This window comes from Nitrososphaerota archaeon, from assembly GCA_016872055.1.
Classification (GTDB): domain Archaea; phylum Thermoproteota; class Nitrososphaeria; order Nitrososphaerales; family Nitrosopumilaceae; genus Nitrosotenuis.
The window spans coordinates 1-56,115 of sequence record VHBH01000004.1 but is presented as its reverse complement, the minus strand read 5'-3'; the positions used below and the strand labels follow the sequence as shown (position 1 = coordinate 56,115).

Genomic DNA, 56,115 nt, shown 5'->3' with positions numbered 1-56,115 from the left:
AAGCCCATGGATAATAGAAATATCCAACTGCTGTTCCGGCAAAGGTCGCTAGCCAAGCTGCAATATACGAAAGGGTGATTATGCCAGTCATGTTTTCTACACGTCTGCCAATCATCTTCTCTACATCGGCACTTGATGCTCCGCCGGAGCCGCCGCCTGAACCAAATCCTTTTGGTAGAGTCATTTGAAATTGTAATCGATAGTTGGCTTTTAAGTCTTTCTTAAAATGTCGGGCTGAGTCGATCTTGAAAAATAAAGAGAAAAAGAGAGTTTTATGGGATTGCTCTACTGTACAGTTTGCCTTCTAAGGCCATCTTGTACATTTCTGCAACATATGGGTTCTCACCTGGTGTTTCTGCACCTAGTTCGACAAGTCTAGCATAGACTCTTACGACGTATGCTAGAGCACCCATGAATGCTACTACTACACCCATGTTGAACATCCAGTGGTTTGGAACTGCGAAGATTTCCTCTACGAACCAGAAGTGCCACATTTCATTGACCCCGATTGTGAACATGGTTGCCAGGTAACCTAGAATGGTCATCTTTAAGCCTGTGTTCATGGAGTTGTTTGGACCTCTGAGTACTGGTACCTTTCTATCATAGATTGCAACTGAACCCCAACCTAGTGGTAGTGCCACAAAGTGTGAGTAGAGCCACCAGTGTGCTGGTGTGAATGCAGAGTCTCTGATAGAGGTTTGATGTAAGGAACCATCTACGAAGTTGTCTACTTCCACGGATGCTGCTGTGGATCCCATTGCAATAACGATGAGCCAGATTTTCTTTAGTCTCTGAATCTCAACTTCTTTTGGGATTAGTGCCGGCATCTGTGCCATGACACAGAATGGTAATTTTCAATATATAAAACATGAGTTTATTTTTAGCCAGTTTTATTGAAATTTTTATAAAAATTACTGATAATATGTATTAGAATTATATGATAAATACTTGAAATAAGAATTTTTATAGGTACAAAAATCCATATTTCCAATGTTCAACATTGATGTTTAACAATTAGATCAATACCATGGATTGATCGTATTAACTTTCACTACTGATTAAAACGGTAAAACATATATCATTCTATGTGGGTCGATGATTAATTAACGGGATAACTATGGTCGACAAGAAAACAATCGTACTAGCACTTAGTGTAATTTTGGCACTCGGTACACTTGGTCCAAATTTGGTTCAAATGGTACAGACTGCAGAGGCACACGGTGTTCAAGCACAACTACAGAGTCGTTTCGTAAAGATTGAAGATGAAACCTTCAACAGACAATCACTGCAAACCGGTGAAGAACTAGTCTTAGCTGGCAAGTTCGTAAGTCTTGTTGAAAGAGATCTCAGAGGTTGGAACTCTATATTCTCAGAGTCCACCAATGCAGGTAACAGATGGGAGATTCTTGCAAGAACCCCACCAGGAAACGTCTTTCAAATCCCAGGTAACGCCGTACTCGATTATGAAATCAGAGCAAAGGCATTAGAGCCAGGCGTATACCACGTACACACTCAACTCAACGTTGCTCAAGTTGGACCAGGATTAGGCCCAGGACAAACAGTAGTAGTAACCGGCGAGCCGATACTAAAAGCAATTCCATACACCAACATCATGTATCAATCAATCATCATTGGCGTTGGCTATGTGATAACATTCGCAACTCGCCCCTGGCAAGTAATCTAAACCAACAAACCCTCTCTTTTCATTTTATTATATTGACTCAGAGAAACGACTTTATCCTATAGGAATCAAGTCTGGACTATGAATTGGCCTGGCTTGGGCAATCCTGCCAAAAGAAAGGGCACCATACGCTACCTGATAATTACGGGAGTAATTGCCATATCTGTTGGAACCGCCAGCATATTCATCCAGCAGTGGATGAACATGGACAATCCACTGAGGGTATGCATCAATGACATTGAATCCAAATACAAGATCTCTACAACCTTGGAACTATACGTGGACAAGCAGAAAATAGAGATTCCAGCAAACATTGGAAACAATGAGAATTGTAGGCATTCATTGTATACTTTGACAAACGATGGTACGATCCATGCAGAGTGGAAGCAGGAATACCCGTTTGAGGTAGGGCATTTCCTATGGACTTGGACTACATACCACGAAAATGGCTTTCCGATGAGAGATATGGACGAATCAAAGTCCAAAGTATATGTAGACGGTAGTGAGTCGCCCTATTACATTAGAGAGCCCCTAGTCAGCGGTGCTCACTATAAAATCGAGTTCTATACAAAAGGCTACGACGAGGCAAGTGAGCGAGACTTTGCTCCACCGCAATAAATGTCTAGGTCAGATATAGACCCTAAGTTAAAAGAAATTTAAAAATAATGAAAAAAGAGGTTTTACCAGTACTTTCCGTTGTCTGGTATCAAACCGATACCTTCTCTTTCAAAGTGTCTGTCTAGTTCGTCAACCCATCTTTCACGGTTGTCTTTGTATGACCAGCCATGGACTCTTAGCCAATATGCAATAATTCCCAAGAGGAATACGGTAAACATTATTGTGCCGAAGATGTATACCATGACATCATAGAACAATGGGTCATAACCTGGTCCCAATTGTCCAAATACGGTAGACAGAATACTGAACACTGTACCGAATAATGGAGTCATTAAACTAATGACCGCCTCATGTGCGATATATACATTTCTCTGATACTCATGGATGGATGCTGATCGCTTGTCGCTAGGAATGATTCAATAAAATGGAAAAATAGAAGTGGGTTTACCCTCTTCCTTGAGCTGCATATCTTCCGGTTCTTGATTTGAAGAAAAATGCCGCGGCAATTCCTCCAAATACGGCTGCTGCAATTGCAGAGGCTCCCAAGACACCGTCAGCTGCTAGGTATGGAGTGCCAGAACCTGTAGCTGGGTTTTCGGCTGCAGATGTAACACGTTCTTTTTGAAGTTTTAGGGCTTCTTCGAGAGTGTTACTGCCTGTCGCGCCAGATTCAGAATCAACATTACCCATGTATTGGGCAAATGCTGGTGCTGTCATTCCCATCGAGATTACGGCTACAGCAATAATTGCTGTTCCGAATAGTGCTTTACTCATATTGTTTACCTGTGTGTTGGGGGCTATGGTTTCTATTTAACTTTTTTCTAATCATCATTTCTGAGAATTGTTTTGTGGTAACGTTTATGTTAGTTCTAGGATCAAAGCCGACATGGGACGTGTACACACCCACAGACATGGTCAATCACACTCTACAAGACCAATAAACCAACGTTCACCATCTTGGGTTACAACTAGCGCAAAAGAAGTGGAGGAACTAGTTGTAAAGTATGGCAAAGACGGCGTTCCTATGGCTCAAATTGGAATAAAGCTTCGAGACCAGCATGCAATACCGCTTGCAAAGACAATTACAAAAAAATCAGTCAAAAAGATTCTCGAAGAAAACAATGTCAAGCAAGACATTCCAGAAGACCTCAACAATATAGTCAAAAAGGCAATCAACCTGCAAAGACACCTCAAAAACAACAACTCGGACAAAAGAAACGTCAGATCACTTGAGCTGGTAGAGGCAAAGGTTCATCGAATTGCCACATACTACAAAAAGATCGGCGCAATCCCACAAAACTGGAAATATAAGTCAGTCGTAGCCCAACTTGAATAATGGGTAACCTCGATCAGCATTTATCAAATTTTAGCGACATAATTTTCGACCTCATCAAAAGCAACAAGGACATTTGTGTTGTAACCCATATCGATTGTGATGGTCTAACATCTGGGGCCATTATGACAAAAGCGCTGATTCGAGCAGGCGCCAAGGTAACTGTACGTACCACAAAAGAGATGAGTCAAGCAGTCATCAAAAACATGCAGTCAGACTCTCGCGATTTTCACATTGTAACCGACTTGGGTGGAGGATTTGCAAATCAGATGGACGAAGCACTAGGCCAGAATTGGTTTATCCTAGACCATCATGAAATTCCGCAAGAAGAATACGACAATAATTGTGTGATAAACGCTTGGAAGTATGGAGTCAATGGCGGAACCGAGATCTGTGCTGGAGGCATGGCATTTTTGGCTGCAAAAGCACTAGACAAGAGAAACTCTGACCTTGCACCAATTGCAGTAGTTTCCGCCCTAGGCGACAGGCAAGACCAAGGAGAGAAAAAGTCGTTTTTGGGCAAAAATCTCGAAGTAGTAGAAGAGGCGAAAAACATTGGTGGACTCCAAGTCGACATGGACTTGCTTTTGGTTGGTAGAGAGACGAGGCCACTAGTTGATGCTCTGGCGTTTACCTCGCAGCCGTTCATTGAAGGATTGACCTGGAATAGGGATGCAAGTCTTGCTCTTTTCAAGTCATCAGGGATTGAGCTCAAGGACGGTGGAAGATGGCGAACCCCATCAGATCTTGCAGAGGACGAAAAACGCACTATAATTGAATCCATTACAAAGTTCGCCAGCTCGCAAAACGCCAGCCATATCATGGAGGAGTTAATTGGTCACACATACACATTCCCAGCAGAAGAGCGACGAAGTTTTTTGCGCGATGCCAGAGAATTCTCTACAATGTTGAACTCTTGTGGAAGAATTGGTAGGTCCGGGGTTGGAATTGCAATATGTATGGGAGATAGAAACAAGATGCTCCAAGAAGGAGAAAACATCCTGTTGGAATACAGAAAACTCATCCGGGATTACATGAATATTTTAACAAATGAGCGGTGGCGGATCAGCGATTCTGCAAAATGCGTGATGGTAAACGGTGAGGGAGTGATTCCAGAGACCATGACAGGGACAATATCATCACTGCTTGCCGGCTCGCCAAAAAACGCAGGCAAGATCATCATACTTCGAACAAATGGCGAGGAAAACACGATCAAGTTTTCATCACGAAAATCAATTGGCTGTAAAACCGAGGTTAACCTTTCTGCCCTGATGAAATTAGGTGCAGAGAAATTCAATGGAATTGGAGGAGGGCATGACGCGGCAGCAGGAGCAAAAATCAAAAAAGACAAGCTTGATGGGTTTTTGGACTATCTAGAAGACAGCGTAAATGGAAACCATAGCAAAAATAACAATCGATAACATAACCAAGAAAAAAGCCGAAGCAATCAGGGCTGCCTTGGAACCAGACAATGTCGATTTTCCAAATGGACTGTCATTTGAGATAGAAAATCTTGATAACGCACTTGTTTTTAATTTTCATAGTACAGGGAATATGAAAACACTTACTGCTACAATTGACGAGGTTTTGGCCCATGTATCCATGGCACTAAAGGTGATGGAATGATGTTAGATCCAAAACTCATCAAAGAAAAGCCTGAAATCATTCGCAAGATGCTCTCAGACAGACATGTCCAGTTTGACTTGGACTTGTTAATCTCGCTTGATGGTAAACGACGGGAGCTAATCATAAAAACAGATGAGTTGCGCAAGCAGAAGAACAAGGTTGCAATGGAAATTGCGTCGAAGAAAAAATCTGGCCAAGATGCAGATACATCAATTGCAGAAATGCAAAAAGTATCACAAGAAATCCAGACATTAGAAGCAGACCAAATCAAAACAGAGTCAGAACACAATAGACTGAACATGAAAATGCCAAACTTGGTCCACGAGTCAGTTCCCATTGGTGTTGATGATTCTGCAAATGTTGTAGTGCGTAGCTGGGGCGCTATTCCAAAGTTTGATTATAAAATCAAAGACCACATCGATATTTCGCAAAATCTAGGACTAGTTGACCTTGAGCGTGCTGCGAAAACAGCAGGCGCGAGATTTTACTATCTGAAAAATAATATGGTGAGATTAAACCAGTCACTGATTCATTTTGCGTTAGATTTTTTGGCAGAAAAACAGTATGGATTAGTCCAGCCGCCATACATGATCAATCGCAGCTCCATGGAAGGCGCCATAATTGCAGACGATTTTGAAAATGTCATATACAAGGTTCAGGACGAAGACATGTTTTTGATAGGTACGTCAGAGCATTCCATTGCGGCAATGCATGCAGACGAAATCCTAGACGGAAAGGACTTGCCTATCAGATATGGTGGAGTCAGCCCGTGTTTTAGAAAAGAGGCAGGTGCCCATGGACGGGACCAGAAGGGAATCTTCCGCGTACACCAGTTTGAGAAAGTAGAGCAGTACGTCTTTGCAAGACCTGAAGACTCGTGGAGTGAACATGAGAAAATGCTTCTAATAGCAGAAGAATTTTATCAAAAGCTTGAGATCCCATATAGGATAATGTTGCTATCAAGCGGAGATTTGGGTAAGGTTTCAGCTAAGACATATGACATTGAGGCGTGGATGGCGGGCCAGAACTCGTATCGCGAGATAGTCTCTTGTTCTAACTGCCTTGATTTTCAGACAAGGAGGCTAAAGATCAGGTTCCGCGACAAGTCCAACGAGCAAACCCAGTATCTGCATTCGCTAAACAGCACACTTGTTGCCACCACAAGAACGCTTGTTGCAATAATGGAAAACTTTCAGACGCAAGACGGCCACATTAGTGTACCAAAACCTCTGCAAAAGTATCTCGGCGCAGACATAATCTAGTACAATTATATTTTGGCTTCAGGGTCGCTTAATAATTGGCTCGTAGAAAGGGTGGAAAAGTAAAGGACAAGTGGCGTGAGAAAAAATGGGTCACAGTAATAGCCCCAGAGTCATTTAACAATGCACCACTTGCGTACATACCAATCACTGATGATCAAAAAGCAATCGGTCGTGTCATAGAGGTAACGTTATTTGATATTCTAAAAGGCGATCCATCTCAGTACCAATACAAGATTTACTTCCAGATTACCAAGGTCGAAGGAGACAAGGCATATACCATTTTCAAGAGATATGAATACGCAAAAGAATTCCTTAGAAGCCTCATCCGACGCGGCTCTAGCAAGGTCAACTTTGTCATGAATGTAAAAACAAAAGACAACTACCTATTCAGACTTAAAGTGATTGCTCTAACACACAAAAAACTCAATACATCACGCAAGCACGCATTGCGATTAATTGCGAGGGACGTGATGAATAAAACAATTCCAGAAATGACAATTGATCAGTTTGTGCAGGCTACATGTTATGGAAAGATAAACTCTGACATCATGGCAGCGGCAAAAAAAGTGATCAGAATGAGACACGTAGGTCTTGAAAAGGTAAAACTAATTAGAACCGCCGAAGCACAAGTCACACTACTAGAAGCATAGTTTGACGGAAAAAAAACTCGAAGTAGAGATTCAAGTCATCATACATGCAACTGAAGACTCGAAAAAAGTCTTTGATTCATTCAAACAGATCTTCGGTGTGGATGAAGGCGATTTTACTATGCAGAAACTCCAAGGGCATTATGACAATCCAATAGCTTTGGTAAATGGAAAAATAAAAAAGAAGAAAGCTGCACTCTTTGTCAAGAACCTAATTTCAAACATTACAAAAAAAGACATTAATGAGATTGTGGAAGACTTGGAGAACCGTTGCGACGGTTCTGGGCTATACATGAGAATATCAAAGCAGTCATTAGTTGAAGGTAAAATCCAGCCTGCCGCAGATGACCCAATCAAGATCAAAATCTATACGCCAGTATATTCTCAAAGAGACATTCTCAAGACTTATTCTGAAATCCTCACAAGCACAATTTAATATCATTTAGAGTAGTATAGGGTTGGGAATGAAGAGCTAACAAGCCGCTCCAGTCTGAGCAATACGCAAGCTGTGAAGACGCCGCGACGATCTGACCCAAAAAATAATTCAAGATTGTTTTAAATAATCTTCTTTCAGCTGTCACATATTGAAAACGGACTATGACTTGATCGTAGCTGGCGGAGGACTAGCTGGCATGATTGCAGCACACTCTGCTTCTCATTATTCTAATCAAAAGTTATCAATTCTTGTAATAGACAGAAATGCCCCAATAATGACTGGGAGCAAGTCCATCAATGGTTGGGTTTGTGGTGACGCGGTATCAAAGGAAGCTGTTGACTATATGGGAAGCCGCATTAAGATTTCTTGGGGCGCACCAGAAATCGAACATACTGTTAAAGGAGTAATGGCGCTGTCGCCAGACAGAGAAACATCCATTCCATTTGACGGTGATGGATTTTTGTTAAACAGACAACAACTTCCACAAACACAATACAAAGAATCACAAAAACGTGGAATCAGCGTGGATTTTGAAATAAATCTGACAGGCCTGCTCTATGATGGGAGTCAAATCATAGGAGTAGAAGGCCTCAACAAAAAAACAAACCAGCCATACAAAAAGACAGCCAAGGTTGTAATTGATGCTACCGGCGTTACTTCGATGCTTCGAAACCAAATAAAAAATACCACGAGAATGGAGCGCAAAATAGATAGAACAGATCTTGAATCCACCGGACGCCACATCATGTATTTTGATCAGGGTGAAGACGATCTATCTGAGTTTGATCCTGATTATTGCCTAATTCACCTAGACCAAGACATTGCTCCTGGCGGATATGGGTGGGTCTTTCCAAAAGGAAAGAACAAGGTAAACATCGGTCTTGGAGTAGAAAAAACACTTCTAGACAAAAGAAACAAGCGACTTGGAAAGCACGATGATGTATCCGGCCTCATAAACCAGTATGTTGCAAGAAACAGGGCAATCAAAAATCCAAGACTCTCAACTGATCCATCAGACTTGCATAATGCAACAGGAAACTTTCAGGTGTCAGTTAGAAGACAGAATGATTGCATGGTTGCAAATGGATTCATGCTTGTTGGAGATTCTGCATGGATGCCAAAGCCACTTGATGCAGGAGGAATCGGCCCTGCATTGATTGCGGGAACCATAATTGGCAAAAACGTCGCAAATGCAATAGAAGCAGGGGATGTAACAGAGAAGGGATTGTGGCAATACAATGTCGATTATGTCAGAGAATACGGTTACAAAACAGCAGGCCTTGAAGTGTTCAGAAGATTATTGCAGATGCTCACAAATGATCAGATAAATTATGGAATGAAGCACTTTTTGGGTAACATGGATGTAGAGGCAATAAGCAAAGGAGAACACCCGGACTTTTCAATGGTAGGCAAAATGGGAATGCTAATTCGCGGTGCGTTAAACAAAAAACTTGCAGATGGTCTTAGATATACAACACAGCAAAACAGGTGGTTAACTGAGCACTATCGCAATTATCCGACAACCCCTGATGGATTTGAGGAATGGCATAAAAAACTGCTCAAGACAATGAATGATTCCTACGAGCACCTAGCAAAATGGGAAAACTAGTGCCAGACAACAACTAATTATTTTAAATAAAGTACAGACATCCAGATATCATGTTACAGGCAACATCGACATATCTAGATTGGAATAATTCCCTAGATGTTTTGAATAAGGCCTATGATGTTGGCCTGTTTGCGCTGATAATAGGGCCAAAGGGAACAGGCAAGACCACATTGGTTCGCGAGTTCACAAACAGAAAGAATGCAAAACTAGAGTCAATCAACTTTAGTCTTCGAACACGTGAGAGTCATCTTATTGGGACAAAAACCCTCAACGAAGGAACAATAGGATTTGATGAAGGGATCCTGATAAAATCAATGAAGGAAGGAAGCATTCTTTATCTTGATGAGCTAAATGCTGCAGAAGCAGATGTTTTGCTTCGACTAGATGAGGCACTAGACGACAGAAGGCAAATTGTCCTCAAGGAATCAACTGGAGAGACCATCAACGCAAATCAAAAATGGTTTGTCATTGCAACAATAAATCCACTAACACATGTCGGAACTAAAGAGCTTCCACCACAATTACTGAGCAGATTTCCGGTTAGAATTAGACTTGACTATCCTCCTGAAGAAACTGAATTTCAAATCGTCAAAAAATATGCATCCGAAAACCACGATGATATGCTAAAACAAGGAATAAAGCTAGCAAACATACTAAGACAAGCAGCCGCAGTAGAGGAATTGTATTATTCTCCAAGTCTTAGAGAGACAATCGCATTTACAAAACTCTTAGACTCTGGCCTTGATGCAAAAAAAGCAGCTGACATTGTATTTGCAAATGTGTATTCACAGTGGGGAAATGTTGAATATCAAAAGGTAAGCGATATCATCACATCCATGTTTGGTAAATAATGCAGTTATTACAACTACGAAATGACACTCTGGTGGAAATTGCCACATTTTTGGCAAGAAGATGGTCTGAAAAAGAAAAGATTACGGTTGAATTTTCAGACAAAAAAGAGACAATCACCAAGCTAAAGGAAAACAGGATCAGTCTTGTTTCCCCTGAGCGCTATATCGGAACAGACTTTGACAAGTACAGGCAATTTCGCGTAGCGATATGGTATGAAGCAATGCGAGTAAGATTATGCAAAAAGATCCTATCCAATGACCATGCTTTTGGGTTTATTCTAAACACACTAGAAACTAGGCGCATTGAGATGCTCGGGAGAAAAACATGGAGAGGAATGGATGAAGAGCTCATCTTTTACTATACGTACTTGTGGCTGTACAGACCTCAGCTTGGGAATATTTTGGGAAAATCAAGAATAGCGGAGGCATTTTTCCAAAAGTTTTTGCTTGGCGATATCAAAGGCGAACTCCAGCCAAGCTTCTCGGACAGAGTTGTGCTTGCTGTAATGAAAGCAAAGGAAATCGTTTCAGAGGCAATAGAAAAAAAACATGATACTGAATGGCTAGAAAAAAAAATTCCAGAAATCCTAAGCATTCTGAACATTGATGCATTGACGACCGTCCCACTTGCTGTTCCATGGAAAGGACCTGGTTTGATGATCACACCACAAGACTTTGAAAAGGCATTACAGAAAATAATTCAAAACAAGGAAAATGATTTCGGTAAAATTGACAAAGACAACATAATATCTGGAAAATCAGTTGCTGACGAATTCAAGGTAATTAAGGAAGAAAACAAGAAAAACGAAAACAAAGGCCTTGGCAACGAATCTATTGGAATTCAGATTCCTGGGTCTACAAACATAGATGAAACACGAATCTACGACCAAGATCTAATTAGCAATCTTAAAACCAAATTCAAAGAATGGAAGACTAGCTGGAAAGAGCAACAAGTCTCTACCGGCGATGAATTTGATCCAGAATCCTATGTAGAGGGATACAAGCCATTCGTAATTGATGTCAAAAAATCAATCAAATCCAAAATAATGATTCTACTTGATCATTCATCTAGCATAACAGATCAACAGACAGAATACAAAAAGGCAACACTGGCATTATGTGAGGTATTATCATTTTTGAAGATTAAATTCTCAGTCTTTGCCTTTAACACAACCCAAAAACAGGTTGTATGTTGGATGGTCAAGCAAGAAGAAAACAAATGGAATAGTGCGTGCGCCAAGAGACTAGCCCAAATTGAGGCAAATGGTGGAACCCCTTTGGCAGACGTCTATCAAAAGATGTTTCCCACACTAAAATCCAAAAAACCTGACATATTTCTGACTCTATCAGATGGAGAACCATCGGATCCTGATGCAGTAAGAGCCATGGTGAAATCACTAAAAACGCTCGGGATTAAGATGGTTGCAATAGGTGTCGGCCATGACACATTTAGTGCCACTACAATTGCAAACAATCTAAGATATTTGGGATATGAAAAAACACTTGCAGTGTCAAGACTAAAAGATATCCCTAATAGAGTTCTAGCTGTACTACAGACTAGCTAGAGTCATTGTTGTGATTTTGTACGGTTATGGATAATGTACCAGATCAATTGTAAAGTAATAGCAAAAATTCTAAATTTGGCTCCAATTTAGACAAGATTAAATGAACATAGAGATAACACCTGAAGAATTAACCCAGATTTTGCAAAACAAATCCAATGCTTTGATCCTAGACATTCGCGCAAAAGAAAACTACATGAATGGTCATATTTCTGGTGCGGCAAATGCAGTATGTAATTCAATGCAACAAAAACAAGTCATAATGTCAAAGATTCCTGCAAACATGAAAGTCATATTAATCGATGATGATGGTACTGAGGCAAAACAAAATGCAACTATGATGGCTCGCTTCGGCTTTGATGCCCATTATCTAAAAGATGGGTTCAAGTCATGGAGTGGCGAACTTGTAAAGAGTACACAAGACACTACAATTAGTGGAGACAGTCTATGGGAATCCATAAAACAAGACAGCGATGTGTTTTTACTGGATGTAAGAGAACCGCAAGAGTTTGCCGAATTTAAGATTCCTGGCGCAGTAAATATTCCATTATCACAATTGTTCACTTCGGGCTCGAAAGCTCACCTGCCAAAAGATAAAAAAATTGTCACCATCTGCTCGCATGGAAATCGCTCCATGGTTGCGACATTTGCACTGGCACAAAATGGACTGGAATCAACATCCCTTGTTGGTGGAATGTCTTTGTGGAACCAAGTGCTTGGTGCAACTACCCTAAAGGAAAACGACGTCACCATTATCCAAGTAGAAAAAATCGGCAAAGGTTGCCTGTCCCATATTATTGGCTCAGATGGAGAGGCAGTCGTAATCGATCCTACACATCCAGCAAAAAAATATACAGAATTTGCACAAAAAGAAAATCTCAAGATTACCAAGGTAATTGACACACATCAACATGCAGATCATGTTTCCGCCGCAAAAGATTTGGCGCAGATAGCTGGTGCAAAACTATACCTCAGCAATCTAGAAGAATACAAAATCGAAAGCGAGAAAATTGAAGATGGAAGCACAATCCAATTTGGCACAAAGCAACTCAGAGCAATACATACGCCTGGACATACGCCTGGTGGGATGTCGTTTATCCTAGATAGTAAGTATGTGTTTTCTGGCGACATTTTGTTTGTGGAGGGAATTGGAAGGCCGGATTTGAGAGATCAAGCAGAAGAATTTGCAGTAAAACTCTACGACACCTTACACAACAAGATACTGAAATTCGGAGACGACACCAAAATATTTCCAACCCATCATGGTGAAGGATTAAGTCCAACCAAAGGTGGATTATTCTACACCACGGTGCAGAACGCCAAAAAACTACCATTACTAGACTTGGGCCAGGCCGAGTTTGTATCCAAAGTAGTAAGCATTACAACTCCTAGGCCATTGAACTATTCTATGATAATTAAGATTAACAAGGGCGACATCTCAATAGCACCAGAACAAATTCCAGACTTGGAGATGGGTCCTAACAGATGCAGCATCAGGATGTAATTGAGCACCTTCAAGTGCCTTTCCGTATCACAACCATTTGCCGAGCTTATCATCAAGGGTCAAAAAACAATAGAGCTTCGACACTGGAATACTAATTATCGTGGAGAATTTCTTATTCATTCTCCATCCAAAATCAACCTAGATGATTGTAAAAGGCTAGGAATTGAACGTCACTCTCTAGTCACAGGAGCAATAATCGGCAAGGCTACTATTTATGATACAAAAAGATACCAGACCAAAAAGGAATTTGCATCTGATAAAAAGCATCATTTTGCTGCAGACGGTTATTTTACAGAAAAAACATTCGGTTTCTTTCTAAAAAGTTTCAAAGAATTCAAGATTTCAATTCCTGCAAGGGGGCAACTTGGGTTTTTTGACATAGAATTACAGAGTTCAGTTGCTAAGGAAGATGAAATTACATCAGAGATCTTTGATGAGGAATACCGTACTCGGTGGATTAATCACCACTAGCTAAATCCAGCACCAAACTTGTCGCCATCCTGTAGCGGATCGACATCTTTGGCGTTCTTTAGTGTCAGATACAAAAATGTCTCATTTACTAACTGTACAGAATCATCACCAGTCAGATGAAATTCTTTTTGCGCAAAATCATAGTATTTCTGCAGTTTTTTCTGATCTTGTTCGTGAATTGAGATATTGTCTTTGGTCAAAAGTTCAGCTATCTCCATGATTTGGATATTGCGTGCCTCATCATCCATGATACGGTAATGTTTGAGTGGTTTTTAAGCAGTTGTAAGATTATTGTTGGCTTTGTTGCAATTTGTCCCAGTCTGCCAAAAATGCCTTGAGGCCGTTATCAGTCAACGGGTGCTTGAGCATTTTGCCCAGAACGTCTGGTGGTAACGTCACAACGTCTGCACCAATCTTTGCTGCCTCTACTACATGCATTGGGTGCCTTACGCTAGCTACAAGAATTTGTGTCTTAAAATTGTAATTTGAGAAAATTTGTTTTATTTCTGCAATGAGTGCCATTCCGTCTTGGCCAACATCATCCAACCTTCCAATAAATGGACTGACATATTTTGCGCCTGCCTTTGCAGCCAAAATTGCTTGGTTTGGTGAAAATACCAGTGTGACATTGACAGGTATGCCTTCTGAAGAAAAGCTCTTGCATGCCTTGAGGCCGTCTGAAGTCATTGGAACCTTTATGACAACATTTGTGCCATATTTTTTGAGTTTGTGTCCTTCATCCATCATTCCTGCATAATCAGTTGCAACAACTTCAAGGCTTACGTCGCCTTTGATTATTTTGGTTATCTCTTCCATTGCTTTTTGCGGATCTCCGCCTTCTTTTGCCAACAAGGATGGATTGGTAGTAATTCCATCAAGCAGTCCCATGTCATTGTATTGTTTTATTGATTGTAGATTAGCAGTATCAAGAAAGATTTTCATTTTTTGTTACCCAATAAGTCCTTGACTGCTTTTGCTATATTAATTGATGTTATGCCGTGCTTTTCCAAAAGCTGTGGAATCTCCGCATCGCGTGCAGACTCACCAAACTTGTCATTGACACCAATTCTTTTGATTGGTACTGGATACAACTCGGATATGATTTCAGATACTGCCGAGCCAAATCCTCCCATTATATTGTGCTCTTCACTCGTCACAATGCATCCAGTTTCCCTGGCAGACTTTTCCAGTAATTCAGTATCAATTGGCTTTATTGAAAACATGTCAATTACTTTGCAAGAGACTCCTTCTTGCTTTAGAGATTCTGCTGCATCTAGTGCCATCTTTACTGTAAGGCCGCACGCAGCTATGGTACAATCGGAGCCTTCTCTCATTACAATTCCCTTTCCTACCTCAAATTCCTGCGAGTCTTGGTGCACAACTGGGGATGCAGATCTGGTCAGTCGCATATAGTGCGGGCCATATCTTTGAGAAATTATCCAAGTAAGCTTTGACACTGCTATCGTATCTGCCGGAACAAGTACTGTCATGTTTGGCATGGAACGCATTATCGCATAATCTTCAATTTGTTGATGTGACCCACCGTCTGCACCAACGGAGATTCCGCCGTGTGATACCACCAGTTTTACGTTTAGACCTTTTTTGTCTCCAGGAGAAGGATACGCTATTGCGTTTCGGATTTGGTCGACACACCTGCCTGGGAGAAAGATCGCATATGTACTTGCAAACGGAATTTTTCCGGAAAGTGCAAGTCCAGCGGATACTGAAACTAGGTTTGCTTCGGCTATTCCAACATTAAAGAACCGGTTAGGGAATTTTTTGCCAAAATCTGCTGTTTTTAGGGAGTCGGTAGTGTCTGCGCCCAAAACCACGACATCTTGGGTTTGCTCTCCAATCTCCACTAGGGCTTTGCCATATGCTGTTCGCATATCAGTCATATCGCCAATCATGCGTAGCCAAGCTCCCTCGATATGGTGTTAAGTTGGTTCTTTTTCTCTCCAATCACATGTAGATCTATCCATTTTTCGACAAGTTCTTTGCCTCCAAGCTCAAACGTTTTTTGGATTAGCATTTTGCGCCTTGCGTAGGCAATTTTGTTTCTAAATTCTCGAATTACTCCACGAACGTCATGTTGTCCAATTATCGCGCTTCCCCCAACAAATGCACGCGCACCATCTGCAAAACACGTCCCAATATTATCCAGCGTGACGCCGCCGTCGGCTTCGATGTATCCATCAAAGTCGTGCTGACCTAGAATTTGGTTTAATCGCCGCATTTTTTCATGTGTTGCTTCGATGTATTTTTGACCAGATTTGCCAGGAACCACAGACATTACTATGATTTGGTCCAGCTTTGGTATGAACGGTAGTGCCCACTCTGGTATTTCTGTATCAGGGTTTATTGCAAGGCCTACACCTACTTGATTTGCCAAGAGTGTGTCATGTATTTGCCCAAAGCTTGACGCATCGCAAACTTCGGCGTGAACAGTTATGATATCAGAGCCGGCATCAACATAATCTTTGACGTATTTGACTGGTTCGTTTATCATCAAATGCGTATCAAAAGGTATGACCGTTAACGGTCGTAGTTCTCTGATTTTGTTATGATCAAATGTCTTGTTTGGAACGAACAACCCATCCATCACATCTAGGTGAATGTAATCGGCCCTTCCATTCACACACCGCTTTACCTCGTTTTCAAGATTATTCATGTCACCAGCTATGATAGATGGTGCAATCATCGATTGGGAGTCAATTTCCATGTCGATGATTGGGACGAGTTCCTTTTTTGGAGCCTGGCCGTGCCACTTAGGGTTATCCTCCATGTGCTCGACTCCTTTTCCCTTGATGGTTCTTGCAATTATTATGGATGGTGCACCCTTGGTTTGAGTTGCCTTGTTGATTGCATGGTCTAGTTGTTCTATTCTATGGCCGTCGATTTCTAGCACATTCCATCCAAATGACCGCCACTTGTCTCCAGTCTTCCATCTGCTTGCATCCTTCCACATTTCAGATAGGTCATCGCCCGCAAGTTCCTCATCTAGCGGCATGATTTTTTCCGTGTACGAGTCTTGTTGTATAAAATTTCTATCCAATATTGCAGTTAGATTGTCAACTTTGTATTTTGCTGCCGTCATTGCCGCTTCCCAGACTTGGCCTTCGTCTGTTTCTCCATCGCCCATTACAGTAAAGATTCGTGTTGGTTTTCCGTCAATTCTTGCAGCAAGTGCTGCACCAATTGAAAACGACAAGCCGATTCCTAGTGAGCCACCACAAAACTCTACTCCTGGGCACTTGAGATCAGGATGTCCTTGCAGCTTACTTCCAAATTTTCGTAGTGTGTCTAATTCCGATATATCAAAATAACCAGCCAGTGCCATGTTTGAGAATAATCCGGGCGAAGCATGGCCCTTGGATAGAACAAGTTTGTCACGGTCTTGCCAAGATGGGTTTTTTGGATCATATCTCAGATATTTGAAAAATATACATCCCATTATTTCTGCCATAGAAAAAGAGCCTCCAGGATGTCCAGAACCGGCAGTCGATGTGGCGTGAATTACAAGTTTGCGCGCTCTTCTAACATTTTTTTTTATTGTATAGTAATTTAGGCCCATTTCAATCAAGCATAACTGGTAAAGTCATGTTTTGAGGCTGCTTCCAGATTAAATAAAAAGCTATTTTCTGCTCAATGCTTTAATCTCGATCAGGCTGTATGATATTGTGGATCTGAACAAATTAACTCCGCTTGTAATTTACGACAATCAGTGCTATCTTTGCACCAAATTCGCAAAGGCTGTTAACTTTTTTGCAAGAGGAAAATTATTGCTAGTTGGTCACTATACTGAGCTGGGAGAAAGATTACGAAAAGAAATCCTTGACTCTAGTGCTCTGGAGATGTTTTGGTTTGTAGATAGAAAAACAGCGTACGGAGGACGGGCTGCACTGATTCCTCTGATTTGTTGCATAATACTATCCAAGGGAACAGGAAATAAAGAATCTGTGAATATCAATTCTTGCAGTATAGAATGCAAAAATGCCAAGGCTGTCTTTGTGCGCTCTGCTAGCCTCATCACAAACAGTAAAAAAATTTCAATTGGCACCACATGAAGGTCATTAATTTCACCAAAAGATCTATCAACTCACCCAGAGTTTTCCATACAGTACTTCTAGTCCAGAACAATTGTGTTAGACAAACCAGCTGAAGAAAAGAAGATCTTTTCGCATGATATGTATTTTGTACTTGACTAGTTTTTGGTACAAATCAACTATTTATCAATAAGCCCAAAAGTTAATAGAGACAAAAAAGGCGATGCAAACTTGTGTTTGTAAAAGCAGAAAATACTGATCCTGCCAAGAAAAAAATAAAATTACTTTGCTATTTTGTCGCAGAAAATTCAGACTTGCCTCTAGGATTTCCAAAACTGAATCAAAAACTGGTCGATTCAACAAAAAATGCAATCAAGGAAACCAAGGCAAAACTGGGCGCAATCTCAATTATCCATACACATGACATGATTCCGGCGCAGAGAATTCTAATTGCTGGCCTTGGTCCCAGACACAAAATCACTCATGAATCTTTGAGGTTAACGTCCGGCAAGATTGCAAAAAAAGCTAGCGAGATAGGCCTAGATCAATATGCGATAGTTGTTCCGGGCGGACTGCCAGTCGACCCCAAGGTAACAATTGAGGCAATAGTGGAAGGCTCAAGGCTTGCTCTGTATTCATTTGAAAAGTACAAAAAAGAAAAGAAAAAAGTTCCAAATCTCATAATAATATCGCCTGATGCTAAAGCACCGCAAATAGTATCAAAGGCAAATATTGCATCGGAAGGTGTCATATACTCTAGAGAAATTGCAAATCTTCCTCCAAACGAATGCAATCCTGCACAACTGGCAGGCTTGGCAAAAACATTGTCATCAAAGAACAAGCTAAAGTGCACCGTATTATCAAAGGCAGAACTAAGGCAGAAGGGATTTGGTGGAATTACGGCAGTAGGACAAGGAAGCAAAAACGAACCAAAACTCATCATATTAGAATACAATGGCAAAAAAGAAGTCAAACCGACCATACTGGTAGGAAAGGCAGTCACGTTTGACACCGGTGGGATTTCGATAAAGCCTGCAGACAAAATGGACGAAATGAAATTTGATAAGTGTGGTGGATGCACCGTACTTGGAATAATGAAGGCTGCATCGGAGCTAAAGCTTCCGGTAAATCTGGTCGGAATTGTGCCATCAGTTGAGAACATGCTTAGCGGAGAATCGTATAGACCAGGCGATATCATAAGACTATACGATGGAAAAACTGCAGAAATTCTAAACACGGATGCAGAGGGGCGCCTCATCCTATTTGATGCACTATCCTATGGCATCAAAACTTACAAGCCAAAGGAGATAATCGACTTTGCAACGCTGACAGGCGCATGTATTGTGGCACTAGGCGCAAATGTAGCAGGTCTAGTCAGCAACAACAAAAAAATCGCAGACAAGATTGCAAAATCGTCTCAAAACACTGGAGAGCAGGTCTGGCAGCTTCCAATCAATGATGATTACATGGACATGATAAAATCAGACTATGCGGATATCAGAAACACGGGTCCTGGCAGAGTTGCCGGAACAATTACTGCAGCTGCGTTTTTGGCAAACGCCGTAGGTAACACGCCTTGGGTACATTTTGACATTGCAGGAACCGCGTGGATGCAAACGGGTGCCAAGGAAAAATCTTACAATCCAAAAGGTGCAACCGGATTTGGCGTGCGACTAATGCTGGATTATCTTAGTAGCCCCTAGAGTTTCTGTCAGGGGTTCCGCCATTCGGATTTCTAAAGTTGTGCTTTTCCATCATGTGATTCATGAACCTAATGTCGTTTTCTAGTTGTGCACCGCAAACTGAACATGTTGGCATGGATATGGTAAAAAATCCACAGTATAAGAATTTGATTAAAAGATGCCAGCACCACTACTTCCCAAGGGCTCTCGCACCTTAGTAACACAGTGGCGACATTAGGTTTGACTTCCAGGTTCGGAAAGAGACTGGGTCGCGCCCTAACGCTGTGGCCGGCTTGAATGTCTTGGTCTGATTGTTCTGTATTAAGATTACGACTAGTCCCGAATGAGGTATAAATTGACCAGATCAGAGAATACACCATGACGCATCGAGTAGCGGTACTAGACAAGGAATTATGCCAGCCAAAAAAGTGTGGCCTAGAGTGCATCAAGTACTGTCCTGTCAACAAGTCAGGCGCTGACTGTATCATACTAAATGAGGAGATAAAAAAAGCGCAAATAGACGAGGACATTTGTAATGGGTGCGGAATCTGCGTCAAAGTATGCCCGTTTGAGGCAATCACAATAGTAAATCTGGCAACAGAATTAGGGACAGATAAGATTCACCAGTATGGGAAGAATTCATTTCGACTATACAAATTACCTACGCCAAAAAAAGGTGAAGTTGTAGGATTATTGGGAAGAAACGGTATGGGAAAAAGCACGGTTGTTTCCATTTTGTCCGGCAATCTTAAGCCAAACCTTGGCAACTATGATTCCCCACCTGAATGGGACCAAATACTGAAGAGATTTGCAGGAACTGAGCTAAAGGAGCACTTTGAGAAAATAAAAAACCAAGAGATAAGGGCGGCAATAAAACCACAACAAGTCTATAACATTTCCCAGGTCTTTGACGGGACTGGAAAAGAGTTACTGGACAAATATGATCAGAGGGGAGTCACAGGGTATTTGGTAAAGGAGCTTGGCCTGCAAAATTCACTAGAGCATCACGTAAAGGAATTATCTGGTGGAGAGCTGCAAAGAATTTCTGTTGCAGCTGTTGCCTCAAGGGAATCTGATTTTTACTTTTTTGACGAGCCTTCATCGTACAATGACGTATTTCAGAGAAGGGGAGTCGCACGCGTAATACACAGCTTGGCAAACATTGGAAAATCAGTAATGGTGGTAGAACATGACTTGACTCTGCTTGACTTTTTGTCCGATTATATTGAAATTTTGTATGGCGAACCTTCTGCATACGGAATTGTGTCTGGGATATTATCAACAAAAGTTGGAATCAATGTATTTTTGGACGGATATCTTCCAAACGAAAACGTCAGGTTTCGTGACAAGAAATTCAGCTTTGATGTGTCCACGTCTGCTGAAGACTTTGAGAAGGGCGAAGTTCTAATCAAATATCCAGCACTAAAGCGAAACTATCCTGCATTTTCTGTCTCTGTCGAGCCAGGCCAAGTAAGGAGAGGTGAAGTCATGGGAATAATGGGCGCAAATGCTCTTGGAAAGACAACCATGATGAAGATGATTGCGGGAGTCGAAAAGCCAGATGAAGGAACAGTTGACAAGGTGATTACAATATCTTACAAGCCACAGTATATTCCAAACGACTATGATGTCGAGGTGTTATCAGTACTTGACAAGGCAAACGGCGGCCCAATATTTGGAAGCATAGAAGAAGAGCAGATCGTCGATCCACTAAAGATAAAAAAACTGTACAACAAGTCAATCAAGAATTTATCAGGCGGAGAACTGCAAAAGGTGGCAGTTGCCACATGCCTTCTCAAAAAAGCAGACGTCTACGCACTAGATGAGCCATCGGCGTTTTTGGATGTAGAAGATAGAATTGCAATTGCCAAATTCATCCAGAGATTCGTAAGATCTTTTGCAAAATCAGCCATCATAATAGACCACGACATTCAGCTAATGGACTTGATTTCCGATACTATGGTAATCTTTGAGGGAGAGTCCGGAAAATCTGGCCATGGCACAACGGCAATGAGTAAAGCAGATGCAATGAATAGATTCCTCAATTCCTTAGACATTACATTTAGGCGGGACGAGCAGACCCTACGGCCACGAGTAAACAAGTCAGGAAGCAGGTTGGACAAGCAACAAAAAGACTCGGGCCAGTTTTACTATAAGCATTGACTCGAATGCTAAAAAAAGCACTGGAAGGTGTGCTAAATCCAACAGAGGCATCCGATCTGTATTCCGCATTTGATCAGATAGGCGACATCATCATAGTCAGGATTCCTGATTCCCTATTATCAAAGAAAAAGATAATCGGCCAGACATTGTTGGAATCGGTGCATCCTGCACGCTCGGTTTTTTACCAGAGTTCCGATGTCTCAGGCGACTTTAGGACAAGAAAGCTAGAGGTAATTGCAGGTGAAGATAAAACCGAGACTGAATACCGCGAACATGGTTGTAGATTCAAAGTGGATGTGGAAAAGGCGTTTTTCTCGCCAAGACTATCCACTGAAAGAAAGAGAATAGCTGATCTAGTCCAAGACGGGGAGGTCCTAATCAACATGTTTGGCGGAGTCGGTATGTTCTCCATAGTTGCCGCTAAGGCAAAAAACTGCACAGTGTACAATATCGACCTAAATCCGCATGCTTCCAGATTATGCGAGGAAAGCGTCAAGCTGAACAAAAAGCTCAAGGGTAAAATAATATCCATAAATGGAGATGCAGCCCAAGTTGTAAGGGAACAGCTCTGCGACAAGGGAGACAGAACCCTGATGTTGCTTCCCGAAAGATCCGATGAATTTTTAGACTCTGCTGTTCTTGCCACAAAGTCGGGCGGAATAATTCATTATTATTCACATCAGCATGCCGACAGGCGTCAAAACTCTGCCGAACTATCAAAGAAACACTTTTTGCAAGTAACGCCGGTAAAGGCAGAAACAATTGGGGGAAGAATGGTGCGGGCAGTAGGTCCTCGATACTACCAAACAGTAGTGGATGTCAAAATTACAAAATAATTATTTATCGTCAGGTAGAATAGAAGACGGCGACGACTTTGTAGTTGCCATCATGTAGCCAATCCAGGATATCACACCAAGGATTCCGCCTGCAATCATCAGTACCGATAATTGTAATACTATTGGACTCCACTCGGAGAGCATCAGCAAATACGCATAGACAAAAAACCCCCCTATGCAGGAACAAAAGATCAAAATTCCAGTCATCTTACGTCTATTCATTTAGCTGAATACTTGATTGTAAGTATATGAATCTAATATGTAAATTCGATGGCCATCAAAAAGGCATCCTCACCATCCCTATAGTATGCCTTAAGTCTCTGCTTTATGACAAATCCTATTTTTTCGTACAATCGGACTGCATCGCCGTTGCTACACCTGACCTCCAAATACAGTTCGTCGCATCTCTTTGACTTGATACCCTGGATGCATTCTTCTATGATTGCCTTGCCCAGCCCCTGCTTTCTGTACTCTTCTAATACTGCAACAGAGACCACGTGTCCCTTTTTGACAAAGCCAAGCTTTTTGAAATTTGAAAATCCATATTCTGTCTTACACATGATGTATCCTACTAGCTTGCCTTGGTGTTCTGCAACTAGGAATGCTTCCGGTAGTTCTGCTAGGAGACTCTCATAGAAATAATCTGAATAATGCTCTGGCAGAGTCTTGAGATTTATCTCCATTACAGGGATTAGGTCGCCCAGCTCGCAGTGTCGGATTATGTAATCTCCAGTCTGGTGGTTGATTATCTGCAATGTAATATTCTGGAATAATCGATATTTAACGTTAAAGCAGAATTATACAAATCAATTAATGCCCAGATTATGCTTTGACGTATGATGAGCGAGCCTACGCAAGAAGACGTAATTGCCATTGTATCGTCCGTGTTTTCCATTCAGGCAGTATCTGTAACACTTGAGAAAATGGAGTTTGAGATATCAGATTACGACTCGGAAAAATTTGTCGGCCTCGCGCAAAGACTGGAAAAAATAGGAATTGTATGTTTTGTGCAAAAACACTCTACCAGCATAGTAATCCAGGCAAACAGACTTCCACCAGAATCGAAAAAGAAAAAATTCCTTTCGCGCGCCTGGCTACAGAGAATTCTGTTTTGTGTCGTGGTAGTATTTGCCATGATTGATGGCTACTACAAGACTATAGGTGCAAACAGCCTGACTTACATCGGAGACCCGCTTGATTTTGCTGTATTATACACGATATCGCTTATTGGTATACTTGGCGTACACGAGGCAGGGCACTTAGTTGCGGCAAGATGGCACAGAATACGCACGACTTGGCCGTACTTTATTCCTGGAATTCCCGTGTTTGGCCTAGTTCCGACATTTGGTGCAGTAATCCAATCCCGTGGCTTGATGGTTAATCGCAACATCATTTTTGATATTGCAATTGCAGGTCCCATCGCGGGCCTAGTTGTTGCTGTGTTGGTGTCGTTCTACGGTGCTTATACTTCGCCGATTTTGGAACCCAGCATTTCTGATGGAGTTGACGGCTTACGTAAGCTTGACGACAGCATTTTCATGCAGATAGCGCTCGGTGTGTTTGGAAAAGCAGGATCCGACGTTGAGGTGCTAATGTCGCCTGTGATGTTTGCGGCATGGATTGGGTTTTTGATCACATTTTTGAATTTATTACCAGCATGGCAGCTTGACGGGGGTCACATGGCACACGCAATGTTTGGCCAAAAAATCCACAGAATTGCCACCTATGCAAGTGTTGGTGTTTTGTTTTTGCTTCGATATGAGATGATGGCAATATTCATTTTGATATTTAGCATGAGAAACATGAGTGTGAGACCGCTAGATGACGTCTCGCCATTATCCAAGAACAGAAGGCTACTCTATATCATGGTAATAGCATTAGCTGTATTGTGTGCTCCTTTGCCGTTCTCAATTTGGCCCTAGAAGGATTCTTGCACCATCCGGCACAATTGATACCTTTTGTCTTGCGCCTTGGTGTTTTAGGACGTATTCCAGAGTTTCCTTGACGCCGTCAAACAATTTCATGTTTAGTTTTTTGATGTAAAATTCTGGTAAAACAGATACAATTCCTATTTGGATCTTTTTTTGAATCTCTGATATGTATAGTAAATCCTCCATCCCGTCTACATATTTTGCCGGCTTTTGCAGCCTCTCTATACTCATCCTACCTTCAATGTACTGTCGTATTGCCTCAGAGCCTATTCCTGCCCTGCACTCGCCAAGCAGAATAGCTAGGCCTTCGTCACGTATTGTGGTATAACAGTTCCAAAGCGAGCCTATGGACCTACCAAGCGTGTCGTTGCTTGCGTCCTTGCCTGTGCTGATTAGCAGGGTTCGGTGCTTTTCTATGGATTTTGCAAATGTTGCCATTGTTTTTGATATTGTACCCGTATTGGAAGGATGGCCTATTGCAAGATCTGCAATTCCCTTGTTGTGTGATACAATTTCTATTGCAGAAATATCAAATGTACCTGCAAAGGACTTGGCTACTTCCATTGGTTGTGTTTCTTTTCCTGGATTAGGGAGGTTGCCTTGTCTTTTCTCATATGCGGACAGCATCTGGTCCTTGCCAAATTTTCGCAATAGTTTTGTAGATATAGTGTCAAAGCCGAACAGGCCGTCAAACTCCATTTCTCCTACAAAGACCAGATTGGAGTCAACATTTTCAATTCCTTCAAACGCCAAAACCTGACTTTCCGGAGGGAGGCTTGATCTAACTATATTCATGAATTGCTTGTCTGCAAACACTTTAGGTCTAGGGGCTGATTTTTGCGTACATTTCTCAAATATTATAGATAATGTTTTTTGGATTGCCTGGGTGTAATTTAGTACAACTAGTGTAATTGGTTTTGTTATGTCTAGTCCATCCAGTCTTTCAGATATTTGTGAGTCATCCAATACTGGAGAGTCGAGCTCGATTTTTTGGTCCAGGTTTTCTGCCTTTATATCAAGGACAACATCGGTGGCTCCATAGTTTAACCAAATTTCAGGCATAATACCCCCACAAAACAAAGCAAAATAAATCCAGTTTAGTAAATTTTGGTATGGAGTTTGTAAAAGAGTTTGCAACGTTTTTGCACCAAAACGGCATAATCAAGTTTGGCGACTATACCCTGGCAAGTGGCAAGAAAAGCTCCTACTATGTAGATTTGAGACTAGTTCCTAGCTATCCGCACCAGTTCAGGCGCATGATTAAGCACTTGCAGCGCCTGATATCAGAGCAAATCGGCTTTGATGGTATTGATTCTGTTGCGTCCGTGCCTACGGGCGGTCTAGTCATTGCGTCGTCCTTGGCATACGAGCTGGTAAAGCCTCTAGTGTATGTAAGATCACAGGCAAAGGACTATGGAACTGGCCAGCTAGTAGAAGGCATTGTTAAGTCTGGTGACAGAATCCTTCTGATAGATGATGTTGCAACAACCGGTGGTTCTATCATAAATGGAATCAAGGAGCTCAAAAAGGCAGGTGCCAAAATTACAGATGCCTATGTTATAGTAAACAGATTAGAGGGAGCTGAGAAGAATTTGTTGCAGGAAGGAGTCACTTTACATCAAATCTTTGATGTAATACAGGTTGCCAAAATTTTGCACGAGCAAAAGCTAATCGATGATTCTGTTTTGGACAAGGTAAAAAGTCAGGTCCGGTCCTAGTCGTATATCATTAGCTTTTTGTCTTCTAGGGTGTTGTGTAGATTATTTACCGAGCGGTAAACATCGGATTCCTTTTTTGCTCCGGTACATACCAATTTTCCTGATGCAAATAAGAGTACCACTGTTTTTGGGTCAAGCATCCTATGGATTAATCCAGGAAATTGCTCTGGCTCGTACATACTTCGCGGCAATATCCTAGCTGCTTGCTCTAGGTGAATTTTTCCGCCAAGATTTCCAGATGCTACTATATTTTGTACGGTTACTACTGCATTATTTTTTATTTTGATTCCACCCTTTTTTAGCTGGGCTACAACAGAGTTTACAGCTTTGACTGCCATCTCTTCTGATTTTCCTCCGGTGCAGACCATCTTGCCTGATGAGAAAATCAGAGTAGCAGTCTTTGGGCTTTTGATTCTAAATACTAATCCAGGGAACTGTTCTGGGTTCCATTCCGTGTCTGGGAATTTTTTCGTGATTTCTGTCAGATCCAGCCTTTGCTCTATTGTGGCAGAGGCGACTACGTTTTCGATTGATACTATTGGTTTTGTTTGCGGCATCTTCAGCCTTTTTGCAAAACAGCCGTATTTATACTCAAATGAATTGGCAGCTCAGTCAAATGCCTTCACATCATTTTTCAGATATAACTCTGATTCTTCATTGCGGCCAAGTTCTATTCTATTGGGACTTCTTTTATTGATTGTCCCCCCGCGTGTGATTTTTCGATGTATACAAACTCGTTAATTTTAGTGCCGTATTGGCACCATGATAGATGGATTACACCCAGATTGTGTGCAATGACTTGGAGCATTGTAGTATGGCAAATAACCTAGTCGCCACATCATGGTGCCATTTAATACTCAAAGCATGCGATTCGAGCATTTTGCCATGCATTGGATTTAGCAAAAAAAAATGGTGTCCCAATCAATGTCATATCCATACAAACGAAGACTAACGCAGGATTGAACAGTATCACGCAAAGCAGGTAAAAGATATTTCAGTCAGTCGAAAAGTAGTACTTCGAAGAATCTTCAAATTATTCGAAGTCCAAACCACCAAGTTTCAGATTCATCTAACATGTAGTTTCCTAGAATCTAACAAAATTGGGAATCATAGATTTCATTTGCCAGTATGAACAAAATTGACTACATCGTAACGGGAACAAGTGGAAAGGAAACGGTAAAGGAGAGATGTTGGGCAGAATCTCTACCAACGTAGCTCTTAATGCAGCGTATCCAATGGAATTGATAAAATAAGTGGGCCCAAAGGGCTTCGATCCCTTGGCTCACCGGTTATGAGCCGGTTACTCTACCAAGCTGAGTTATGGGCCCCTGAACAAAACAGGTTTGTGCTGTGTATAAAAGTTATAGAGATGTGCAGTAATTTTCGTAGCAGCTGTCCAGAAGATGGTTTTGTGCATCAAGTGACTTTTCTGCAATTGTCAAAATTTCGACATGTTTTTCTTCTGGAATAGTATCCAGTATTTTCTCCCATGTTGCTGCATGTCTAATATCTGCTTCCTCATGCAATCTGAAATATTCTGTTGCTGAATCTGAAGTGATATTGTAGAATTTTGCCAAGCCCTCTAGCTTTGTGTGGCTTATTTTTGGAATTTCCTTTTCAAACGCATACATAGCAGCTGCGCCTGATTCTAGTGAAGTTATTAAACTTGATAGCTCAGATACAGCCGTAGTTGTCTTTTCAAGTCCTATATAGGACTCTATGTTTTGCACGCCCAGAGATACTGCAAAATGAGCCCAAGGAGCAATATGTTCTGATTCTTCATATTGGTTTTCTTTGATTTCTGATACCATTGATTCTGGCGTGTATGGCACAATCATGCCAACAAAAGACGGAACTGCCTTTACCATTTGGAAGTATTCTTTAGAATAACCTGCAAGCATTTCTTTAGATAATTTGCCGTCTGACCACATTTGATAAAACGGGTGCTTGAGTAAGCTCTTCTGCTCGATTAGCTGATCTATTTTTTTTGTAAGTGACATGGTATTGTGGTGTTTTTGCCAATAAAAAAATCTTTACTGTCCAAAAGATTTTATGCGTTCAAGTTTGCGATGCAAACGGGCTCCTGTGGTGTAGTCCGGTCAAGCATGTCGCCCTTTCAAGGCGGAGATCCCGGGTCCAAATCCCGGCGGGAGCACCTACAACTATTAATATTGTAAACGAAGAGATCGGTCGAGTGTAGTTTTTTGGATCGAAAAAATCTGAAAATCAATCCATTACTTGACACATACAAAGAGTATATCCAAAAAATAGACAGCGCCCTTGAATCCGAATTATCACTTTATTCAAAATCAGAGTTCATGCAACCCCTCATGTACGCAATAGAGGGTGGAAAAAGAATCAGGCCACTGATATTATTGCTAGCTGCCGAATCTGTTGGTAAAGCTGATGAGCATGCATTTGCGGCAGGTTGTGCAGTGGAATTTTTACATACAGAATCAGTAATTCATGACGATATTATCGATAATGAAACCTCGCGAAGGCATAAGGATCCGTTCCATATCAAATACGGATACAACACCAGCATCCTTACTGGTGATTTTGTCTTGGGATTAATCCTGAATATTTCATCTCGACTAAACAACCCAAGAATCACAAAAGACCTGGCAAATACTGCAATGCTCATGAGTGAAGGTGAAGTGTTAGAGACGATGCTGGAGACAAGCCAAGATCTTACATTTGATGACTATCTCAAGGTTATAGAATACAAAACCGCAACAGCATTTGAGGTATCTTCAAGGCTCGGTGCAATTATCGGTGGTGGAAACGAGGACCAGATCGTTGCACTATCGGAATATGGACGAAACATAGGAATTGCATATCAAATCCGAGACGACCTAATTGACTGGAAAAATGAGGACAAGCTATTCAACCTACTAGTAAAGCGAAGCATGGACCCGCGTGACATTTTCAATCATATGGAAAAAATGCTGAAGGATTATGCTGGAAAAGCTGCGGCCAGTCTTAGAATAATTCCAGACAATGATGCAAAGTCTCACTTGGAGTATTTGCTAAGACTGACTACTTTGAAATTGTAAGCGCGGTATCCAGTATTGGTACTGCATTCTTTGTGAATTCTATAATTGGGTCTGGATAGACTCCTATTCCGATTAGAAATATTATAGAGAATATCATTACACCGATGATTGCCTTTGGTTCCTTGACCTTTTTCTCAGTCTCACCTTCAAAGTACATCTTTCGTATGATCCAACCATAGTAAGCCAGAGACAATGCAGAGTTGAGAACACCCGCTATTGCAAGCCAGCCTGCCCACGCCGGAAGTCCAGTCTCTAGCGCAGAGCCAAAGAGAATCAGCTTGCTCCAAAATCCTGCAGTCGGTGGTACACCTGCCAGTGCCAATATTGATATGACCAGACCTATCGATGTGATTGGCATCTTTCTGCCTAGGCCCTTGAGTTTATCGATATTTGTTATGCCAATTGTAGTAACAATGCCTGCAATTGCAATGAATGCTGCACCCTTCATGACAGAGTGATTCAAGACATGGAACAATGATCCCTGAATGCCAAGTGATGTAAACGGAGCAACTGCCAGTCCAATCAATATGTAGCCGGCATGACCTATACTGGAATACGCAAGCATACGTGAAATGTTCTTTTGCATTATGGCTGCAATGTTTCCAACAGTCATTGTCATTACTGCAATTACACCTAGTGCAAATGTCCAGTCTAGCTGCAGTGCTATAGTACCCATTATGATTACTCGAAGGGCGGCTGCAAATCCTGCCTTTTTGGTTCCAGCTGCTAACAGTGCAGTGATTGTTGGGGGCGCACCCTCATAGGTGTCTGGAAGCCACATGTGGAATGGGACTAGACCCATCTTGAATCCAAATCCTGCAATGAACATACCTACTGCCAAGAGGGCAAGCGGCATCATTGAAGGATCTAGATTTGCAAGGCCCATCATGACCTCGCCAATGTTTGTCGAGCCAGTCAGACCATACACTATAGAAATTCCATAAATTATAATTGCAGAAGACAATGCGCCGAAGAGGAAGTACTTGAGTGCCGCCTCGTTTGAGCTTGGATTCTTTTTCATAAATCCAGCCAAAACATATGTTGGAATTGACATTAGCTCCCATGCTACAAAGAGCATTACTAGATCAGTAGAATATGCAACTAGCACCATTCCTATTGTGGATAATAATATCAGAGAATAGTAGACTGGAGGATGAGCTTGTCCACGCATGAAATTAAACGAGCCTGCAGTTGTGATTATTGCGACAATTAGCATTGCTATTGCGAACAGGCCGCTAAAGGAGTCATTTGCAAGAACATCTGCAGAAAATACCGCTGCTGGAGGAAGCTGGCCTGAGACTATCTCGTATGCAACATAGCCAATTGATGCTATCAGTGCACCAAATGCAATTGCCGCATAAAACGAGTTCGACCCCTTTTCCTTTCGTATTACGGATATAACTGGGAGAATCATGCCGATTGAACCCAGTATTGCAATCAGGACAATTGGAGTTGATGTGATTTCTATCATAGTATATCTCCTACAAGAACAGGAACAATACTACGAATAGTATTCCCGCTCCAAATACGTAAAGATAAGACTGTACCACGCCGGTCTGGGCCTTTTGCACTACTTTGGCGCTCCAGCCGACGGACTTTTCAAAGCCGACGTTAAGGCCCAAGTCGATTGCATATCTCTCAAAGTATCTCCAGATTCCTCTTGCAAGCCATAGTGGTGCCACTACAAAGCACCAGTAAACTATCGCATTGAGGTACCATCTATTCAGCAAAGTCTTATGAATTGCATAAAAGAAAATGTTAGAGTTCACAAACTTGACTGGGTCTACAAATCTTCCAATATAGAAGACATATCCCAAAGATATTCCAATTCCAAATGCTGCAAGCGATGCCATCAGTGCAACTGGGTTGATTCCCTCCAAGAATGACGGCAGTATGCTTTCTTCATCATGTTCTGGTACCAGGCCGTGTTCTGCCTCGATGTTGAATGTGTGTCCCAAGTATTCTGTGAATAATTCATGGATGCCGTGTTCTGCGGACAATCCAACTATACCAATGCCAATTGTCAGCACCGCTAGAATTCCATATGGAGCCCACATGGAGAGGCTTGCCTCGTGGACGTGGTGACCTTCTTTTTCCATGTGCTCAATGTGCTTGGATTTATCTCCAAAGAAGACCATTCCAATCATTCTTGTAGTATAGAAAGTAGTAATAACTGCAGTCAGTACTGCAATTGCAAATAACGGCATTGCCCAAGTGTTGCCAGACTCGTACACTGCGGCAAAGATTGCATCCTTGCTCCAAAATCCAGTCGTGATAAATGGAGCACCCATCAGGCCTAGGCCTGCAGCCCACATGAACGCATATGTCTTTTTCATATGCTTTCGCAGTCCTCCCATGTCTGTCATGAATCTGGATCCCACCACATGGAGTAATGAGCCGGCGGCCATGAAGAGTGATGCCTTGAACATTGCGTGTGAAATAAGATGGAAGAATCCGGCGGTGTAACCATCAACGTACTGGTGCGATAGACCAGCAACACCCATTGCCATCATCATGAAACCGATTTGCGAGCCAGTAGAGTATGCCAGTACTTTCTTTATTTCTGGATTTACCATTCCTTGCGTAGCCAATAGTATTGCGGTGATTCCTCCAACCCAAGCAATTACTTCAAAGAATTGGTCTAGTGCAAATCCGGCAGCAGCCAATGCAAAGAAAAGCGGTCCAATTCTTGCAACCAAGAAAACACCTGCCTTCACCATTGTTGCCGCGTGAATCAGTGCAGAAACTGCGGTTGGGCCTGTCATTGCTTCTAGTAACCATTCGTTTAGTGGGAATTGCGCAGATTTTCCGATTGCGCCTCCAAATAGCAAAACAGCTGCTGGTACCAGCAAGCCTTGTGCTTGCATCGCACTAGCCCATGCAGTGTCGTTCATTAATTCTCTGAATCCAAATGTGCCTGCAAATGCGAAAATCAAGAACATTCCAGCTAGCATCATGATGTCGCCGACCTTGGTCATGATGAATGCCTTCATACCTGCGTGTGTCGGCGCATAATACTCTTGTAATCCCAGTACGGTTCTTCCCTGAACGCCGACATGGTCCTTGTGTTTGTCCCTATACCAGAACGAAATCAGTGCGTATGATGCAAGTCCTACGCCTTCCCATCCAAAGAACATCATTAGTAGGTTATCAGACAATACGATGATCTGCATCGAACCAATAAAGAACATCATCCAGAACCAGAATCGAGTAATGTCCTTGTCGCCTTTCATGTATCCAGTGCTGTAAACCATTATCAAAAATGAAATCCACCCAACTACATTTGCCATTATTACAGCTAGTGGGTCAGCTAGCACTCCTGCTTTGATTCCAATTGTTGAGATCCAGTTTACCTGGTCATGCACTTCGTGTGCTTCTAGTGCACCAGGCAAAAGTGTCGCAGCAGAAATTGCACTCATCAAAGCAAATCCTACTGCTACCCATCCAGTACCACGTTGTGTTGCTTTTCCGACTGCCGGAATAATTAGAGCTGCGATAAATGGTAAAATCCAGACAAGCCATGCACTTGTTGGCGCAAAGTCTGGCAAAAAGCTCAGCATGCTAGCGTCAGCCATTATACGCCAAGCACTCCTTTCATGTATGGGATGATATCCTCAAAGAACAAGTCTGGGTATATGCCCACCACAATAGTAAATCCAGCTAGAACCATCATTGGAGCAGTCATGTACCAGCTTGCCTCCTTTACGTGTGAAAGGTGCTCTGGTAGTTTTCCAAAGAATACTCGCTTTAGCATCCAGAGCATGTAAGACATTGTAATTACTGTGGCAACGAGTCCCAATCCAAATGTGATGTATCGTAGCGTTGCGCCACTTGCGGCATTTTCTTTGACTGCTGTGTCTAATGCACCGGCAAACAAAGTCCACTCACCCATGAATCCACTCGTTGGTGGAACTCCGGCAATTGTTAGTGCGCCAATTACGGCACAGACTGCAGTGATTGGCATTTTTCCTGCAAGCCCTCCAAGTTTTGTCATGCTTCGCGTGCCACACTGCACAATCAGAATACCTGCAGTCATGAAGAGGAGTGCTTTACCCAAGCCGTGGGTCACATACATGAACTCTGCTCCCGCAAGTCCTAATGTGGAATACGAGCCTATTCCAAATAGGATGTAGCCCATCTGGCTTATGCTGGAATATGCCAATAATCGCTTGATGTCATCTTGCATTAGTGCCATTGCACCTCCGTAAATCATAGTGATAAGACCCCAGATGTGGAGCCAGATTGCCATTTCTGCATACGTGTTTGGCAAAAATTCGATAATTAATCTGAAAAGACCATATGCACCAATTCCGATCATTGCAGGAGACAGCAGTGCACTAATTGGTGTGGGGGCTGCTCCGTGGACATATGGTAGCCAAATGTGGTAGATAAAGGCCGCAAGCTTGACTGAAAGGCCAAGTACTATAGCTATTGCAGAAAGCATCAGGACATCTTGCGGGATTTTTGCCTCCGATATTGCCGCAAAGTCAAAGCTTCCAATGGATAATCCAATTGTCAAAAATCCTAACAACAACACAACTGCGCCAACATGGGTCCAGAACAGGAACATCAGGGAAATTCTTCTTCTAGGTCCGTCACCCCAGAATGCAACTAGGAAGAAAGCCGGAATCAGCATGACCTCAAAGAAAATATAGAATTGGATGAGATTTGTTGCAAGAACTGTACCAAGCATGCCCATAACAAATACCAGATACAGTGCAAAGTACAGACCGGACTGCTTTTTGACATATTTGTTCATCTCAGAGGATTCTACCATTGCAGTTGTCTGTCCAGAGCCAGAGTTAGTGTGGTGGAAGTGTTCTTCGTACATTTCATGGAACTTGTGCAACATGTATGGTTTGGAGTATAGTGCCAATACAGTACTTAGAACATAGATGATTACTGCAAACGGAATTGCAAGACCGTCCAGCTTGAATCCAAATTCTCCAAAGAGTTTGGTCCAGACATAGTGCTCTTCATAGCTTCCAGATAGCGACACTTGTATGACTAAAAATGTGCAATATAGCAACAGTCCAAAGGTAAACCAGGTTGCGGCGTTTGGACCCATCTTTCTGCCCAGAATATATGCTATTGGTGACAATAACAAAGGCAGGAAGACTGCCTGAAGAAGTGCGTATTCCATTACCCTTTCAGGCTCCTAAATTCTGCAATATCGACATTCTTGTACATGCGATATGCTACGATGATTAGTGCAAGTCCCACTGCCACTTCGGCTGCGGCAATGGCAATTGAGAATAATGCAAATGTCTGTCCCTGGCTGTTTGGTAGGAATCTACCAAATGCTACGAGATTCAGGTTTGCTGCGTTTACAATCATTTCTACTGCAAAGAGCATGCGGATTGCGTTTCGCTTTACAGAGATTCCATAGATTCCAATTGCCAGTAATGCAATCGATACAATTACAAAGTCAAGCATTGTGTTGGTCATTTGTCAAATCCTCCCTTCTTGCCAAAGTCAGCGCGCCTATTACGGATGCAGCCAAGATGAATGCCATTAGTATGAGTGCGGGCCAATAATACGTCAAAAAGTCAGCACCAATTGATCTAAAGTCAACTGGTGGCTCATCGGTGGTAACGGTCTTGATGCCAGAGCTCAGTATTACTGCACCAAGGCCTATCATCAACGAAAGCATCAGGCCTATGCCCGCATAGCGTCTTCGTTTATCTTCGATTTTAATGAAAATTAATTGTCGTCGTACCAGCATTACTGTAAATAGAATCAGTACCGCGATAGAGCCAATGTACACTGCAATTTGGAACATTGCGACAAACGGCGAATCCAGTAACAAAAAAAATCCCGCAATTCCACCAAGTGTTCCCATCAATGCAATGGAACCATAGATTAGTGATCTTAACTCAAGTGCTGCAATTGCAGAGCCAATTGTGATTACTGCCAGACCAAGGAATACCGCATCAGCCATGTGTGGCACCTCTTGGGTTGTCAAATTTCAGCTCGACGTCTTGTGCAATGTTTGGCTTTACTTGTAGTTGGGCTGGTGTGTAAATTAGGCCCTCTTTAGTAAATGATGATAATTCATAGTCGTTAGTCATGTATAACGCATAGAATGGGCATGCATCCACGCATAGACCGCAGAAGACGCACTTGCCATAGTCGATTTGCGGCATGATTGCCTTTTTGTTTTGTTTCCAGTCCTCTTGGACCTTGACCATTGCAATTGCCTCCGCAACTCCTTCGCATGCAATAGAGCACAGCTGGCATCCGGTACAGTGGTCATGGAAGAGCATGTGTCGTCCCTTGTAGCCCGCAATCCCAACCCCGGTGTTTGGATCGTATTGATAGCCATCTCCGACCATCTTTAGTTTTTGTTCAGGATATCGTAGTGTGAATCTCTTGACTGCTAGGTGCTTGATTCCAGAGTTTAGTGCTTTGATGATTCCAGTTGCTGTTCCCATTATAAGATTCCCTCCGGACCTAGTACCCCAGCGTAAACCAAGGCGAGTGCTATAAAGATGTTAACGAATGCAAGTCCGATCAGTTTGTACCAACCAATGTGCAAAAGCAGATCAATTCTGATTCTCGGGAATACGCCTCTTGGCAGCAATATGAAAAAGATAACACCGACTACTTTGACTACAAACCACAACGCGTCATTGAGCATCTGCTGATCTAAAAGTGGTAGGCCTGGGAATCTAGCAGTGATCGGTCCCACGTTGATTCCTTCCTCGATTATTTCTTCTGGGAATGGTGGCCAAATGTTAGGTCCACTCCATCCACCTAGGAACAACACCACAAAGAGTCCAGCAAATGCATACAGCTTCAGGTACGATCCTAGTTGCACCAACCCGTACATCATGCCGGAAAACTCTGTTAGCCATCCTGCGACAATTTCGCTTTCTGCCTCGGGTAGGTCAAATGGAATTCGCTCCAACTCTGCCAGCATTGCTATGAAGAACACGATTGCGCCTATTGGCAAAAATATTATCCACCAGAATGTGTACTGGGACTCTACGATTTCAGTCAGGTTTAGTGTGCCAGTTAATATGACTACGCCCAAGACTGACAAAATTAGTGGGATTTCAAATGATACCATTTGGTGCAGCGCGCGAATTCCTCCAATGAATGGAAACTTGCTGTTAGCAGACCATGCTGATAATACCGTGATAACAGGGAAGAATCCAATTATTGCAAAGACTGTCAATAATCCAACGTCGGCGTCTGCTACTACCCAGCCACCTCTAGCTGCAGGAATTAACGATACAAATGCAGCTGCCGTCCCGACAAACAAGACAGGTGCCGCCCAGAATATTGGCTTGTCTGCTTTTGCCGGTATGATGATTTCCTTTGATAACAGTTTGATTCCGTCACTCATTAATTGTAAAATTCCTTCTATTTTTCCGCAATAGAAAGGACCGACACGAAGTTGGAGCTTGGCAAGCATTTTTCTTTCGATAAAAATGGTTCCTGCCGCAAGCAATGCCGCAAACCCAAACCCAGGAAATGCAACAATTCTGAAAAGTTCAGTTTGCAGCAGAGATTTTATCAGTGGGATTTGTCTTGACGGGTCTGCAAGAATTGTCAGCGCCAAATATGGGTCAAGTAGTCTTGTTCCAATCACAGGCAATTCCAAATAGAACAGCATCACCTGGATAAACGGCAGTCCTACCAGAGTAACAAGTGTGATTGTCCAAAAAACATTGTCTGTAAGAGATTTTATGAAATAACTTAGTCGAAATTTTGGCGCAATTGTAGACATTTTATCTGTCAGCCTCCACCGGCCAATAGTTCAAGCTCCAATACACCGCCGGCATGTTTCCTAGCTTTTCGCCCTTTAGCAGGTATGGCATGCAAATAAGATTTCTAAACGAGCCCACACTCATCTTTACTCTGTATGGTTCTGGCTGACTTTTAGATACAATATAACATCCCAGTGAGCCACGGCCAGACTCTACTCTCTTGTAGACTTCGTCGTTTCCACCCTTTGGGTTTGGCTTTAGCTTGACTCGAACAGAGCCAGACTTTGGCATTTTTTGCAGAGCCTGGCGAATGATATTGCAGGATTCCAGCATGTCGAGCCATGGAATCTTGGAGCGTGCATATGCATCTCCTTCCTTGAGTGTGTTTACCTTGATGTCAAGTTCTCCATATGCATCGTACGGCTCTTTTACTCGCAAGTCATAGTCAACACCGCTTGCACGCAATGTAGAGCCAGTTGTTCCTAGTCGTATTGCGTCCTCTCGGGAAAGTTTTCCTGCGTCGCGGGTTCTTGAAATCAGAATTGGGTTGTCATAAAATATTGCACCGTATTCTTTGATGCGTTTTTCAAAATAGTTGACTCTCTTTAGTAACATGTCCTCAAAGTTTGCTGGAACATCGTTTCGAATTCCACCAGGTATGAAGTATGAGTGTGTGACACGAGCTCCGGTCATTTTTTCTAGCATGTCTATGTAGAGTTCCCTGTCACCTGCAGGCCACATGAACATTGTAGAGTGGCCCAAAAAGATTCCATAGATTGCAAGCCAGTATTGGGTGTAGACGCATCTGTTAAGCTCTGATGCGATGACTCGCAGGTATTTTGCTCGCTCCGGCACTTCAATTCCCAACAATTCCTCAACGCCAAGGCAGTATGGGTACAATACATTGCAAGAGTCGTGAATTACCGGCCTCTCTAGGTGTGGAATGTTTTGAATGTAATTTCGGTATTCGGCCATCTTCTCCTCTCCCCTGTGCACATAACCAGGATCAGGTTCTGCAGAAACGATATAGTCGCCGTCAATTTTGACAATGATTCTCATGTGCCCAGATCCTGGGTGTTGTGGTCCTACGTTGAGCGTCATGATTCGCTCGTCTACTTTTTCCATTTGCAGGCCTGGTGGTAGTGAAGTACTCATTTTATCGTCCCTTTAGTTTGAAGTCTTTTCGCATTGGTGGCAAGTCCGCCCAGTCTTCTGGGAGGAGTAATCTGCGATTATCTGGATGACCATCAAAGTAAACGCCAAGCATCTCAAAGCATTCACGCTCATGAAATTCTACACTGTAGAAAATATCCCTGAGGCTTGGAAGTTTGGTGCTATCGGATCCCGGATTTGGGTTATCCTCTCTTGGAGCCCTAGTTGCCAGGGTCAGAACCTGATTTGCAAGTTCTGGGTCCGTATAAGAGCCTAAATGATAAACAACTTCAATTTCCTTTTCTTCTGGATAGTCAACGCCTGTAACGGCCTCGGCGTGGTCATAGTGCATCTCATCATGAAGGAATTTTGCCACATCCAGTACGTCTTCTTTTGATACTTTGATGCGGACTCTGTTCTCTTTTACAAATTCAATTTTTGTCTTTGAGCCAAACTTTTTTTCAATCTTATCTGCTATTGATTTTTCAAACTTTGGGAGATCCTTTACTAACTCTGATTGTGCTACTGGTTTTGTTTCTTGTGAGCTCATTTAGCATTACCTAGCCTTTAGCCTCTTAATTTTCTCTTGTAGTAACATGCATCCCTGAATTAGGGTCTCAGGTCTTGGAGGGCAACCTGGTACGTACACATCAACTGGTAAAATTCCATCAATTCCAGGTAAGACATTATACGAATCAAAGTACAGTCCGCCGGTGATTGCGCAGGCTCCCATAGCAATTACATACTTGGGCTCTGGCATTTGGTCATAGACTAGTCTTAGTCTTGGTGCCATCTTTCTCGTGATGGTTCCCTGTACTACCACAAGATCACATTGGCGTAGCGATCCGAACGCCTCGATGATTCCAAATCGCTCTACATCATATCTTGGGCTGGATGCAGCACCAAATTCAACACTACAACAAGCAGTTTCAATGTGCACAGGCCACAAAGACCAGAGTCTACTCCAGTTAATTGCGTATCCTAGGGGTTGATCAATAGCTTTGACTAGAACATCGCCTAGCTTGCCTACAAAGACATTTGCGTTTTGTGGTGTGAGTAGATCTTTTAGCAATTTAATCCCTCACCAGGTTTTTGCGTCCAAGTAATATTAAGACTACCAAATATTTCTCCTCTTTGACTGGTACAAAGCAAAAGCCATAGCTGCAAACATTATTCCCAAAAATGCGATTATTGGCAAAGTCGCAGTCTTGGGCAGATTCAAAAGTGAGCTGCCCCATGCATACAGAAATATTGCCATCACATCAAATACTACAAACATTAGAACATACGCATAATACTGCATCATAAAGTGGGTTCTTCCCTCTCCCTTGGGTACTTGACCTGCTTCCATCGGGAGGAACTTGACTGGATTGCTGAGTCGTCTAGGTGAAATCATACGCGATATCAAAAGTGCGGGACCTACAGCCACGATGGCAAAGCCAAACATCAGAAGAACATGACTATAGCTAGCCGCATATTCCCCAACCAAATCAGCTTGACACCCGATTGTTAATATAAAAAGCTATGTAAAGAATTCAATAAATTTTTGCGATCAAAAATTAATCTTGACATCATTGATATATCGCATTTGGTTTTTTTTATTCATGGTAAATGTAGGCGAAAAGGCTCCAGAGTTTGAGCTGGTAGACACCGATCTAAAAATGAGAAAGCTCTCCGAGTTTAAGGGCAAAAAAGCAGTTCTGTCATTTTTTGTTGCCGCAAGCTCTCCTGTTTGTACCAATGAAATGTGTACTTTCCGGGACAGATGGGGCGAGATCTCTGCGCTTGGCGCTCAAGTAATTGGAATCTCAAATGACGGTCCATTTGCAAACAAGGCGTTTGCAGAAAAATTCCATTTAAACTATCCAATACTTGGAGACTACAAGTCAAAGACCATACGAGATTATGACATACTAATGCCAGACCTCCTACATGTAAAAGGATACGATGCAGCAAAGCGCTCTATCTTTGTAGTGGATGAAAATGGCACAGTATCATACAAGTGGGTCTCTGATAATCCATTGGTGGAGCCAAACTACCAAGAGATAATTGATTTCCTCAAGAAAGGAAACTAAATTCTTCTTTATTCTATTTCTGCTAGGATATCATTTTTTGCAACAGATGCCGTAGGCTTTACCTTGATTTTCTTGATGGTGCCGTCCTTGTGCGATTTTATTGATACCTGCATCTTCATTGATTCCAAAACGCAGACGACATCACCCTTTTTGACGCTATCACCCTCGCTTACATTAACAGAGACTACTTTGCCTGGAATTTGACTGTGCAGTGCTGTTTGTGCGTCGCCGGAGTCTTCTCCGCCAGAATTCTTGTAGACAATCTCGTTTAGAGAGTGATGCATGTTTACTGTAAACGGAGTACTATCAACTACCATCTTCATATGTGCAGTCCCGGCGTCCAGATACTTGACAGTGTGGACGTGGGAATCGAGGACAAATTCTATTCCTCGAGTGTTCATTTTGAGAATTTTGAGTGTGTGTTGTTTGTCGTTTATTTTGATGGTGTAATCAGATTCGCCTGTTTTTTGCAGGATATGGCCCTCAAATGCCGCTTCAATGTCTGCTATTTTGTATTCCATGATTATCTTCCATCCATGTGGCTCTTCCAGCGTGGGCTTGGAGCACTTGATGATTTTACTCTGCTTCTAAAGAATTCAGAGTGGATAATGGCACCCGCAATTGCGGCATGTTGCTTTTGCTTTTGGTCTTCTTTGATGTCTTGTACTAGTTTGTCTATTATTCCATATCGCTTCAAAAAGTCAGTGGAAAGATTTCCCTTTTTGTATTCTTCTGTTTTTAGTATGGTCTTGTACAGCGGTATTGACGTCTCTACGCCTTGGATGTAAAAGTCGTTTAGTGCGTTTATCATTCGAACTCGTGATTCCTCAAAAGTTTGGCCCCATGTGATTAGTTTTGCCATCAGCGAATCATAAAACGGCGAGACTGTGCATCCAGGATATAGGTATGTGTCACATCTAACGCCAGGACCAGACGGTATTGTAACATCCGGAACTGGGCCCGTCGATGGCGCAAAGTCTAAGAACGTGTCCTCTGCGTTGATTCTGCATTCAATTGCATAACCATTCATGTGTAAGTCTTTTTGCTTAAACGGCAACGGCTCACCGTTTGCAATGTCTAGTTGCAGTTTTACCAAGTCCAAGCCAGAGACCAGCTCCGTGATTGGGTGCTCTACTTGAAGCCTTGCGTTTATTTCAATGAAATAGAAATCGCCATTGTCTGCTCGGAGGAATTCTGCAGTACCAAGGTTGGTATAGTCTACTGCCTCTGCTGCCTTTACCACAAGTTCGCCTATCCGGTCTCTTGTCTTTTGGTCAACTACTGGTGATGGGGTCTGCTCGATTAGTTTTTGGTTGCGTCGCTGAATTGAGCACTCTCTCTCAAAGATATGCACCGCATTTCCATGCTTGTCTCGCGCCATCTGGTATTCAATGTGCCTGATTTTTTCTAGGAATTTCTCAACTAGGATTGCAGACTTGCCAAATGCCGCAATGGATTCGCCAGTTACTGTCTCGTATGCTTCCCTGAGTTCCTTGTCGTTGTTGACTAGTCTGATTCCTCTTCCTCCTCCGCCATATACTGATTTTAGCAAAACCGGATATCCAATTTCATTCGCAATGTCTAGTGCCTCCTCGACATCCTTGACTAGGTCAGGACTGCCAGGAACTGTCGGCACCTTTGCCTTGAACATTGCTGCCTTGCAACGCATTTTATCACCGCAGAGATCCATTGAGGCAGCTGATGGTCCAATGAAATTGATCTTGTTGTCCTCACATAGTTGTGCAAAGTCAGAGTTTTCTGAGAGGAATCCATAACCAGGGTGAACCGCATCAGAGCCAGACTTTAGTATCGCATCAAGAATTCTTTCTTGGTTGAGATAGCTCTCTCGAGGAGCTGCTTTGCCGATATAGAATGCCTCGTCTGCCTTTTTGACATGGAGTGAGTTGTAATCTTCATCAGAATATACCGCAACTGTCTTGAGTCCAAGTGCCTTGCACGTTCGAATTACACGTAATGCTATTTCTCCCCTATTTGCGATTAGAACTTTTTTTATCATAGTATCACAGGTTTATGTTTCCATGTTTTCGAGGAAGCTGTTTGTCTCTCTTGTTTGCAAGCATTTCAAGTGCCTTGATCAACATCGGTCTGGTTTGGGCAGGGTCAATTACTGCATCTACAGATCCTGTCGATGCTGCAACATACGGATTTGCAAACTTTTCATTAAATTCAGCTGTTAATTGTTTTTTGAGCTCGTCTGGGTTTTTGGCATTGTCAAGATCTTTTTTGTTCATGATTTTTACTGCGGCCTCTGAACCAAGTACGGCAATCTGTGCAGTAGGCCACGCATAGTTAATGTCGGTTCGAAGGTTTTTGCTTCCCATGGCAATGTATGCTCCGCCATATGCTTTGCCAATTACTAGTGTGATTTTTGGAACTGTGGCTTCGCAGTAGGCATAGAGAAGCTTACTTCCATGTCTGATTATTCCGTTGTGTTCCTGGTGGGTTCCAGGCATGTAGCCTGGCGTGTCCACAAATGTGATAATTGGAATGTTAAATGCATCGCAGTACCTAATGAAGCGTGAAGCCTTGTTTGAAGAATCTATGTCTAGTGCGCCTGCCAGAGACATAGGCTGGTTTGCCACAATACCCACAGTTCTACCGTTCATTCTTGCAAATCCAACAATTACGTTTTGCGCAAATAACTCATGGACCTCAAATAATTGGTTGTTGTCCACAATGGAGAGAAGTATCTCCTTCATGTCGTATGGTTGAAGCGAGTTTTCAGGAATTTTGTTTATCAAGTTGTGATCTGTCCTGTTCGGATCGTCGTCGGTTACAACGTGTGGCGCTTCTTCTGTGTTGTTTGACGGAATGTATGAAAGTAGAGTCTTGATTTTATCAAAACAATCGTATTCATTTTTTGCGACAAAGTGAGCAACACCTGACTTGGTTCCGTGTGCCATTGCGCCTCCAAGATCCTCAAAAGATACTTCCTCGCCAAGAACAGTCTTTACCACTTCTGGACCTGTCACGTACATCGTTCCTTCCTTTTCCACCATTATGACAAAGTCAGTCATCGCAGGAGAATACACCGCACCGCCAGCAGAAGGTCCAATGCTTGCAGTGATCTGCGGGACGACGCCAGATGCGAGCTCATTGTGATAAAAGATATCTGCAAATCCATCAAGACTCAATATTCCTTCCTGAATTCTTGCACCACCAGAGTCAGCAATTCCTATAATTGGGCAGCCTGTTCGCACCGCATGGTCCATTAGTTTTGTAATTTTTTTGGCGCCCATCTGTGATAGTGTGCCGCCAAGAACTGTAAAATCATACGCAAAGACAAAGACCTGTCTACCATTGATGGTGCCATAGCCAGTGACGACACCATCGGTAAAGAATTTCTTTTTCTGCATGTCATATTCGTAATAATGGTGAGTTGTTAGCGCATCAATTTCCGTAAAGCTTCCTTCATCCAATAAAAGATGGATTCTCTCTCTGGCGGTGAGTTTTCCCTTTTCATGCTGAGCCTTTATTCTGTCCTGACCTCCGCTTGCAAGCGCTGTCTTTTGCTTTTCTAGAAATTTTTCAATTTTGTCAGTGTGCATGTAAGACCCCGCAACAACTGACCAAGATAAACTCTATATTAATTTTAGAACGTGATGGTATTGAAAATGCCTGATCGCGCTTTGTTAAAATTATTCCCGGATTTTGTCCCTGCCACCCTTGGCAGTTCTAAAGACATTCATTCCGATGTTGTAATTTTCGTATAATGTCTCTAGTTTTTTGAGGTCTTCCTCCGCCTGCTTGATTTGGCTAGGGGTTGCCTCTGGGTCAACTCGCAATCTTTCCAGATCCTCTTTCTTTTGCTTTACCATGTCACCCACACCCACCTCATAGTTTGATGTTCCCTTGAATTCGGGGCTCAGAACGTACTGAGGATTATACGGAGGAATCTGGTATGTGATCCCTTCTTTTTTTGTCTCGATCTGGGTGTCAGTCAATGTATAGTTCTCTTTTGCGCTTAAATTTTAAGATTTAGCAGTGAATAGTTCTTTTTTACGGCATTTTGATAATCCAAAAACGATTCCTGCGAGTTGCCACACTTTTTGCACACACACAATTCTGAGACCCTGCTTCGATCACAGTCGTCTGCAAACTCGCACTTTGCGCACCCTGCAGGGCCTCCGCATATGACACATTTTAGTTCCTTTACCTCTTTTTCTGCACATTTTTCGTGCTTGACCCCAATTCCCTTTGCCCACAGGCCAATCTCGTTTACCTCGATTTTCTGGTTGCATACAATACAAGTTCCAGGGAACTTCATCGGGATTTTACGCCAGCTCATTTTATCAGATCAATCTCTTTTTGGATTACCTCGGAATATTCAGGGTTGACTTCGAGTTCTAGCTTTTTGTTTTTGATGCAAAACAAAATGTACGGCAGATAATGTGTCGCAATCGTACTGGTGGATACATGGAATCTCTTCGCAAGATTTGCTCCAAGCGATTTGATTACCTTGCCGTCCCATCTCAGTTTGTTCAAAAGCGGCCACGACAAATTGTACTGCGAATATTGCACCGACATGCCCTCAGAATATAATTTCAGCAAAATATTATCCAGATATCGGAGAAGTCGCCATTCCTGCGTTTTCATTATTTTGCCATACAGCATATCTGCCTCAGATATCACATCTAATAGTCGAGCCATGTCATGGTTTGGAATGTTGCTGGTCACTATACTAGAATAGAATCCATTGATTTTCTCTCGCGGATCAATTCTCAAAGAATACAAAACACTTTGAGCCTCTTGTGGTGTTTTTGCCTTGAAAAACGCAGTGATGCCAGCCTCTACGTCTAGTGCCTCAAACGATTTTTCAGTCATTACATCGAATCCACCAAGCTGGGCCTGCGCCATGTTCAATAATGAGCGAATGTCTCCCTTACAGTCCACAATTATTTTGATTATGGTTCCAGGCGAGAGTTTTGCTCCCTCTTCTTTGAGGGCCTTATTCAGGTATAATCCGAGTAGCCGCGGTGGGACAGGCTTGAAGTTGACGGTCTTTGCTGTTTTTTTGATGTTCTTCATTTTGTCAGAATCATCAGAGTTTGCTGCAAGAATTATCGGAATGGTTGGCTCTTTGAGAATTTTGATCAATGCTTCTACCCCCCCAAAGTCAGACCTGCCATGAATTCCATCCACTTCGTCGACAAATATCATTGGCTTGCCAAGCAAGCTGGTACTTCCAAGCAGTGGCGATAACAAGTCCTCAATGTTTGACTTGTTACGGACATCGCTTGCGTTCATTCCTATTAGATCATATCCAAATTCCTTGGCAGCTAAATGCGCAAGCGTTGTCTTTCCTATTCCTGGTGGACCCACAAGTAAAATTGGCTTTGCACCTACCTTCCATTTTGTAAGCCACTCGACAAAGGATTTGCGAGATTCCTCGTTTCCAACCATGTCGATTATTTTCTTTGGCCTATGTTTTTCAGACCACATCATAGCTTATCACCTCGGAAGTTTTGCGGAAAATTCCGACCACAGGTCTGCCTTGTCAAGCTGATTATACCAGTACTGGTTGTAGTGCTCTACAGTCAAAAACAAAAACTCCAAAAATTCCGTATGCGAAAAATCCTTCGGGAGTAACTCCAGTGCAAGTCTTGCGTCGGACAGGTATAGTTCACTTTTCTTCATCGTATTTTCAAAGCCCTTTTTGACGTCATTTGTCAGCAATGAATAGTATAGTGGCCATGACGGGACCTTTACAAATTTGTTTTTAATCGAGTCCTCGATTTCATTTCCACACCCTACCCCCTCTGCAGCTCTCGCCATTCCCAAATAGAATATCTCACCCAGTGGGTTCTTGGATAGTGCCATGTTGCGTCCAGCAGTACCCATCACTGCTCGGTATTTTTTGTAGCACTGGTTCATCTGCTCTTCGGTAATTTTTGTCGGTGTGCTTTTGAGTTTGGTGTCAATGTATTGGCCTAGTCTTGCATCGCGAAATCCTTCCTCGAATTCCCGTAAAACTTCCTCGCCTCCTTTTGCGATTTTATCTCTCGCAAGCTTCAAAATGTATGGATTCATGAGCTTGTAGTCATCCAGATATTCCAAGTCCTCGTCCTTGTCGACTATTCTATCCATTGGCTCAGAGAGGTCAATTGCTATTATGTGTCCGTCAACTAGGTTCTGTCTCATTTGCGCAGATTTTGTGTTGGTGTATTCAGCTGCCGCATCATACAAGGAGCAAAACACTGGTAGTGTCATTTTTACAAAATTAGAGTTTAAAATGCGCAAAACCCGGTCTTTGAGAATTTCTGGATTTTCAAGCTTTGATTTGATTTCAGGAATCTGCGAATCCTGTAGTATTATTTCCTCAGAACACACCTCTTGCGCAAACGCCTTTTGCGTGGATGCAGGAGAGGCATCATTTTTTATCTCACGCAACAAGTCATCTGTAAATCTCTGCGCAAATTTTGGAAACTCTGATTCTGCCTCTTCCTTGTACTGGTTGAAAAGCTTGAATCCCTTTGACTTGAATAATCCTTGCTTGATTATCTGCTTGCCAGATTTTGTGGACATTAGTGCCTCTTTAGACACTACGGACTGGTCCTTGCCGCTCATCAGTGATTAGCTTTCCATCTAGTTATTTAGCCTTTCAAGATTTCTTAGATTAAATTACGAAAAATTTTCCCAGATATTATGCAGCCAATCGAGGTTTTGCGCAACGCATCCAAGCTAGTGTACCAAAATGTAAAAGATCTAGCAGGAACAAAAGCAGCTGGAGAAGACTACGGAGTTGGCAAGGGCGGAGACATTTCTAGAAAAATAGACATTGTCGCAGAAAAGACAGTTCTTGATTATCTAAAAAAAGTAAAGTTTGATTGTACAGTACTAGGTGAAGAGTGCGGCCGTGTAGAATTATCAAAGAACCCAAAGGGCTTTGTGGTAATGGATGCAATTGACGGCTCGGCAAACGCAGTGCGCGGAATTCCATTTTTTTGCTGCTCGCTTGCATTTGCACCAAAGTACAAGCTCAGCTCCATCACAGACGGTGTGGTGACTGATCTATCCAATGGTGACATGTATTGGGCAACAAAGGGAAAAGGGGCATACTTGAACAAGAAAAAAATCATTGTGCACAAGCAGTTCCCCGTCTACAAAATTGTCGGAATCAATGTCTCTGGAGCAAAACCCAAGCTAGTAAAAAGAATCCAACCAATCTTTGAGAATTCCAATCACTCAAGGCACCTAGGCGCAAACGCGCTAGAGCTAGCAATTTTTGCACGTGGTCTAATGGATGTCTATATTGACCTAAGGGATAAAATTCGCGTCACCGACATGGCAGCTGGCTACATAATATCAAAAGAGGCAGGCGGCATTTTGCTAGATTCAAAGCTAAAGCCATTAGATTCTGATCTATCCTATGAGACAAGACTTTCATTTATTGCGGCAGCAAACAAGAAAATTTTATCAGAGATTTCAAAACAACTCAAACTCGGAAATAAGTAATTTTGAAGAATATCTCTTTTCAAATTATCTTATTTAAGTAGTTCATTGGAAATTTTCAGTTATTTTTTCTGTTTAATTTTTATATAATCACCAAAAGAAAATTCCACATGGACGAATCAGAAAAGCGACTAAAGCAAGAAGACTGCAGTGAAGACAGCCTAGGTCCAGGAATTCTGACATTAACAAACAAGCGAGTTGCCTTTGATAAGACTCGCGGAAGAATTGCCGATTTTACCAAGCGTATAGAGGAGACAATCATAGATGTGCCCCTAGGCGATATTCAAAAGGTCTGGAAGGAGGGACTCTTCATAAAAAAGATCTGCATCACAGGCAAGACAGCAGACGGAGAAAAAACCTTCAAGTTCGGCGTCTTTAGCACAGGCGGCTGGGAAAAAGACATCAAAAAGGCAATCGAGCAAGCAAAGTCTCAGTAATCAATTTGCACTGTATCTAGTCTCCAGGATTGTCTGACAAACGTATCCTGAATTTTTGCACCCTTTTTTGCAGTTGCCTCTAATAATCCAGTCCAAGCAATTTGCGAGCCACAATCTCCGGAATAATCCAGAGGTGAGACAAAGAACTTTGCCTTTTGTCTTGTACAGATTTGCCGAAATATTTGCGAGAGTCTTTTGTTTGCTGCAACGCCACCAACTACTAGCAGCTCCTTTTTTTCTGTAAAAGACAATGCCCGTTCTGCAGCCTCGCCAATCATTGCAAATGCCGTTTCCTGTATGGAGTAGCATGCATCCTGCTTGTTTTTTGAGATTCTTTTTGCTGCAGACATTAGTCCAGAAAACGACACATCATTTCCTTTTACGACATATGGTAGTTCAACATAGTTATCAGATTCTTGCGCAAGTTCTTCAATTTTTTTTCCGCATGGTGATGCAAATCCAAGCGAGCGCCCAAACTGGTCCAGCAGTTGTCCAAGTGTTATGTCAAGTGTCTCTCCAAATATTCTCCATTTTTTGTACTTGAATGCAGCAAGCATTGTATGTCCTCCCGATACTAGTAACACCAGAGGATCCTTTGCTCCAGTGAGCATTTTACCCAGCTCGATGTGCCCTATCGCATGATTGACAGGATAGATTGGAATTTTGTGATATGATGATATTGTCCTAGCTATTACGCCAGAGACTCGCAGGCACGGTCCAAGGCCAGGTCCGGCTGAATATGAAATAATGTCAATGTCTTTAATGGATAGATTTGCCTTTTGCATACACTCTGATAAAACGCTGGTACTGTGCTCAATGTGGTGTCGCGAGGCTTCGCGCGGATGGATTCCTTGCCCGTCTGGTGGTCGATAGATTTTGCGAACATCAGAAAGAATTTTTCCCTTTTCGTTTTTCTTTTCCACTATAGCGCATGAAAATGTGTGTGCAGTGCTTTCTATTCCTAAACAGATCATTTTATCCACGACTCATGCTAGATATGATTTTGATTACATCCCCGTCCTTGAGGATGTGATCAGCACTGATTCGCTGCTTTGTCTTTGCGTCAATTGCATGCAAAAATCCCTTTGCCAGATCTGCATGTATTGTGCCTGCCAGCTCTTTTGCAGTAGAGCCGACAGGTAACAGTCTTGCGTCAGGCAGTACGACGCCATCCTTGTTTGAGAGCTTGGTCTCATCCTCTACAGGATATACTGTGATGAACTTGAGAACATCAAATACAGCATAATTGATTGCCGATTGAACGCCGGTTGTCTGGATTTTTCCCATCACATACTTTACCAGATCCAGCGCTTGCTTTTGTTGAGGATTTATTGTGGATTCGTTTGATATGGTAAATGACGAATCGCCTGGAACATATTTTATCAGATTTGCCTTGCTTGCTTTTCTGAGTAATAACTCAGATTCAGCACTACATGTTACCACGTGACTTTCTTTTTTTATTTTCTCAATTATGGATAGATCCTTGCACAAATCCGCCTTGTTTGCCACAATTAGTACTGGTTTTGTTTTTTTGCGAAGCTTGGTTACAAATTGCAAAATGTCTTGCTCTGTCCACTCTGTTGGTTTTTTTGCAGCAAGTCCAGTCTCCTTTAGCATATCAGATACTTGATAGTCCTTGATTCCAAGGCCGGAAAACCTTCTTGTTATTCCCTCTACTAGTGTTGCTGTCTTTTGTAGAATTTCCTTTAGTAATTTTTGCCATTCCCGCATCAGGATTTGCTTAAACCACTGGTTGAACTCGTTTTCAACAAATTCCACGTCATCTAGAGGATTGTGAGTTCCCGCAGGGACTGGCTGGCCCTGGATATCTGTTGTGCCAGCAATATCCACTACATGAATTAGAACATCTGCCTGTCGTGCATCGTCTAGGAACCTGTTACCTAGACCCTTGCCCTCATGTGCTCCCGGTACCAATCCCGCGACATCAATGATTTTGACAGGAACTAGTCGAATTCCATCCAAGCACATTGGGTTTTGGTGTGCAATGCCAAAATGCTTGCATGCACATTTTGTCTTTACATACGTCACCCCGACGTTTGGCTCTATTGTGGTAAATGGATAATTCCCAATTGGCACTGCGGTTTCAGTAGATGCAGAAAAGAACGTGGATTTTCCTACATTTGCCTTGCCTAAAAGACCGATAAACATCAAAGATAAAAAAATCACCACTTCTTATTAGGATTGCAGAAATTGTTTAATGTGGAGTAAAACTAGCCTCCTACATGTTAGTAATTACTGGCAATCCAGGTGTAGGCAAACATACAGTCTCTGAAAAATTGGCACAAAAACTAGACCTGCCAATACTTGACCTAAACCAAATCGCAATACAAAACAAAGTCTATGAAAAATCTGGCTCAACACTAGACGTTGACGTAAAAAAATTGGCAAGGCTAGTAAAAAAATTAGCAAAAAAGAACAGTATCATAGTTGGACACCTAGCCCCATATGTCTTGGATAAAACACGGGTAAGTACAACAATAATTTTGCGAAAAAATCCATACAAGCTAATCCCAGTTTACAAAAAAAGAAAATACACGCAAAAGAAAATCATAGAAAACGTAGGAAGTGAAATCCTAGGCATAATAGAATACGACTCTATTGCAAGCTTTGGCATCAAAAAGACATTTCAAATCAATGCTACCAATTTATCCCCTAGCCAAATCATAGCAAAGATAGGCTTGATCACACAGCGCAAATCCAAAGGAGATAAAATAGACTGGCTGGATTTAGTATCACGTAAAGGAGACTTGGCAAAGTTTTTCCCAAATAAAGAGTGATCCCATGTTTGAAATTCTAAAGACAGACCTTGCAGCAAGAATAGCAATACTGCAGACAAATCACGGCAAAGTAGAGACTCCTGCATTTGTCCCGGTGATTCACCCAGTAAAGCAAAGCATTCCACCATCAAAGCTAAGACAAATGGGTTTTGATCTTGTCATAACAAATGCATACATCACAATGAAGCGCTGGGGTGACGAAGCTGTAAGGCGTGGCATTCATGATATCATAAAATTCGACGGCAGCATCATGACGGACTCTGGTGGATACCAAGTACTAGAATATGGCCAAGTAGATGTCACGCCAGATGCCATGGCCGACTATGAACAAAAAATAATGACGGACATTGCAATACCTCTGGACAAGCCTACTGGATACGGGCTACCAAAGAAAAAGGCAAAGGACTATGTCGACCATACACTAGCAGTAACAGAGAAAACAATCAAGGACAAAAAAGAAAATGGCCAGATCTGGATTGGTCCAATCCAGGGAGCGGAACACCTGGACTTGGTTAGAAGATCAACTAGTAGCCTACTATCACAGGGATACCAGATGCTTGCATTTGGCAGCCCAGTTGAGGTAATGGAGTCATACGAGTATGGTCTCTTGGCAAAAATTATTCTTGAAGCAAAAAAGCTAATCCCGGATTCAATACCGCTTCACTTGTTTGGCGCAGGCCATCCACTTACAATACCAATTGCAATTGCCTTGGGTTATGACACATTTGATTCTGCATCCTACATGCTTTATGCAAAGCACGATAGGTACATCTCAGATGACAGAACAAACCAACTCACCGAGATGCAATATTTTGCGTGCAACTGCGAGGTTTGCAAAAAATACACCCCCAAGTCACTCTCAGAATTGCCAGCAAATGAGCGAATCCCCTGTATTGCCCTCCATAATCTATATGCTATCAAGTCCGAAGTAGATAGGACCAAGGAGGCAATCCACGAAGGTAGGCTCTGGGAGTATGTCGTCAAAAAGATAAAGGCTCACCCAAAGCTCTACGAAACACTGAATGTCTTTACTGCAAATTCCGAGTTTTTGGCAAAAACCACTCCTAAATTCAAGGAGAGGGCATTATTCCTATACACCCCAGAGGACCAGTTCAGACCGGAGCTTCTATCATATCACAGAACAGTTCGGGCTTTTAAGACCGACAAAAAAGAGCTCGTAATTCTAAGAGATACGGCAGACAAACCATTCTATCTTTCAGGAGATTACTCCAAAATCAAGAAAAAATACAAAGAAGATAAAGTTCAGTTTTGCCAGTTCAACCCATATCTAGGACTGATACCTCTGGAGATCTCCGACCTTTATCCAGCAGCGCATTATGTAATGGCAAATACCAACGCAAAGCCAGAAGAATTTACAGAATTTTCAAAGACCTGGAAGGCTTTTTTGCAGAACAACAAGTTCGAGAAAATTCATCTCGAAAAGAACGACTTCCTAAAATCTCAAAAAATACCAAAATCAGTCAAAACTAGACAAATAAAAAAGTAAAAAGAAAGAAAGCGGTCTAAAGACCTGCGTCTTCTGCCCAGCCTTTTACGAAAACTCCGTTTCTGTGTAGAGGAACTGGTTGTCCAGCTGTGTAGTTCATTGGTCTCATCCAGAAGATTGACTTTGTTGGGCAAACACCGATGCATGCTCCATCGGAGATGCATCTTTCTGGGTAAAAGACAAATGCCTTACCTCTTTTCCAGCCTTCGACTGGTTTTACTCGGAGTACGTCTGGGCCAAGAGATGTACAGATTTCTACGCATAGTGCGCAGCCAATACATCTTTGTTCATCAACGTCTGGAAGTATTGCTATTGGCATTTATTTCACTTAATGTAATTTGCCTGTGCTAACTATTTAAACCATGATTGAAATATTCAACAGCGTTATTTTTTGATCGATGTGCGCGATCAAATAAACAAAAAATTTTCAAAATATAAAAAAGGTATACAGATGGTTTTTACTTTCGCATTGCGTCGATTTGGCCGCTTGTTACCCAATCTAGCAATTCAGCTGCACTTGGATTCAAGTCAGCTCTTTTGTCCATCAGATTTTTTACCCAAACCCAATTAATTTGGTTTAACAGTGGTTTGTTTCCTTCATCGCCTGCGCGGGTTTTGTTGCGTAGGTCTGCAGGAATTGAATTCCACCATTGGTCAAAAGTTCTACCCATGAAAAAGGATCTTAGGTTTGACTAATTAAAGCTTTTGAAGATTATATTATTAGCGCAACGATCGGTCGTCCTTGTGACAACCTTTTAACGTAGACCAAAAACCATCCCAATCTCTTGAAAGTAAAAGTTTTGGGGGCAGGCCTAGAGGTAGGAAGGTCTGGCTTTTTGGTAAACTGTGAAGGGGCCAATTACCTATTGGATTATGGAGTAAATCTTGGAAAAAACCTGCTGGCACCAATGCACGTGATGCCAAAGGAAGTCGACTCCATCATAGTAACACATGCGCATTTGGACCATTCCGGCTATGTACCATTGATGTATGTTAGTGGTACCTGCCCTGTGTATGCAACTCCGCCAACATTTGATCTCAGTAGAATTCTAATCGAAGACATGCTACGACTGGAAAAGGAAGCCCACCCGTTTGGTTTGCCCGAAGTTCACAAGATGTATTCGCATGCAAAGCGAGTTGGCTTTAACGAAAAAATCACTCATGGCAAGTCATCGTTTGAACTTCGAGATTCCGGCCACGTTGTGGGTGGAGGAACCGTCCTAGTCGAATCTGAAGGAAAAAAACTCTTCTACACTGGAGACATCAACGTAAACGGCTCCAGAATGTTGCGCGAAGCAGACCTCGACATTGGTGAAATTGATATGCTAATCACAGAGAGTACCTATTCTCAAACAGAACAAATGCCAAGAAAGGAATCTGAGGAAAAGTTCATCGAGTTTGCAAATGAAATACTGGATCAAAAGGGAACCCTGTTTGTTCCAGCATTTTCTGTAGAGCGCTCCCAGGAAATTGCCTGCATTTTAAAAAACGCCAAGTTCAAGCACAAAATAATCATGGATGGAATGGCGCTAAGTGTCAACGAAGTGTTACTACGATATCCAGAATATCTCCGAGACTATGAGGTATTTGTAGATGCAATAGAAAATACAGTCTGGGTGAGGACTCACTCAGAGCGAAAGCGCGAGCTTGCAGAGCCATGTGTTGTAATATCGCCTGCAGGAATGCTAGTTGGCGGAAACGCTGTCTTTTATCTGCAAGAATTGGCGCTTGACAAAAAAAATGGAATTGCACTTGTATCATATCAAGGTGAGGGTACGCCCGGCAGAAGGCTTCTAGATTCAGGCAAGATTTCAGTCCAAGGTAGAGAGCGAAAGGCAGAGGCCCAAGTACGACAGTTCGAGTTTTCAGGGCATTCTGATAGAAACGCGTTATTTGATCTAATCAAGAAGATCAAGGGAAATCCCAAGGTCCTGACTGTCCACGGGGATGGAAACTCGTGCACAAAGTTTGCACAGGAAATCAACGAGCGGTTTGGCTTCGATGCACATGCCCCAAAGATGGGCGACGTCATATCGATATAATGCAAATCAACCTAGATCATACCATCAACAGTGGCCAAGTGTTTTTGTGGGAAAAGTTTGGGACCAAGTGGTATGGAATAAACGGCTATGATGTTTTATCGGTTGACGAGAGCAATCCCGGCATGGTGTCATCGTATCAAAAACAAGATTATGATTTATTCAGAGAAAAAGACAATTTTGAGAAAATAATTAAATCAATATCCCAAGACAAAATAATAAAAAAGGCAGTAAAAGAATTTGCAGGCCTTCGGCTAATGCGACAGGATCCGTTCCAGTGCTACATTTCATTTATTGTATCATCTAATTCTAGCATACAAAACATCAGGCGAACTTTGCAAAATATTACAATAAAGTTTGGTAAAAAAATCAAATTTGATAATAAAGAATTCTATACATTTCCAGAACCAAAAAAATTGGCAAATGCAACAAGACAAGAGTTGTCATCCTGCGGCCTGGGATACAGAGCGTCATTTGTTAAAGAGGCATCAAGACTAGTCAGCAATGGCCAGATCGACTTTGATCATCTAAAAAAGGAAGACTATCACACAGTTAAAGAATCCCTACTGAAGATATTTGGGATTGGAGATAAGGTAGCTGACTGTATTTTGCTTTTCTCACTAGAAAAGCTGGAATCATTTCCGCTGGACCGCTGGATAATTCGCAGTCTGCAGGAATACTATCCAGAGAGATTTCTCTTTGAGGGAAAAACACTGACACAAAAGAAATATCAAATTTTGCACGAAGAAATCACAGAGTATTTTGGGCCATATGCAGGGTACTGCCAGCAATTTCTCTTCAAGTTGATCAGGGAGTCAAATCAGAAAAAATGGTTGTAAAAACCCTTAAAATGCCAGCTCATTTTGAGGAGTTTGGGCCGGTAGCTCAGCATGGATAGAGTGCTGGACTTCTAATCCAGTGGTCAAGGGATCGAAGCCCTTCTGGCCCGCCACCTAAAAAATTATTTAACATCACACCCTGCGGCATACAATGAAAGATATCGAGATAGTCCTACAGAACAAAAACATTAGTCCAAATTCAGACATCATAGGTACTATACTGGTAAATTATTCCGGAAAATACGATAGCATTGTCCTTAACACCCAAATTCTCGGATCCAATGAACTCATGTTATTTACATCGCATAACGGCAAAAAAATATCTCAGCGCAGTTCGAGGCTTTTCATAAGCCGGGAATCCATGCCAAACAACAAGGCCGACTTTACTGCGCAGATTACCTTTGAGCCTGCACAAAAGCACGACGTCAAGTTTCGCGCATCAATAATAGAGCAACACAAAGAAATTGAAAGTGACGTTGTTTTTGCTAGTTTTTCCTAGAATCTCTGCTTTGTTACCACTACTTTGCCCTTCATCCATGGATGTGGAGAGCAGTGATATTCAATTTCTGTAGCCTCTGTAAAGAGGAATTCATAGTTTTCTCCAGGCTTTACGACGCCTGGTGAGCCAAATTCTCCGCTGTACGAGTCCTCAGTCGCCTTGTTTGGCGATACAGTGTGAGGAGTTGCATCATAGTTTACCCAGATAACACGGTTATCGATTCCCAGCTGAACATTGATTGTCTTTGGAATATAGTTATCCTTTTGCTCAGGGTTGCCAGAGCCTTCGACCATTTTTACCTCAATTTCGTCAGATGGGTTTAGGATTGCTTCAGATACCTTTGGCTTTGCCATTGATTCCGGAAGATAATAAATCTGATAGTAACCGACTCCAATCGACACCCCAACGAGCAATGTTATAATGCCAATTCCATATGCATGACTAGATGTTGGTTTGCTGCTCAACACCATTATTGTCGCTAAAAGTCTTATAAGTTTAGTGCTAATTTTCAGATTTTTGTTTTGGGAGTTCCAATGTTTCCGGTACTGG

At 42.2% G+C, this 56,115-nt stretch carries 64 protein-coding genes, 3 tRNA genes and 1 rRNA gene (1 of these 68 only partly in view); 30 read left to right on the top strand and 38 right to left on the bottom strand.

The window, feature by feature from the left end:
- Together FJ354_04425 and FJ354_04420 are read right to left on the bottom strand one after the other, a co-directional pair.
- A protein-coding gene (locus FJ354_04425; GenBank protein MBM3905913.1) for a hypothetical protein crosses the window boundary here: on the bottom strand, window positions 1-184 show its 5' portion. It extends 182 nt beyond the left edge of the window; the window shows 184 of its 366 coding nt (coding positions 1-184); it begins with the start codon at window positions 182-184; the stop codon falls past the left edge of the window.
- Between the two features lie 88 nt (window positions 185-272).
- Window positions 273-836 (bottom strand): ammonia monooxygenase, encoded by a 564-nt coding sequence (locus FJ354_04420; protein MBM3905912.1) that lies wholly within the window; start codon window positions 834-836, stop codon window positions 273-275.
- 281 nt (window positions 837-1,117) lie between these two features.
- Here FJ354_04420 and FJ354_04415 point away from each other — a divergent pair, with 281 nt between their 5' ends.
- Window positions 1,118-1,684 (top strand): ammonia monooxygenase, encoded by a 567-nt coding sequence (locus tag FJ354_04415; protein ID MBM3905911.1) that lies wholly within the window; start codon window positions 1,118-1,120, stop codon window positions 1,682-1,684.
- A gap of 78 nt (window positions 1,685-1,762) precedes the next feature.
- On the top strand, window positions 1,763-2,299 hold the full coding sequence (locus tag FJ354_04410) for a hypothetical protein (protein MBM3905910.1): 537 nt from the start codon (window positions 1,763-1,765) through the stop codon (window positions 2,297-2,299).
- Between the two features lie 62 nt (window positions 2,300-2,361).
- On the opposite strand, the gene FJ354_04405 is transcribed toward FJ354_04410, so the two are convergent.
- Together FJ354_04405 and FJ354_04400 are read right to left on the bottom strand one after the other, a co-directional pair.
- Entirely contained in the window at window positions 2,362-2,631 is a 270-nt protein-coding gene (locus FJ354_04405) for a hypothetical protein (protein MBM3905909.1), read from the bottom strand.
- A 112-nt stretch (window positions 2,632-2,743) separates the two neighbouring features.
- Window positions 2,744-3,073, bottom strand: a complete 330-nt coding sequence (locus FJ354_04400) for a hypothetical protein (GenBank protein ID MBM3905908.1) — start codon at window positions 3,071-3,073, stop codon at window positions 2,744-2,746.
- A 112-nt stretch (window positions 3,074-3,185) separates the two neighbouring features.
- Between FJ354_04400 and FJ354_04395 the strand changes: the two genes are divergently transcribed.
- From FJ354_04395 to FJ354_04345, 11 genes are all read left to right on the top strand, one after another.
- The gene (locus FJ354_04395) at window positions 3,186-3,635 is read left to right on the top strand and encodes a 30S ribosomal protein S15 (protein ID MBM3905907.1); all 450 of its coding nucleotides are present in this window, start codon (window positions 3,186-3,188) and stop codon (window positions 3,633-3,635) included.
- Window positions 3,632-5,053: a DHH family phosphoesterase gene (locus tag FJ354_04390; GenBank protein MBM3905906.1), complete on the top strand. Its 1,422-nt coding sequence runs from the start codon at window positions 3,632-3,634 to the stop codon at window positions 5,051-5,053. The genes FJ354_04395 and FJ354_04390 overlap by 4 nt, the downstream gene beginning before the upstream one ends.
- Complete coding sequence (locus FJ354_04385; protein ID MBM3905905.1) at window positions 5,022-5,258, top strand: hypothetical protein; 237 nt, start codon at window positions 5,022-5,024, stop codon at window positions 5,256-5,258. Before FJ354_04390 ends, FJ354_04385 begins: the two co-directional genes overlap by 32 nt.
- Window positions 5,258-6,520: a serine--tRNA ligase gene (gene serS / locus FJ354_04380; protein MBM3905904.1), complete on the top strand. Its 1,263-nt coding sequence runs from the start codon at window positions 5,258-5,260 to the stop codon at window positions 6,518-6,520. The genes FJ354_04385 and serS overlap by 1 nt, the downstream gene beginning before the upstream one ends.
- A gap of 35 nt (window positions 6,521-6,555) precedes the next feature.
- Window positions 6,556-7,170 (top strand): 30S ribosomal protein S3ae, encoded by a 615-nt coding sequence (locus tag FJ354_04375; GenBank protein MBM3905903.1) that lies wholly within the window; start codon window positions 6,556-6,558, stop codon window positions 7,168-7,170.
- A 1-nt stretch (window position 7,171) separates the two neighbouring features.
- Entirely contained in the window at window positions 7,172-7,603 is a 432-nt protein-coding gene (locus FJ354_04370) for an exosome protein (protein ID MBM3905902.1), read from the top strand.
- A 196-nt stretch (window positions 7,604-7,799) separates the two neighbouring features.
- The gene (locus FJ354_04365; GenBank protein ID MBM3905901.1) at window positions 7,800-9,212 is read left to right on the top strand and encodes an NAD(P)/FAD-dependent oxidoreductase; all 1,413 of its coding nucleotides are present in this window, start codon (window positions 7,800-7,802) and stop codon (window positions 9,210-9,212) included.
- 50 nt (window positions 9,213-9,262) lie between these two features.
- Window positions 9,263-10,063, top strand: coding sequence for a MoxR family ATPase (locus FJ354_04360; GenBank protein ID MBM3905900.1), 801 nt, complete (start codon window positions 9,263-9,265; stop codon window positions 10,061-10,063).
- A complete protein-coding gene (locus tag FJ354_04355) occupies window positions 10,063-11,628 on the top strand; it encodes a VWA domain-containing protein (GenBank protein MBM3905899.1) in 1,566 nt (521 codons plus the stop codon). The genes FJ354_04360 and FJ354_04355 overlap by 1 nt, the downstream gene beginning before the upstream one ends.
- 100 nt (window positions 11,629-11,728) lie before the next feature.
- Window positions 11,729-13,129, top strand: coding sequence for an MBL fold metallo-hydrolase (locus FJ354_04350; GenBank protein MBM3905898.1), 1,401 nt, complete (start codon window positions 11,729-11,731; stop codon window positions 13,127-13,129).
- Window positions 13,130-13,600 (top strand): ASCH domain-containing protein, encoded by a 471-nt coding sequence (locus tag FJ354_04345; GenBank protein MBM3905897.1) that lies wholly within the window; start codon window positions 13,130-13,132, stop codon window positions 13,598-13,600.
- Here FJ354_04345 and FJ354_04340 read toward each other — a convergent pair.
- Genes FJ354_04340 through FJ354_04325 form a run of 4 tightly spaced genes read right to left on the bottom strand, consistent with a single transcriptional unit; the run spans window position 13,597 to window position 17,174 of the window.
- Window positions 13,597-13,848 (bottom strand): hypothetical protein, encoded by a 252-nt coding sequence (locus tag FJ354_04340; protein MBM3905896.1) that lies wholly within the window; start codon window positions 13,846-13,848, stop codon window positions 13,597-13,599. The genes FJ354_04345 and FJ354_04340 overlap by 4 nt on opposite strands.
- A 40-nt stretch (window positions 13,849-13,888) precedes the next feature.
- Window positions 13,889-14,542 carry a fructose-6-phosphate aldolase gene (gene fsa, locus FJ354_04335; protein MBM3905895.1) on the bottom strand — a complete coding sequence of 218 codons (654 nt, stop codon included), beginning with the start codon at window positions 14,540-14,542 and terminating at the stop codon, window positions 13,889-13,891.
- Window positions 14,539-15,498 (bottom strand): transketolase family protein, encoded by a 960-nt coding sequence (locus FJ354_04330; protein ID MBM3905894.1) that lies wholly within the window; start codon window positions 15,496-15,498, stop codon window positions 14,539-14,541. The genes fsa and FJ354_04330 overlap by 4 nt, the downstream gene beginning before the upstream one ends.
- Before the next feature lie 8 nt (window positions 15,499-15,506).
- Window positions 15,507-17,174: a ribulose-phosphate 3-epimerase gene (locus tag FJ354_04325; protein ID MBM3905893.1), complete on the bottom strand. Its 1,668-nt coding sequence runs from the start codon at window positions 17,172-17,174 to the stop codon at window positions 15,507-15,509.
- A gap of 106 nt (window positions 17,175-17,280) precedes the next feature.
- Here FJ354_04325 and FJ354_04320 point away from each other — a divergent pair, with 106 nt between their 5' ends.
- Together FJ354_04320 and FJ354_04315 are read left to right on the top strand one after the other, a co-directional pair.
- The gene (locus FJ354_04320) at window positions 17,281-17,667 is read left to right on the top strand and encodes a hypothetical protein (GenBank protein ID MBM3905892.1); all 387 of its coding nucleotides are present in this window, start codon (window positions 17,281-17,283) and stop codon (window positions 17,665-17,667) included.
- Window positions 17,668-17,879: 212 nt separating this feature from the next.
- Window positions 17,880-19,349, top strand: coding sequence for a leucyl aminopeptidase (locus FJ354_04315; protein MBM3905891.1), 1,470 nt, complete (start codon window positions 17,880-17,882; stop codon window positions 19,347-19,349).
- Window positions 19,350-19,504: 155 nt separating this feature from the next.
- Here the strand turns inward: FJ354_04315 and rrf are convergent.
- Window positions 19,505-19,624, bottom strand: a 5S ribosomal RNA gene (rrf, locus tag FJ354_04310).
- A gap of 82 nt (window positions 19,625-19,706) precedes the next feature.
- Here rrf and FJ354_04305 point away from each other — a divergent pair.
- On the top strand, window positions 19,707-21,491 hold the full coding sequence (locus FJ354_04305; GenBank protein ID MBM3905890.1) for a ribosome biogenesis/translation initiation ATPase RLI: 1,785 nt from the start codon (window positions 19,707-19,709) through the stop codon (window positions 21,489-21,491).
- A gap of 5 nt (window positions 21,492-21,496) precedes the next feature.
- Window positions 21,497-22,327 (top strand): class I SAM-dependent methyltransferase family protein, encoded by an 831-nt coding sequence (locus tag FJ354_04300; GenBank protein ID MBM3905889.1) that lies wholly within the window; start codon window positions 21,497-21,499, stop codon window positions 22,325-22,327.
- Here FJ354_04300 and FJ354_04295 read toward each other — a convergent pair whose 3' ends face one another.
- Window positions 22,328-22,549, bottom strand: coding sequence for a transcriptional regulator (locus FJ354_04295; protein ID MBM3905888.1), 222 nt, complete (start codon window positions 22,547-22,549; stop codon window positions 22,328-22,330).
- 32 nt (window positions 22,550-22,581) lie between these two features.
- Window positions 22,582-23,082, bottom strand: a complete 501-nt coding sequence (rimI, locus tag FJ354_04290) for a ribosomal-protein-alanine N-acetyltransferase (GenBank protein ID MBM3905887.1) — start codon at window positions 23,080-23,082, stop codon at window positions 22,582-22,584.
- A gap of 84 nt (window positions 23,083-23,166) precedes the next feature.
- Here rimI and FJ354_04285 point away from each other — a divergent pair, with 84 nt between their 5' ends.
- Window positions 23,167-24,249 (top strand): site-2 protease family protein, encoded by a 1,083-nt coding sequence (locus FJ354_04285; GenBank protein ID MBM3905886.1) that lies wholly within the window; start codon window positions 23,167-23,169, stop codon window positions 24,247-24,249.
- On the opposite strand, the gene FJ354_04280 is transcribed toward FJ354_04285, so the two are convergent.
- Window positions 24,235-25,320 carry a transcriptional regulator gene (locus FJ354_04280; GenBank protein ID MBM3905885.1) on the bottom strand — a complete coding sequence of 362 codons (1,086 nt, stop codon included), beginning with the start codon at window positions 25,318-25,320 and terminating at the stop codon, window positions 24,235-24,237. The two genes, FJ354_04285 and FJ354_04280, sit on opposite strands and share 15 nt — an antisense overlap.
- Window positions 25,321-25,370: 50 nt before the next feature.
- Here FJ354_04280 and FJ354_04275 point away from each other — a divergent pair, with 50 nt between their 5' ends.
- Window positions 25,371-25,976: an orotate phosphoribosyltransferase gene (locus tag FJ354_04275; GenBank protein MBM3905884.1), complete on the top strand. Its 606-nt coding sequence runs from the start codon at window positions 25,371-25,373 to the stop codon at window positions 25,974-25,976.
- Here FJ354_04275 and FJ354_04270 read toward each other — a convergent pair.
- The 3 genes from FJ354_04270 to FJ354_04260 form a co-directional block, all read right to left on the bottom strand.
- The gene (locus FJ354_04270; GenBank protein ID MBM3905883.1) at window positions 25,973-26,533 is read right to left on the bottom strand and encodes a TATA box-binding protein; all 561 of its coding nucleotides are present in this window, start codon (window positions 26,531-26,533) and stop codon (window positions 25,973-25,975) included. The two genes, FJ354_04275 and FJ354_04270, sit on opposite strands and share 4 nt — an antisense overlap.
- A 697-nt stretch (window positions 26,534-27,230) precedes the next feature.
- Window positions 27,231-27,304, bottom strand: a tRNA-Met gene (locus FJ354_04265).
- 33 nt (window positions 27,305-27,337) lie between these two features.
- Window positions 27,338-27,976 (bottom strand): pyrroloquinoline quinone biosynthesis protein PqqC, encoded by a 639-nt coding sequence (locus FJ354_04260; protein MBM3905882.1) that lies wholly within the window; start codon window positions 27,974-27,976, stop codon window positions 27,338-27,340.
- 79 nt (window positions 27,977-28,055) lie between these two features.
- On the opposite strand from FJ354_04260, the gene FJ354_04255 reads away from it, so the two are divergent.
- Both FJ354_04255 and FJ354_04250 read left to right on the top strand, forming a co-directional pair.
- A tRNA-Glu gene (locus FJ354_04255) sits at window positions 28,056-28,131 on the top strand.
- Between the two features lie 49 nt (window positions 28,132-28,180).
- Complete coding sequence (locus FJ354_04250; GenBank protein ID MBM3905881.1) at window positions 28,181-29,032, top strand: polyprenyl synthetase family protein; 852 nt, start codon at window positions 28,181-28,183, stop codon at window positions 29,030-29,032.
- On the opposite strand, the gene FJ354_04245 is transcribed toward FJ354_04250, so the two are convergent.
- From FJ354_04245 to FJ354_04195, 11 genes are read right to left on the bottom strand one after another with little or no spacing between them, the layout of a single operon-like run.
- Entirely contained in the window at window positions 29,016-30,503 is a 1,488-nt protein-coding gene (locus FJ354_04245; protein ID MBM3905880.1) for an NADH-quinone oxidoreductase subunit N, read from the bottom strand. The two genes, FJ354_04250 and FJ354_04245, sit on opposite strands and share 17 nt — an antisense overlap.
- Before the next feature lie 10 nt (window positions 30,504-30,513).
- Window positions 30,514-32,592 (bottom strand): NADH-quinone oxidoreductase subunit L, encoded by a 2,079-nt coding sequence (locus FJ354_04240; GenBank protein MBM3905879.1) that lies wholly within the window; start codon window positions 32,590-32,592, stop codon window positions 30,514-30,516.
- Between the two features lie 14 nt (window positions 32,593-32,606).
- Window positions 32,607-34,175 carry an NADH-quinone oxidoreductase subunit M gene (locus tag FJ354_04235; protein ID MBM3905878.1) on the bottom strand — a complete coding sequence of 523 codons (1,569 nt, stop codon included), beginning with the start codon at window positions 34,173-34,175 and terminating at the stop codon, window positions 32,607-32,609.
- Window positions 34,175-34,480, bottom strand: coding sequence for an NADH-quinone oxidoreductase subunit NuoK (nuoK, locus tag FJ354_04230; GenBank protein MBM3905877.1), 306 nt, complete (start codon window positions 34,478-34,480; stop codon window positions 34,175-34,177). Before nuoK ends, FJ354_04235 begins: the two co-directional genes overlap by 1 nt.
- Window positions 34,461-34,973, bottom strand: a complete 513-nt coding sequence (locus FJ354_04225; GenBank protein ID MBM3905876.1) for an NADH-quinone oxidoreductase subunit J — start codon at window positions 34,971-34,973, stop codon at window positions 34,461-34,463. Before FJ354_04225 ends, nuoK begins: the two co-directional genes overlap by 20 nt.
- Entirely contained in the window at window positions 34,966-35,466 is a 501-nt protein-coding gene (locus FJ354_04220) for a 4Fe-4S dicluster domain-containing protein (GenBank protein ID MBM3905875.1), read from the bottom strand. The genes FJ354_04225 and FJ354_04220 overlap by 8 nt, the downstream gene beginning before the upstream one ends.
- Window positions 35,466-36,767, bottom strand: coding sequence for an NADH-quinone oxidoreductase subunit NuoH (nuoH, locus tag FJ354_04215; GenBank protein ID MBM3905874.1), 1,302 nt, complete (start codon window positions 36,765-36,767; stop codon window positions 35,466-35,468). Before nuoH ends, FJ354_04220 begins: the two co-directional genes overlap by 1 nt.
- A 1-nt stretch (window position 36,768) precedes the next feature.
- Complete coding sequence (locus FJ354_04210; protein ID MBM3905873.1) at window positions 36,769-37,902, bottom strand: NADH-quinone oxidoreductase subunit D; 1,134 nt, start codon at window positions 37,900-37,902, stop codon at window positions 36,769-36,771.
- A 1-nt stretch (window position 37,903) separates the two neighbouring features.
- Window positions 37,904-38,449, bottom strand: coding sequence for an NADH-quinone oxidoreductase subunit C (locus tag FJ354_04205; GenBank protein ID MBM3905872.1), 546 nt, complete (start codon window positions 38,447-38,449; stop codon window positions 37,904-37,906).
- Window positions 38,450-38,455: 6 nt separating this feature from the next.
- Window positions 38,456-38,971: an NADH-quinone oxidoreductase subunit B gene (locus FJ354_04200; GenBank protein MBM3905871.1), complete on the bottom strand. Its 516-nt coding sequence runs from the start codon at window positions 38,969-38,971 to the stop codon at window positions 38,456-38,458.
- Window positions 38,972-39,013: 42 nt separating this feature from the next.
- Complete coding sequence (locus FJ354_04195) at window positions 39,014-39,346, bottom strand: NADH-quinone oxidoreductase subunit A (GenBank protein ID MBM3905870.1); 333 nt, start codon at window positions 39,344-39,346, stop codon at window positions 39,014-39,016.
- Window positions 39,347-39,503: 157 nt separating this feature from the next.
- Between FJ354_04195 and FJ354_04190 the strand changes: the two genes are divergently transcribed.
- Window positions 39,504-39,974 carry a peroxiredoxin gene (locus FJ354_04190; GenBank protein ID MBM3905869.1) on the top strand — a complete coding sequence of 157 codons (471 nt, stop codon included), beginning with the start codon at window positions 39,504-39,506 and terminating at the stop codon, window positions 39,972-39,974.
- Window positions 39,975-39,982: 8 nt separating this feature from the next.
- Here the strand turns inward: FJ354_04190 and FJ354_04185 are convergent, their stop codons facing one another.
- The 7 genes from FJ354_04185 to FJ354_04155 all read right to left on the bottom strand — a co-directional run bounded on the left by FJ354_04185 (window position 39,983) and on the right by FJ354_04155 (window position 46,562).
- Entirely contained in the window at window positions 39,983-40,495 is a 513-nt protein-coding gene (locus FJ354_04185) for a biotin/lipoyl-binding protein (protein MBM3905868.1), read from the bottom strand.
- Between the two features lie 2 nt (window positions 40,496-40,497).
- The gene (locus FJ354_04180) at window positions 40,498-41,991 is read right to left on the bottom strand and encodes an acetyl-CoA carboxylase biotin carboxylase subunit (protein ID MBM3905867.1); all 1,494 of its coding nucleotides are present in this window, start codon (window positions 41,989-41,991) and stop codon (window positions 40,498-40,500) included.
- A gap of 4 nt (window positions 41,992-41,995) precedes the next feature.
- Window positions 41,996-43,543, bottom strand: a complete 1,548-nt coding sequence (locus tag FJ354_04175; GenBank protein MBM3905866.1) for an acyl-CoA carboxylase subunit beta — start codon at window positions 43,541-43,543, stop codon at window positions 41,996-41,998.
- A gap of 90 nt (window positions 43,544-43,633) precedes the next feature.
- Entirely contained in the window at window positions 43,634-43,939 is a 306-nt protein-coding gene (locus FJ354_04170) for a hypothetical protein (protein ID MBM3905865.1), read from the bottom strand.
- A gap of 20 nt (window positions 43,940-43,959) precedes the next feature.
- Window positions 43,960-44,283 (bottom strand): hypothetical protein, encoded by a 324-nt coding sequence (locus FJ354_04165; protein ID MBM3905864.1) that lies wholly within the window; start codon window positions 44,281-44,283, stop codon window positions 43,960-43,962.
- On the bottom strand, window positions 44,280-45,437 hold the full coding sequence (locus FJ354_04160) for an AAA family ATPase (GenBank protein ID MBM3905863.1): 1,158 nt from the start codon (window positions 45,435-45,437) through the stop codon (window positions 44,280-44,282). Before FJ354_04160 ends, FJ354_04165 begins: the two co-directional genes overlap by 4 nt.
- Window positions 45,438-45,446: 9 nt before the next feature.
- Window positions 45,447-46,562 carry a hypothetical protein gene (locus FJ354_04155; protein ID MBM3905862.1) on the bottom strand — a complete coding sequence of 372 codons (1,116 nt, stop codon included), beginning with the start codon at window positions 46,560-46,562 and terminating at the stop codon, window positions 45,447-45,449.
- 78 nt (window positions 46,563-46,640) lie between these two features.
- On the opposite strand from FJ354_04155, the gene FJ354_04150 reads away from it, so the two are divergent.
- Window positions 46,641-47,450 carry a fructose 1,6-bisphosphatase gene (locus tag FJ354_04150; GenBank protein ID MBM3905861.1) on the top strand — a complete coding sequence of 270 codons (810 nt, stop codon included), beginning with the start codon at window positions 46,641-46,643 and terminating at the stop codon, window positions 47,448-47,450.
- A 107-nt stretch (window positions 47,451-47,557) separates the two neighbouring features.
- Window positions 47,558-47,884, top strand: a complete 327-nt coding sequence (locus tag FJ354_04145; protein ID MBM3905860.1) for a hypothetical protein — start codon at window positions 47,558-47,560, stop codon at window positions 47,882-47,884.
- Here FJ354_04145 and tsaD read toward each other — a convergent pair.
- Complete coding sequence (gene tsaD / locus FJ354_04140) at window positions 47,878-48,858, bottom strand: tRNA (adenosine(37)-N6)-threonylcarbamoyltransferase complex transferase subunit TsaD (GenBank protein ID MBM3905859.1); 981 nt, start codon at window positions 48,856-48,858, stop codon at window positions 47,878-47,880. The two genes, FJ354_04145 and tsaD, sit on opposite strands and share 7 nt — an antisense overlap.
- A 1-nt stretch (window position 48,859) precedes the next feature.
- Window positions 48,860-50,053 carry a redox-regulated ATPase YchF gene (gene ychF / locus FJ354_04135; protein ID MBM3905858.1) on the bottom strand — a complete coding sequence of 398 codons (1,194 nt, stop codon included), beginning with the start codon at window positions 50,051-50,053 and terminating at the stop codon, window positions 48,860-48,862.
- A 74-nt stretch (window positions 50,054-50,127) separates the two neighbouring features.
- On the opposite strand from ychF, the gene FJ354_04130 reads away from it, so the two are divergent.
- Window positions 50,128-50,682, top strand: coding sequence for a shikimate kinase (locus tag FJ354_04130; protein MBM3905857.1), 555 nt, complete (start codon window positions 50,128-50,130; stop codon window positions 50,680-50,682).
- Window positions 50,683-50,686: 4 nt separating this feature from the next.
- Window positions 50,687-52,189 (top strand): tRNA guanosine(15) transglycosylase TgtA, encoded by a 1,503-nt coding sequence (gene tgtA, locus FJ354_04125; protein ID MBM3905856.1) that lies wholly within the window; start codon window positions 50,687-50,689, stop codon window positions 52,187-52,189.
- Between the two features lie 16 nt (window positions 52,190-52,205).
- Here tgtA and FJ354_04120 read toward each other — a convergent pair whose 3' ends face one another.
- Entirely contained in the window at window positions 52,206-52,508 is a 303-nt protein-coding gene (locus tag FJ354_04120; protein ID MBM3905855.1) for a 4Fe-4S dicluster domain-containing protein, read from the bottom strand.
- A 139-nt stretch (window positions 52,509-52,647) separates the two neighbouring features.
- Window positions 52,648-52,860 (bottom strand): hypothetical protein, encoded by a 213-nt coding sequence (locus FJ354_04115; GenBank protein MBM3905854.1) that lies wholly within the window; start codon window positions 52,858-52,860, stop codon window positions 52,648-52,650.
- Window positions 52,861-52,974: 114 nt separating this feature from the next.
- On the opposite strand from FJ354_04115, the gene FJ354_04110 reads away from it, so the two are divergent.
- The 4 genes from FJ354_04110 to FJ354_04095 all read left to right on the top strand — a co-directional run bounded on the left by FJ354_04110 (window position 52,975) and on the right by FJ354_04095 (window position 55,566).
- Window positions 52,975-54,231 (top strand): MBL fold metallo-hydrolase, encoded by a 1,257-nt coding sequence (locus FJ354_04110; protein MBM3905853.1) that lies wholly within the window; start codon window positions 52,975-52,977, stop codon window positions 54,229-54,231.
- A complete protein-coding gene (locus FJ354_04105; protein ID MBM3905852.1) occupies window positions 54,231-55,067 on the top strand; it encodes a DNA repair protein in 837 nt (278 codons plus the stop codon). The genes FJ354_04110 and FJ354_04105 overlap by 1 nt, the downstream gene beginning before the upstream one ends.
- Before the next feature lie 35 nt (window positions 55,068-55,102).
- A tRNA-Arg gene (locus tag FJ354_04100) sits at window positions 55,103-55,180 on the top strand.
- Window positions 55,181-55,218: 38 nt separating this feature from the next.
- Window positions 55,219-55,566: a hypothetical protein gene (locus FJ354_04095; protein MBM3905851.1), complete on the top strand. Its 348-nt coding sequence runs from the start codon at window positions 55,219-55,221 to the stop codon at window positions 55,564-55,566.
- Here the strand turns inward: FJ354_04095 and FJ354_04090 are convergent.
- Window positions 55,563-56,036 carry a copper-binding protein gene (locus FJ354_04090; GenBank protein ID MBM3905850.1) on the bottom strand — a complete coding sequence of 158 codons (474 nt, stop codon included), beginning with the start codon at window positions 56,034-56,036 and terminating at the stop codon, window positions 55,563-55,565. The two genes, FJ354_04095 and FJ354_04090, sit on opposite strands and share 4 nt — an antisense overlap.
- Window positions 56,037-56,115 lie beyond the last annotated feature (79 nt).

Excerpts from the sequence above, each read along its gene's own strand:
- FJ354_04420 (MBM3905912.1), bottom strand. The coding sequence starts at position 836 with ATGGCACAGATGCCGGCACTAATCCCAAAAGAAGTTGAGATTCAGAGA.
- FJ354_04415 (MBM3905911.1), top strand. The coding sequence starts at position 1,118 with ATGGTCGACAAGAAAACAATCGTACTAGCACTTAGTGTAATTTTGGCA.
- FJ354_04410 (MBM3905910.1), top strand. The coding sequence starts at position 1,763 with ATGAATTGGCCTGGCTTGGGCAATCCTGCCAAAAGAAAGGGCACCATA.
- FJ354_04405 (MBM3905909.1), bottom strand. The coding sequence starts at position 2,631 with ATGACTCCATTATTCGGTACAGTGTTCAGTATTCTGTCTACCGTATTT.
- FJ354_04400 (MBM3905908.1), bottom strand. The coding sequence starts at position 3,073 with ATGAGTAAAGCACTATTCGGAACAGCAATTATTGCTGTAGCCGTAATC.
- FJ354_04395 (MBM3905907.1), top strand. The coding sequence starts at position 3,186 with ATGGGACGTGTACACACCCACAGACATGGTCAATCACACTCTACAAGA.
- FJ354_04385 (MBM3905905.1), top strand. The coding sequence starts at position 5,022 with ATGGAAACCATAGCAAAAATAACAATCGATAACATAACCAAGAAAAAA.
- serS (MBM3905904.1), top strand. The coding sequence starts at position 5,258 with ATGTTAGATCCAAAACTCATCAAAGAAAAGCCTGAAATCATTCGCAAG.
- FJ354_04365 (MBM3905901.1), top strand. The coding sequence starts at position 7,800 with ATGATTGCAGCACACTCTGCTTCTCATTATTCTAATCAAAAGTTATCA.
- FJ354_04360 (MBM3905900.1), top strand. The coding sequence starts at position 9,263 with ATGTTACAGGCAACATCGACATATCTAGATTGGAATAATTCCCTAGAT.
- FJ354_04355 (MBM3905899.1), top strand. The coding sequence starts at position 10,063 with ATGCAGTTATTACAACTACGAAATGACACTCTGGTGGAAATTGCCACA.
- FJ354_04350 (MBM3905898.1), top strand. The coding sequence starts at position 11,729 with ATGAACATAGAGATAACACCTGAAGAATTAACCCAGATTTTGCAAAAC.
- FJ354_04340 (MBM3905896.1), bottom strand. The coding sequence starts at position 13,848 with ATGGATGATGAGGCACGCAATATCCAAATCATGGAGATAGCTGAACTT.
- fsa (MBM3905895.1), bottom strand. The coding sequence starts at position 14,542 with ATGAAAATCTTTCTTGATACTGCTAATCTACAATCAATAAAACAATAC.
- FJ354_04330 (MBM3905894.1), bottom strand. The coding sequence starts at position 15,498 with ATGACTGATATGCGAACAGCATATGGCAAAGCCCTAGTGGAGATTGGA.
- FJ354_04325 (MBM3905893.1), bottom strand. The coding sequence starts at position 17,174 with ATGGGCCTAAATTACTATACAATAAAAAAAAATGTTAGAAGAGCGCGC.
- FJ354_04305 (MBM3905890.1), top strand. The coding sequence starts at position 19,707 with ATGACGCATCGAGTAGCGGTACTAGACAAGGAATTATGCCAGCCAAAA.
- FJ354_04300 (MBM3905889.1), top strand. The coding sequence starts at position 21,497 with ATGCTAAAAAAAGCACTGGAAGGTGTGCTAAATCCAACAGAGGCATCC.
- FJ354_04295 (MBM3905888.1), bottom strand. The coding sequence starts at position 22,549 with ATGAATAGACGTAAGATGACTGGAATTTTGATCTTTTGTTCCTGCATA.
- FJ354_04285 (MBM3905886.1), top strand. The coding sequence starts at position 23,167 with ATGAGCGAGCCTACGCAAGAAGACGTAATTGCCATTGTATCGTCCGTG.
- FJ354_04280 (MBM3905885.1), bottom strand. The coding sequence starts at position 25,320 with ATGCCTGAAATTTGGTTAAACTATGGAGCCACCGATGTTGTCCTTGAT.
- FJ354_04275 (MBM3905884.1), top strand. The coding sequence starts at position 25,371 with ATGGAGTTTGTAAAAGAGTTTGCAACGTTTTTGCACCAAAACGGCATA.
- FJ354_04270 (MBM3905883.1), bottom strand. The coding sequence starts at position 26,533 with ATGCCGCAAACAAAACCAATAGTATCAATCGAAAACGTAGTCGCCTCT.
- FJ354_04260 (MBM3905882.1), bottom strand. The coding sequence starts at position 27,976 with ATGTCACTTACAAAAAAAATAGATCAGCTAATCGAGCAGAAGAGCTTA.
- FJ354_04245 (MBM3905880.1), bottom strand. The coding sequence starts at position 30,503 with ATGATAGAAATCACATCAACTCCAATTGTCCTGATTGCAATACTGGGT.
- FJ354_04240 (MBM3905879.1), bottom strand. The coding sequence starts at position 32,592 with ATGCTGAGCTTTTTGCCAGACTTTGCGCCAACAAGTGCATGGCTTGTC.
- FJ354_04235 (MBM3905878.1), bottom strand. The coding sequence starts at position 34,175 with ATGGAATACGCACTTCTTCAGGCAGTCTTCCTGCCTTTGTTATTGTCA.
- nuoK (MBM3905877.1), bottom strand. The coding sequence starts at position 34,480 with ATGACCAACACAATGCTTGACTTTGTAATTGTATCGATTGCATTACTG.
- FJ354_04225 (MBM3905876.1), bottom strand. The coding sequence starts at position 34,973 with ATGGCTGATGCGGTATTCCTTGGTCTGGCAGTAATCACAATTGGCTCT.
- FJ354_04220 (MBM3905875.1), bottom strand. The coding sequence starts at position 35,466 with ATGGGAACAGCAACTGGAATCATCAAAGCACTAAACTCTGGAATCAAG.
- nuoH (MBM3905874.1), bottom strand. The coding sequence starts at position 36,767 with ATGTCTACAATTGCGCCAAAATTTCGACTAAGTTATTTCATAAAATCT.
- FJ354_04210 (MBM3905873.1), bottom strand. The coding sequence starts at position 37,902 with ATGAGTACTTCACTACCACCAGGCCTGCAAATGGAAAAAGTAGACGAG.
- FJ354_04205 (MBM3905872.1), bottom strand. The coding sequence starts at position 38,449 with ATGAGCTCACAAGAAACAAAACCAGTAGCACAATCAGAGTTAGTAAAG.
- FJ354_04195 (MBM3905870.1), bottom strand. The coding sequence starts at position 39,346 with ATGTTTGGCTTTGCCATCGTGGCTGTAGGTCCCGCACTTTTGATATCG.
- FJ354_04190 (MBM3905869.1), top strand. The coding sequence starts at position 39,504 with ATGGTAAATGTAGGCGAAAAGGCTCCAGAGTTTGAGCTGGTAGACACC.
- FJ354_04185 (MBM3905868.1), bottom strand. The coding sequence starts at position 40,495 with ATGGAATACAAAATAGCAGACATTGAAGCGGCATTTGAGGGCCATATC.
- FJ354_04180 (MBM3905867.1), bottom strand. The coding sequence starts at position 41,991 with ATGATAAAAAAAGTTCTAATCGCAAATAGGGGAGAAATAGCATTACGT.
- FJ354_04175 (MBM3905866.1), bottom strand. The coding sequence starts at position 43,543 with ATGCACACTGACAAAATTGAAAAATTTCTAGAAAAGCAAAAGACAGCG.
- FJ354_04165 (MBM3905864.1), bottom strand. The coding sequence starts at position 44,283 with ATGAGCTGGCGTAAAATCCCGATGAAGTTCCCTGGAACTTGTATTGTA.
- FJ354_04160 (MBM3905863.1), bottom strand. The coding sequence starts at position 45,437 with ATGTGGTCTGAAAAACATAGGCCAAAGAAAATAATCGACATGGTTGGA.
- FJ354_04155 (MBM3905862.1), bottom strand. The coding sequence starts at position 46,562 with ATGAGCGGCAAGGACCAGTCCGTAGTGTCTAAAGAGGCACTAATGTCC.
- FJ354_04150 (MBM3905861.1), top strand. The coding sequence starts at position 46,641 with ATGCAGCCAATCGAGGTTTTGCGCAACGCATCCAAGCTAGTGTACCAA.
- FJ354_04145 (MBM3905860.1), top strand. The coding sequence starts at position 47,558 with ATGGACGAATCAGAAAAGCGACTAAAGCAAGAAGACTGCAGTGAAGAC.
- tsaD (MBM3905859.1), bottom strand. The coding sequence starts at position 48,858 with ATGATCTGTTTAGGAATAGAAAGCACTGCACACACATTTTCATGCGCT.
- ychF (MBM3905858.1), bottom strand. The coding sequence starts at position 50,053 with ATGTTTATCGGTCTTTTAGGCAAGGCAAATGTAGGAAAATCCACGTTC.
- FJ354_04130 (MBM3905857.1), top strand. The coding sequence starts at position 50,128 with ATGTTAGTAATTACTGGCAATCCAGGTGTAGGCAAACATACAGTCTCT.
- tgtA (MBM3905856.1), top strand. The coding sequence starts at position 50,687 with ATGTTTGAAATTCTAAAGACAGACCTTGCAGCAAGAATAGCAATACTG.
- FJ354_04120 (MBM3905855.1), bottom strand. The coding sequence starts at position 52,508 with ATGCCAATAGCAATACTTCCAGACGTTGATGAACAAAGATGTATTGGC.
- FJ354_04115 (MBM3905854.1), bottom strand. The coding sequence starts at position 52,860 with ATGGGTAGAACTTTTGACCAATGGTGGAATTCAATTCCTGCAGACCTA.
- FJ354_04105 (MBM3905852.1), top strand. The coding sequence starts at position 54,231 with ATGCAAATCAACCTAGATCATACCATCAACAGTGGCCAAGTGTTTTTG.
- FJ354_04095 (MBM3905851.1), top strand. The coding sequence starts at position 55,219 with ATGAAAGATATCGAGATAGTCCTACAGAACAAAAACATTAGTCCAAAT.
- FJ354_04090 (MBM3905850.1), bottom strand. The coding sequence starts at position 56,036 with ATGGTGTTGAGCAGCAAACCAACATCTAGTCATGCATATGGAATTGGC.